This window comes from Arthrobacter sp. Y3223166 (genome assembly GCF_059090935.1).
Genome location: NZ_JBNHGE010000020.1, coordinates 1 through 55,315, shown reverse-complemented (window position 1 = coordinate 55,315; position 55,315 = coordinate 1). Strand labels below are relative to the sequence as shown.

The window sequence follows — 55,315 nt, the reverse complement described above, 5'->3', positions numbered from 1 at the left end:
GCCCCGCTTCTGCAAGGACGACGGCGGCGGCCGCCCACGCCCCGTAGCCCGCCGGCCGGCGCGCCTGCAGCAGCAGGAGCGGGACCAGCAGCAGCTCGACGGCCAGGCGCCCGGGCTGGGTTTGCGAATCGTAGGCCTGCCGAACCCGCTGGCCCACGAAGTGCCGGAAGGTGGGCGGCAGCCGCCGGACGTAGATGCCGTCGGCCCGGACCTGGCGTCCGCCCGCGGCCTGGACCGTGCGGATCAGTTCCAGGTTCTCGAACAACACGTCGCCGCGGTAGCCGCCGGTCCTCAGCAGCAGCGAGCGGCGGACGCCGAGCGTGCCCGGGTAGTCGGACGCGAACGCCCGGTTCAGCAGGGACCGCGCGGTGTCCCAGCGGGCATGCCACGGCAGCGGGTCGAAGTAGTTCTGCGGGCGCACCAGTTCGGCCTGCGCCAGCAATTCCGCGACGGCGGCAAGGCTCTCCGGGGTGTACCGCACGTCGTCGTCGGCAATGATGACCCGGTCATGCCGCGCCTGCCGCAATCCGGTGAGCACCCCCTGGACTTTCCCGTTGGGCGTGGCCGGTCCGTCCGGGCGGAGATGCTGCACCCGCCGCTGCCAGAGCCGGTGATGCCGTTCGAACACGGGATCGGCGGATCCGTCCACCACGGTGATGTCCACCCAGGCAGGCAGCGACATGAGGTACGCAGTCAGCTCGGCGTCACCAGCGCCGTCCTGCCATTTCAGCGGCAGGACATATTCGATGCTCACACCGATGCGCCGGCGGCGACCGGCGCCTCTTGGCCCGGATCGAGCGGCTGGCGCAGCGCCGACCTGCCGGCATTCCACGCGTCCAGCTGCCAACCGCCGGCGAGTCCGTCCAGATAGCAGGCGCTGCCGGCACCGAAGAAGACGTCCGCGGCGAGCGTGGGGTCCTCGGCGATCAGCCCGCCGGCGAGATCCCGTCCGGCGATCTGTTCATGTACTGCGTCCGCTTCAACATGCTCGTCGAAGTACTCGGCCACCTCGCCGTCGAAGCCCAGCCGGCGGAAGCCGCGGGCGTATTTTCCGTTCGGGATGGAGGAAGTCATTTCGTAGATGGCCAGATGCCCGCAGATGGCTCCGCGCAGCCTCCGCTGGAGCCCGAACATGGACATGGCGTTGACCGACGCCAGCGTGATGGCCGGAACCGAGTCCACATATGCGCCGAAGGTCGGATTAAGGCCCAGCCCCTGCATGGTGCGCGCGAACAGCTGCGAGTGCATCCGCCCGGGCTTTCCGCCGCCGTACTCGTCCGCCTGGATCTCCACCATCGCCGACTTCGCCCGCCCGTGCAGGCGCGGAATCGCCCAGGTATGCGGGTCGGCTTCTTTGAGCTGGTACACCGAGCGGAGCACCACAAATTCCTTCGCCTGCTCCAGCGTGGCCTCGCGCGCCATGAATCCGGAGACGCTCGGCCCGCCGTCGTCGGCTGCCATCTCGAACAGCCGGTCCGCCACGGCCTGCGCCGTCAGCCGCTCCGGCACCGCCACGGACACCGACTCCCGCAGCCTCGCTTCCAGGTCTTGCTCAATCTTCGCGCGGACCTGCAGCAGCGGCAGATTCCACTCCCACCGGTCGTTCACTCCGTCCAACCCGCCGTAGTGCAGTTCGTACAGGCAGAACAGTGCCAGCTGCAGATCGTCGTCGAACAGGATGTCCGCCGTTGCGGCCAATGCGTGCTCTGTTGCGTCCTGCACCTGCGGCAGGGCGTCCGGAACGTCGTTGCGCTGCAGCGCGGCCAGCAGTGTTTCACTGACAGGACCCCGGGGATGTGGAAGCTTCACGGCGTCTCCTTATGTAGCCCGCGCATGGCGTTATGTACCGCCCTCGGCGGCGATCTGTTGATCTCAAGTGCATCCCGGCGGCCGCGGGACGTCAAGGCCCCGCCCGGCCGCTGACCCGCAGCGCGCAGCAGGAACGTCCCCCGCCGCTTGGCTTCACTTCCCAGCGGTGGCAAGGTGGGAAGAGTCCGAACATCCCCGTAGGAAGGACGGAAGACATGCCCGAAATTGCCGGCAAAAAGGTCCTGGTAGCGGTGAGTAACCGCGGCGTCGAACAGGACGAACTGAAAATCCCGGTCGAAAAACTGCGCGCGGCCGGGGTCGACGTCACGATCGCGGCACCCGAAGCCGGCGACGTGGAAACCCTGGTCGGGGACTGGGACCGGGGCGAAAAAATCCCGGTGGACAAGTCTTTGCCGGATGTTTCCGACGGCGACTACGACCTGCTGGTCCTGCCCGGCGGGACCCTGAACGCGGACCAGTTGCGCCTGGACCCGGACGCCCAGGGCATCGTGCGGTCCTTCTCCGAATCCGGCCGGCCGATCGCCGCCATCTGCCACGGACCGTGGCTCCTGGTCGAAACCGGGCGCACCCGCGGCAAGACCCTCACCTCCTACGTCTCGCTCAAGGCGGACATCATGAATTCCGGCGGCCACTGGGACGACGAACCCGTGGTGATCGACCGCGAGCACGGCTGGACCCTGGTCACGTCCCGCAACCCGGGCGATCTGGACCAGTTCGTGGCCGCCGTCATGGACGTCCTGGCCGAAACCACTTGAGCCCGGACGTTACGCCCGTGCAGCCCCCTTCCGCGCCGCCCGTGCCGGCCCCGCAGAAGGGAACCGGCCCCATCGCAGACATGGATGCACGCCTGCCCTTGGCTTGGCCGGAGGTCACGCCGGCGCAGGGCAGCGTGGTGCTGCGCCAATTCCGCAGCGATGACGCCCATCTGGCGTTGGAGTTGGCCCGGGATCCGTACATCCCGCTAATCAGTTCCATCCCTTCGCCGTGCCGGGAGGACGACGCCGTGGAGTGGATCCTGCGCCAGAACGGCCGGTTCACCTCCGGCGCCGGGTACTCCTTCGCGGTGGCGGACGCGGAGTCGGATCGGGCGGTCGGCCAGATCGGACTGTGGCTGACCTACCTGCCGGAAGGCCGGTCCACCGCCGGCTACCTGATGGGCCCGGCACACCGGGGGCAGGGCCGGGCGGCGGATGCGCTCGCGGCGCTCGCGACCTTCGCCTGGACCATCCCGGAACTGCACCGGCTGGAGCTTTACATCGAGCCCTGGAACAACGCCTCGATCCGGACCGCCGAATCCGCGGGTTTCGGCCGCGAGGGCCTGCTGCGCAGCTACCAAACCATCGGCGGCGTGCGCCGGGACATGCTGCTCTATGCCGCCATCCGCCCGCAGGCCTAACCCATTCCCGTATATTCCGGGCAGCTATACCATGTTGCCGTGCCGACGCACCGGGTGCGTTATGCCAGGACCCGCACCTGCGAAAACTGAAGGGTATGACGGGCCGGCGGCGCTTGGCCGCCAGCCTGCCGGTTTCTGTCACAGGAGTGTGAGCCATGAGCGATTTGTTGAGGTGGCCGCCGTTCGAGCGCCGCTCGCCCTTCGAATTGGCGGAGCCGTTCCGCCGCTTCTTCGAAGGTGAACAGGAAAAATCCATGATCCGGGTGGAGGAGGAAATCAAAGACAACGTCCTGACCATCCGCGCCGAACTGCCAGGCATCGACCCGGAGAAGGACGCCGAGATCTCCGTCTCCGAGGGACAGTTGCATATCCACGCCGAGCGCCACGAGCGGAAGGAGCAGAAGGAGAAGGGCAGCTACCGCTCGGAGTTCCGCTACGGATCCTTCTCCCGCAGCGTGCCGCTGCCCCAGGGCGTCAAAGACGAGGACATCACCGCCACCTACCGGGACGGGGTGCTTGAAATCAAGGCCCCTGTTCCAAGGGTGGAGGCGGAAACGCCGCGACAGAAAATACAGGTCAGGCGCGGGTAGGGCGCCGGTTGCGTCAGCCGCCCGGCAACTACGTCAGCCGCCCCACAACTACGACGACGGTGCCCGCTAAGTCGGGCACCGTCGTCGTAGTTTCGAAAGAGGAGGAATCAGAGGTGGATCTTGACGTCCGCCTTCTCACGCAGGTCCGTGACCAGGGCCTGGGTGGCTTCGGTTTCCTTCTGCGCCTGGATCTGCTGCTCCAGGTTCGGCCGCATTTCCTTCATCGAGGGAACCTCGGCCTTCTGGCCGGTCTGTTCGCCCATCTGCTCCTGCTGCTTCTTGGCCTGCTCGTAGGCGGCCTTCAGCTCGTCCTCGGTGGGCTTGGCGTTGCCGGCCTCCTCGGCAATCAGCTTGTCCACCCGGACCTGGGTTTCCATCTCGGCATTGACCTCGTCCTCGGTCATGCCCTGTTCCTTGATGGCGGCCATGAGCTCGTCCACGGTCTTGAACTGGTTGGCCTTCGCCATCTCCTCCAGTGAGGCCTGCACGTCCTTGTCGGACGCCTTGATCCCGCGGTGGTCCGCTTCCTGGATCAGCAGCTGCGTGCCGACCATGGCCTCGGCCGTCTGCTTCTTCAGCGCGTCCTGGTCCAATTCCTGCCCCGTCATCTGGGACTGCATGGCCATCTGCTGGAACTGCCCTTCGTACGCGGCGGTGAACTTGTCCTTCGGGATCTCCGTCCCGTTGACCACGGCCACCACGTCCGGGATGCCTTCAAGATCCGGCTCCGGCAGCTGGGCCTGCCCTTCCGCACCCGCGCCGACTTCCGCGGAGGCCGCCGGGCTCGAACCGCTCTCCTCCGCCGGCGACCCGCCACAGGCGGTGAGGACGGCGATGGAGCCGGCAACGGCCAGGCTCATTAACCACTTCTTAGTCACTCTGTTCTCCCATCTCGGTGCATAAGTGAGCGACACTACTGGGCCAGCATGTGTGTTGCCGTGGCGAAAGCTGGGAGAAACCTAGGCAAAAGCGGAGGGAGGGCGACGGTGGCTGGCGGTAGGGCGCGCGTACGCTGTGTCCATGAAACGCTTCGAGCGATGGTTCCCCGCAGCGGCTTTGGCCGGGCTTGGCGTGGCTGCCCTGCTCTATAAGGGGCAGGACGGCGAATGGCTGCCCGCCATCATCTTCGCCACGCTGCTGCTGGCCGGCGCGTGGGCGGTCAGTCCCTTCTTCGGCAGCCGGCGGGCCGCCCCGTGGACCGCGTTGCGGGACCAAAGCGACGATCCTGGCCGGGTGGTCATCTTCTGGCGGCCCGGCTGCGTCTACTGCCTGCGGCTCAGGGCAACCCTGGGCCGCAACGGCCGGGCCGCCCACTGGGTGAACATCTGGCAGGACCCGGAAGGCGCGGCGTTCGTCCGGCAGCACAACGACGGAAACGAAACCGTTCCCACGGTGTTGCTGGGCGGAGAGGTCGTGACGAACCCGGAGCCCAACCTTGTCGGCCGGGCCTTGGCCGGCAGGTAAGCGCGGACTCTATCCCCGGTCCGAGCGGCTGAGTACCATGGTGCCTGCAGCCACACGCGCCGAGCGCGGCCGGGCATGTGTACCGCCGGCATTTGACGGACTGGGGCTGCCTGAAGTGCGCCGGCGTCCAGGCTGGTCTCGTTCCTGTTGGGGGCGGGAGCCGGGCCTTGGAGGGCACACTGTGACGGGGAAGCGCACCCAGGGGGAGGTGGCACCATGCGGGTTTCGAATGCCTCTGCCAGTCCCCTTGATGCGACGTTGGAGACCGCTGGGCGGATTGCTGACGCGCTGACGCACGAGAACCCGATAGCCGGGCGCCGGTCCGGCTGCCCGCATCCTGCCAACCCAGCCGTAGGCGCTTAGTCCGGGCACGGTTCCGGCACGCGCTGCGAAAGGACCGTCATGACCGCCCAACCTGTCCCGTCTCCCGCGCCCGGTCCGGCGCGGCCAGCCGCACGGATGAAGCCCGGACACTGGGTGCTGCTGATCCTCGGCGTGCTGCTGAGCGTCGCCGGGCTGGCCTTGACCATCAGCGCCGCCGTCATTCTGGGTGCCAACGCCGTGCAGAGCGACGGCCGCTACCTGACCGGGCCGACGGAGCAGTACCAGAGCACGGGGTATGCCCTGGTCGGCCCTTCCGTGGTCGTCGACCCCGGGGCAGCGGGGATGCCCAATATTCCGCCGGTCGGAGACCTGGCCAATTTTCAGGTGCGCGTCACCCCCGTGGTTCCGGACCAAGAGGTGTTCGTGGGCATCGCCGAGGCCTCCGACGCGGCGGCCTACCTGGAGGGCGTTTCCTACACCTCGCTGGGTGACGCCTCCCGGTCCGACGACGGAGACCGGCCGGGGCGCTCGTCGTGGCTCGATGACGACGACGAGGTGACCTCGGAAGGGGACCGCGTGCCGGCTCCGCCCGGGGAGCAGGACTTCTGGACGGAATCGACCTCCGGCAGCGGCCCGCAGCAAGTTGCCTGGGACCTGCAGCCCGGCCGGTGGTCGCTCGTCGTGATGAACGCGGACGCCTCCCGCCCGGTGTGGGTGGAGGTGCAGGCAGGGGCACGATCCGATGTGCTGGGACCGGCCGGGAACGGCCTGCTGATCGCCGGGCTGGTCTGCCTGGTCATCGGCATTCCCCTCCTGTTGCTCGGTTCCGCGGGCCTGGGCCGCGACATCGATCCGGATCGTTCCCGTCCGGGCCAGCGCCCGGACGGCATGGATCAGTACCGCCGCCCGGGCCAGGGCCCGGGAGCCGCGCCGGCCGCGAGCGCCGGGTGGGGAAGGTCGACGCAGACATACCCGGTGCTGGTGACCGGCTTCCTGGATGACCGGCTCTCGCGCTGGCTCTGGCTCGTCAAGTGGTTGTTGGCGATTCCGCATTACATCGTCCTGGCCGTGCTGTGGTTTGCCGTGCTGGTGGCCACGATCGCGGCCGGGATCGTGATCCTGTTCACCGGGCGTTATCCGAGGTCCTGGTTCTGGTTCAACGTCGGAGTGCTGCGCTGGTCCTGGCGTGTGGGTTTCTACGGGTACTCCGCGCTGGGCACGGACCGGTATCCGCCGTTCACCTTGGCCGCCGCGGACTACCCGGCCAACCTGGACGTGGCGTACCCGCAGCGCCTCTCGCACTGGCTCGTGCTGGTGAAATGGTGGCTGCTGGCCATCCCGCACCTGCTCATCGTCGGCATCTTCACCAGCGGCACCGGTGCCGCCTGGGACCGCGGTTGGGGCAGGGGCTGGGGCGAGGACGCCTATGCGTCCCCGGCAACGTGGGGTCCCTCGCTGCTGGGCTTGCTCGTGCTGATCACCGCGGTGATCCTGCTCTTCAGCGGCCGTTACCGGCAGGAGCTGTTCGCCCTGATCATCGGCATCAACCGCTGGGCCTACCGGGTGGCGGCCTACGTCTTGCTGATGCGCGACGAGTACCCGCCCTTCCGCCTGGACCAGGGGCCCGTCGACCCGTCTGCCACGGCCGCAGCGCAGGGGCCCGTCGATCCGTCGGCCCCGGCCGCAGCGCAAGGGCCCGTCTACCCGGGGACCGCACCTCAGGGGCCAGGGCCCGTCTACCCGGGGACCGCCCCTCAGGGGCCAGGGCCCGCCAACCCGCAGGCGCCGACAGCCCGGCCGCAAGAACCCGGGACACCCGGAACACCGCCCCCGGGCAACGGGGGACCGGAGCCGTGGACCCGCCCGCCAGGAACGACCTAAGCCAAGAGACTGCTCCTGGCAGCCTTCACCCGCGTTCCTTCTGGCCACGCAGCGGACCCAGCTAGGGTGTGTCTCCGCATTAGGCGAAGCCAGGTAAGGACGAGATTGCTCGCCGATGATTCCGGGCGGCGCCGCTCAGCCGTGTCGACCGTCGCACGCTCCGTCGGGCGCTCCCCGTAGAATCCGATCGGAGAGGGAGGGACAGTTGTGCTGGAACTGACGACGCCCGCATCGTCGATTCGGATCTGGCCGGACGACCGTCCAGCTGATCATCCTGCCGACCGCCAGGGAACTGTACTTCTCCTACCTGCACGAGCGGGCAGGCCTCTCCGGTCCGAAACCGCCGGTTCGCACGCATGACCCGCCGCACCAACGACGCGCTGACCCTGGCCGCCCCAAAAGCATGGGGAGTGTCAACCAGATCCAAATGGGCTCGCGCACTGCCGGTCATCGACGGTTGCGGCTTGGGGGTGCTCCGACGTGTTCAAGCCGCCACCACGGGTCACATAACAACTTGAGCAAACGCAGCGGATAACCCTGCAGGCCCCAAACCGGTACCCGCTAGTCTTCAGCTGAGACGTTCATTCCAGCAGGAGCGGGTGTATGGAGCGGGGGCGGTTTAAGCGGGGAGTCGGCGCGGTCATTGGGGTGACTGCCGCGGGCGCGGCGACGGGGCTTTGCTCCGCCGTTGCCGCAAACGATCGGGAAGCGCCCGCTTCCCCCTCCGAAGGCGTTATTTTCGGGCTTTGGAGCTTCCTCTACGACACGCAGGCTCCTCCCGCGCGGGTGATTCTGGCGGCCGCTGCCCTGGCGCTTCTGCTTGTGACCGGCATAGCGCTGCTCGAGCGGCTCGTGTCGACCAGATCGCGCCGCTCCATCGACCACCGGGCAACTCCCCTGGCTCCGAGGCTGGTGATGGCCGCAACCCGCGGTGTCTACGCAGGCCCAGTCACGGTGACCGTGTTGATTCCGGCCCACAATGAGGAGGCTTCCCTCCCCGAAACCATCGCTTCCCTGCTGGCCCAGTCGCACAAGCCGGAACGAGTCATCGTTGTCGCCGATAACTGCAACGACTCCACCGTCCGACTTGCCGCCGAAGCCGGGGTCGAAGTCTTCGAAACAGTGGACAACACGCAAAAGAAGGCCGGAGCGCTGAACCAGGCGCTCAATATGCTGCTGCCGGGACAAGGCGACAACGACGTCGTCATGGTGATGGACGCCGACACGAGACTCGATGACGGCTTTCTGGCGGCCGCGGTCCAACGCTTCACAGACGACCGCGCGCTGATGGCTGTAGGCGGGTTGTTTAACGGGGAGGAAGGGCACGGGCTGCTTGGCCAGTTCCAACGCAACGAGTACATCCGTTATGCCCGTGAGATGCGCCGCCGCCGCGGCCGGGTGTTCGTGCTCACCGGCACCGCCTCCCTCTTTCGTCCCGCTGCGCTGCGCGCGGCGGCACTGCAGCGCGGACGGTCGATTCCAGGGAAGCCAGGTGACGTCTATGACACGGCGTCACTGACGGAAGACAACGAACTAACCATCGCGCTGAAGTCTCTCGGCGCCCTAACGATCTCCCCGGCGCAGTGCACGGTCGTCACCGAACTGATGCCCACTTGGCGCACCTTGTGGGCGCAGCGCCTGCGCTGGCAGCGCGGTGCCCTGGAGAACATCGGCGCCTACGGCATTACCCCACAGACGCTTCGTTACTGGGCCCAGCAACTGGGCATCGGCTACGGCGTCATTGCCCTGGGCTCCTACCTGCTGCTCATCGCGCTGATGGTGCTCTCACTTGATGATTGGATCTTGTTCCCATTCTGGCTCGGGATGGGTGCCCTGTTCGCCGTGGAACGGACGGCCACGGTGTGGAAGGGCGGCTGGCGGGCACGCCTGCTAGCACTCACGCTGTTGCCCGAACTGTTCTTCGACATGTTTATAAACATCGTCTACGTCAAAGGAATCATCGACATATCCCTGGGCCGGAAGGCCACATGGAAGCACGTCACGCGCCGCGGCCCGGCAGCAGCAAGGGCGGCCCGGTCATGACCGGCGCCTACTTCATACTGCCCGCCGGAATCCTGCTTCCCGAACCGATCCTGCACTCCGAACTGTTTGCGGTCCTAGCGGCCTTCGTTGCCATAAACACCGTCATGTATGCCGCGCTGGCCGTGACCAAGATTCTACCCAAGGTCTACCCCGCCGACTGGATGCGCAGAACCAACCAGCGCTCCGAGACGCGCAGCATCCACCCTGACACGCGCCGGGGGCACGCTCGTTCCGGCGGACGCCGAGCTGACGGAATGGCTGTCCCTGCCCCGCCCGTCGTGGACATGCCACGCCGCGGAACCAGCTAGGGCAGAGGTGTCCGGGCCAGCGCTATCGCCAGGCCGTAAGCCGCCGCCATCACCATGAGCTCGGCGGCGGCCAGCCGGAGGAACGGCCGCAGCGGCGCGGGTCCGGCCGACAGCCCGGGATCCGCCATGGCCGGGAGGCCGACGGGAGCACGTTCCCGGGCAGCAAAGGCGCGCAGCGTCGTGCGGCGATGCAGCCAGCCGCACACAATCAACAGCGCGAACGCCGCCGCCTTGCCCAACACCAGGAACCCGTAGCCGGAGACCAACGCGGCCGGGGCCTGAACCTGGAGCACGGCATTGACCAGGCCGCTGGCAGCCACCGCCGTGGCGCAGGCCAGCGCCAGCGTGCTGTAGCGCCGCACGGTCCGCAGGAAATCGTTAGGTGCCCGCAGCGCCAGGTACGCCACGCCCGCCAACCCGCCCGCCCAGAGGCCAGCGGCGGATACATGAAGGCCCAGGCTGGCAACCGCCAGGAAGTGTTCGTCGTGGCTGGAGGCGTGGCCTGCCAGCGGCGGCATGGCGAGGGCTGCCACCAGAAGAATCAGGGCCAGTCCCTCGCCGGTCGCCGTGCGCGAGAACCGCGCGGTCGCCGCCGCCACGACCGTCAGTACCGCCTGGAAGAGCAGGACCCTGCCGGGCCTGACCTCCAAGACCACCCGCATCAGCTCCGCGGGGTCCAGTTGGGTGACGGACACGCCGAGCAGTTCGCTCCCGGTAAACCACAGGCGGACCACCACGGCCGGCACCGCGGTGGCTCCCAGCGCGGCCGCCACGACGGCCAGCCTTCGGCCGGCAGACGACAGTTCCTGGCTTCCCGCGGGGAGGGCAAGCAGCGCCACGCAGGCGAAGCCGATGGCCAGGACCATGCCGACGGTGGCCAGCAGCGTTGCCGCCGGAAGCCCCCAAGCGGTCGCTGCTCCCGCCGAGGGCAGACCCGGCAGGGGCGGCGCGACCGCGCCTCCCGCGGCAAGTCCCAGGACCATCAGGCCGGCCCCCAGCAGCAGGCAGCAGCCCGCAGCAGCCCACACCGGCAGCCGGCGCAGCGGCGGTTCCGGAGGCCCGGACGCCGGCTGCGTGCCCGGTTCCGCGTCGGGATGGGTCATTCGTGCAGGATAGGCCGCGCACCCCGCGGCGTCGAGAGTCTGCGGGCCGCCGGTCGCTGTCAACCGTTGTCGCCTCCACAGCTACGACGGCGGCCGCCCCACGCCCGCTGACGCGGCGGCCGCCGCCGGGTAGGCTGTCCAGCGATGAATACCAACGAGATACTGCTGCAGCGCAACGGCCGCCTGGGCCACATCGTCCTGAACCGCCCGAAGGCCATCAACGCCCTCAACGACTCCATGATCACGTCGATCACGGCGGCCCTCCGCGAGTGGGCCGAGGACGACGCCGTCGAGACCGTCTTGATTTCCGGCGCCGGGGAACGGGGACTGTGCGCCGGCGGCGACATCGTGGCCATCTACCGGCACATGAAGGACGGCGGCGACCAGCTCTTCTGGGAAGACGAGTACCGGATGAACTCGCTGATCTCCCGCTACCCGAAGCCGATCGTCGCGTTCATGGACGGCGTGGTGCTCGGCGGCGGCGTCGGAGTGTCGGCACACGCCTCCTACCGGGTGGTGACCGAGCGGACCAAGATCGGCATGCCGGAGACCCGGATCGGGTTCATTCCCGACGTCGGGGGCTGCTTCCTGTACTCGCGGGCACCGGGGGAGCTTGGCACCCACCTCGCGCTGACCGCGGGCACCGGGACCGGAGCCGATGCCATCGTGATGGGCCTGGCCGACTACTTCGTGGACAGCGCGGAGCTCCCGGCCCTGGCGGCCGCGCTCGCCGAAGCCCCGGCCATCGAAGCCATGGCGGCCTTTTCCCACACGGATGTCCCGGCGTCAAACCTGGACAAGGAACGCCACTGGATCGACGAGTGCTACGCCTACGACGACGCGGAGCAGATCCTCGCCGCCCTGCGGACCTCGCCGGTCCCGGCCGCGCGCGTCGCCGCCGAGGAGATCGCCCTGAAATCGCCCACGGCCGTGAAGCTCACGCTCGAGGCCCTCCGCCGGGCGGGCAGGATGGACACGTTGGAGGAGGTGCTCGACCAGGACTACCGCCTGGGCATCCGGCTGGTCGCCGCCCCGGACTTCGCCGAGGGCGTGCGCGCCCAGGTGATCGACAAGGACCGCAATCCGCGGTGGAACCCGGCTACGCTCGCGGAGGTGGACCGTGCCGCCGTCGAGTCCTACTTCGCGGACCTGGGCGAGGACGAACTGGGCCTGGCCGCATCCGTTGCGGCACAACCGGCCGCGGGCAGCTAAACGAACGGCGCGGGCCCCGGAAACCGGGAACCCGCGCCGTTCCTGCTGTTGCTACTTCTTGTCGTCTCCGGTCATCCGCTGGCTCAGGTACACCGGGATCATCGACACAATGATCAGCACGGCAGCGATCACGTTCACCACCGGCGCCTGGTTGGGCCGGGCCATGTTGTTGAAGATCCAGATGGGCAGGGTCTCGGTTCCGGGCGGGGCCGTGAAGGTGGTCACCACAATCTCGTCGAAGCTCAACGCGAAGGCCAGGAGGCCGCCGGCCACGAACGCCGAGCGGAAGCCCGGGAAGGTGACCTGGAAAAAGGTCTTGACCACGTTGGCGCCCATGTCCATGGCGGCCTCTTCCAGGCCCTTGTTCATCCGGCCGAGCCTGGCCTGCACATTATTGAACACCATCACGATGCAGAACGTCGCGTGGCCCACGATCACCGAGAACAGCCCGAGGCCGATGCCCAGCGGTTCCAGGACCGTCTTGAACGTGTTGTTCAGCGCCACACCGGTGACGATGCCCGGCAGTGCGATGGGCAGCACCACCAGCAGGTTGACCGTGTTCTTCCCGAAGAAGTCGTACCGGGAGAGCGCGAACGCGATCATGCTGCCCAGCAGCAGCGCAATCACGGTGGCTACCGTGGCCACGCGCAGCGAGGTCCAGAGCGCCTCCCGCACGCCCTCGTTGCGGAAGGCGGCTTCCCACCAGCGGGTGGTGAATTCGGTGATGGGAAACGCGCCGGAGGTGGTGGCGTTGAAGGAGTTGACGATCACCAGCAGCAGCGGCAGGTAGATGGCGGCCATCACCAGCCCGGCGAACAGGCGCAGGGTGATCTTGGCGGAGGAGGAAAGTCTCATCGGTGAAGTTCCTAAAGCTGCTTGAGGGCGCCGGACTTGCGGGCCAGGAAGAGGTACAGGACAACCACGACGATGGGCACGGTGCCGAACGCGGCGGCCAACGGCGGATTGAGGTTGATGTTGGAGGCGATCACCGTGCCGATCACCTGCGTTTTCCCGCCGACGAACTGCGCCGCGATGTAATCGCCCAGGCTCAGCGAGAAGGTGAAGATGGACCCGGCAATGAACGCCGGCTTTAACAGCGGGATGGCCACCGTGCGCACCGTGGACCAAGCCTTCGCGCCCAGGTCCGAGGAAGCGTCGAACAGGTTGTCCGGGATCTGGCGGAAGGCCGAGTACACCGGCACCGCCATGTACGGGAACCACAGGTAAGCCAGCGTGACCACCAGCGCCGCGGTGCCGTAGCCCGGCCCGGTCATGCCCAGCGGGGCCAGCAGCCAGTCCAGCGGGCCGCCGCTGGAGAACGTGATGCGCCAGGAGAACACCTTCACCAGGTAGCCGGCCCACAGCGGCAGCGTGATGCCGATGGCCAGCACCGCGCGCATCCGCGGCGAGGCGACCTTGGCCATGTACAGTCCCAGCGGCAGCGCCAACGCGGCGCACAGCACGGTCACGGCCAGCGCGATGCCGATGGTCCGCAGCGCGGTGAACTGATAGGCCGGCACTGTCAGGATCTCCACGAAGTTCTTTACGGTGAACGCGGGGATCACCTTGGAAGTGAAGGAGTCGGTGGTCCAGAAAGCGGTGATGAACAACAGGATCAGCGATCCGATGTACAGCACGCCCAGCCAGGCCAGCGGCAGGGTCAGGAGCGCGGTCAGCCGCAGTTTGGGCCGGGCGTAGAGCAGTCGGGAGATCCGGTCGCCCAGTCCGCTGCGCTCGCTGCCCGGCGCCGAGGCGCTGCGGGCTGCGGCCTCCCGTTCGATCGTTGGTGCTGCCATGGTGGTTTCGGCGGGCCTGCCCGCCGTTCCTCCTTCAGATGCGGTGCTGATCAGGATGCGTGTGCACGGCCGGCGGGGACACCGCCGTCGTGCTGGGGAATGCCTCCACAGCAGGGGCACGACGGCGGTGCTCACCGCGCGCCGCGCCCCTGCCATGGGGAGGGTGCTGAAGGGAGGGACTAGCCCTTGACCTCGGTCCAGGCCTTGGTCCACTCCTGGTAGTTGGTGCACGTGGCGTCGGTGCGGCCGTCAATGCACTGCTCCACCGGGGTGGTCCACATCCACACCTGCTTGTAGTACTCCTCGTCCGTGGCGTGGTAGGTGGCGCAGTGCTCCTCGTTCTCCTTGGAGCCTTCGCACGCCAGCGCGTTGGCCGGGGCCATGCCAAAGTTCTGGGCCATCTTGGCGTTCACCTCGGCGGAGGAGGCCCAGTCCATCCACTGGTAGGCGCAATTAGGGTTCTTGGACTGCGCGGAGAGCATCCACGTGTCGGACCAGCCGGTGGCGCCTTCCTTCGGCAGCACGGACTCAACCTTTCCGCCGTCGGCCTGGGCGATGTTCACGATGACCTGCCAGCCCGTGCCCAGGGACGCGGTCCCGGAGGAGATGGAGGAGACGGCCTTGAGCGCGTCGTTCCAGTACTCGCCGGCGATGCCGTTCTGGGTCTTGAGCAGTTCCACCGCTGCGGCCAGCTGCTCCTTATCCAGCGCGTAGGGGTTGGTGATCCCCAGCTCCGGCTGGGTGGCCATCAGGTAGAGGGCCGCGTCGGCGATGAAGATCGGCGAATCGTAGGCCATGATCTCGCCGGCGTACTCGCTGTTCGGGTCCCAGGTGGCTTCCCACGAGTCAGGGGCTTCGGGCACCGCCTCGGTGTTGTACATGAGGACGTTGGCGCCGCGGCCGATGGGAACGCCGTAGGTCTTGCCGTTGAGCGTGTCGTAGATCTGGCCCTTCAGGCCGTCCACGATGTGGCCGAAGTTCGGGATCAGGTCGGTGTTGATCGGGGCCACGTCGCCGCCGGCAATGAGGCGCAGCGAGGCATCGCCGGAGGCCGAGACCAGGTCGTACTCGCCGGTGCGCATCAGCTGGACCATCTCGTCGCTGGTGGCGCCGACCTTGCGGTTGACCTTGCACTGGGTCTCTTTTTCGAACTCGGTGACCCAGTCGGCGTCGGGGTTGGTGGAGCCGTCCTCGACGAAGCCGGCCCAGGCGATGATGTTGACTTCGCCCTCGGACTCGCCCACCGCGGTGGCGGCCGGGATGTCAGGGACCTGGATGCCGCCGCCGGCGGACGAGGCGGGAGCGGAGCCCCCGCAGCCGGCCAGGACCAGCGAAAGCGAGGCGAGTGCCGCCAGCGGCAGTGCCTTGGTGATCTTCATGGAGTACCTTTCCTTCAGGGTGCGTAGTGACGTAGTTGGTGCGGGACTAGACGGTGTAGTTGAAGCGGGAAGACCACTGCAGCCGGACCCGGTCGCCGCGCTGGGCGCCGGAGGCGCGGGCATCGTTCGGCTCCTGGACAATCAGGGTCTGCCCGACGGCGGTGCGTGCCACGAAGCGGGTGGCGGGACCGGTGTAGATGACCTCCTCGATCAGCGCTTCCACGGTGGAGAGGCCATCGGCTTCCACGGGCTCGTCGAGGCGGCGGATGTGGATGCGCTCCGGCCGGATGCTCAGCAGGGCGTCGGACCCGGTGAGCTGTTTGGCCAAGGCGCCCTCCACCAGGTTGGTGTTGCCGAGGAAGGAGGCGACGAACCGGCTGCCGGGGCGCTCGTACAGGTCCTCGGGCGTGCCCACCTGTTCCACCACGCCTTCGTTGAAGACGGCGACCCGGTCCGAGAGCGTGAGCGCTTCTTCCTGGTCGTGGGTCACGAAGACGAACGTGATGCCCACCTCGCGCTGGATTTGCTTCAGCTCCACCTGCATCTGTTCGCGCAGCTGCTTGTCCAGCGCGCCGAGGGGCTCGTCCAGCAGCAGCACCTGCGGGCGCAGGACCAGTGCCCGGGCCAGGGCAACACGCTGGCGCTGACCTCCGGAGAGCTGCGAGGGCAGCCGGTCGGCCACCCGGGGCAGGCGGATCATCTCCAGCGCCTCGGTCACCAGCCTGCGGCGCTCGCTCCGGGGCGTCTTGCGCAGCTTGAGCCCGTACTCCACGTTCTGTGCCACGCTCAGGTGCGGGAAGAGCGCGTAGTCCTGGAACACGGTGTTGACGTCGCGTTCGAACGGCGCCTTGCGGGTGACGTCGCGGCCGGCCAGGTCGATGCGGCCGGAGGTGGGGAGTTCGAAGCCAGCGATCATTCGCAGCACGGTGGTCTTCCCGGAGCCGGAGGGGCCCAGCAAGGAGAAGAACTCGCCCTGGCGGATGTCCAGGTCCAAACCTTTGACGGCGGTGAAGTCGCCGAAGGTCTTCGCGACCTGCTGCAGGGAGATGGCAGGCGTGGCGGAGGCCCCCGTGCTGTCCGGCGCGGTGGTTGCGGAGGTGGCTGTGGCTGGCACGGCTGGGTCCTTTCAAGAGGGCTGATGTGGCGTGGACTACATCGTCTTGCGTTAACATATGAAACCAGAGGTTAAATGTAAAGCGGGTCACATCGTGTAGATTTCTTGTTACGGCCCGTACCGGCCGAGGGCCCTCCGCCGCGTCCTGCCGTCCTGCGGGCGGTCCGTCTGGAAGGATCGACGCATGCCCAAGGAATCACCGCCACGCCAGCGCTTGCTCGCCGCGGTCTTCGCCCCGCTGGGCGAGGGCGGCAAGGCGCAGCGCGTGGAGGACCGGATCCTGGAAGGGATTGCCGCGGGTGTGCTGGCCGACGGCGACCGGCTGCCCAGCGAGGCCGAGCTGGCTTCCTCCATGGGCGTGGCTACGGTGACGGCCCGGGAAGCCTTGGTGGGCCTCCGGTCCCGCGGGCTGGTGGCCACCCGGCGGGGCCGCGACGGAGGCACCTTCGTCACCGTCCCCACCGGACGGCGTGCTGAACTGGTCCGCGAGCGCCTGGGCCGGATGAGCCGGGTGGAGCTGCGCGACCTGGCTATCCATTATCGTGCCATTGCGGCGACCGCCGCCGAACTGGCGGCGGATTTTGCCGATCCCGACGACGCCGAAATGCTGCGCCGGATCCTGCATGCTTCCCGTTCAACAGGCACCGGCGGGGCCGTCGTCGGCGATTTCCTGCTGGAGTTGGCAGCCTTGAGCCAGTCGGCGCGGCTGACGCGTGAATTCGTCCGGCTCTATAAGGACTTTGGTCCGTTGTTGTCGGTGCTGCACGAGGACGCAGAGTTCGACGCCACGATGGTGCAGATGTGCGATCGCATTGCCGATGCGGTTGCCGCAGCCGATGCCGCCACGGCGCGCGAAACTGTGACTGAGCAGATCCAGACGGGACTGGCGGCGCTCATCGATGAACACGCCCGGCTGACCGACCGGCCCGCCGGCCCGACCCCCGCTACCGCCCAAAGGAGGACGGGATGAACTCCATGGCCCAACCGGCATCGGCACGTGCGGCAGATCCGCTCGCCGAGGTCACCGGATTCTTCGAAGACATCCTGGCCGAAGTCAACGCGTGGGTGCCCGCCTTGGCCGGGTTGTTTGAGGATCCGGCCCGGCCGCCGGGCGGCAAGCAGGTGACCGCGACCATGCAGCCGCTGGTCGCTGAGCTGGTGGGGAGGGAGGAATGGCCCGTGGTCGGCGCCGGTTTTGTGGCCGCCGCCCACGCCGTGGCCGACGCTTCCTGGCACATGGCGTGGTGGCAGGGCGAAAGCATGGAGCGGCTGGTCTTGCCCGCCCTGGAATCGGCCTCCGACGCCTACACGCGGCGTGAGTGGTTCACCCGGCCGATGGAAACCGGCCTGCCGCATGTCACCGGACCCTACGTGGACTTCCTCTGCACCGACGAATACACCATGACCATGACGGTCCCGGTTGCAGCGGGGGAGCGACGCGTCGGCGTGGCGGGGGCCGACGTCTTTGTCGCATCGTTGGAACCGCTCCTGTTGCCGGCGCTGAAGAGTCTGCACCCGGCCGCGGGCCTGGTCAACCGCGCCGGCCGGGTGGTGGTTTCCGCCGACGCGCAGCTGGCCGCGGGGACGCTGCTGGCGCCGGGTGCCGTCCCGGCGACCGGTCCGGCGGCAGGGAGGATCGGCGATCCCGGAAGCCAAGCCGCTCCGGCCCGCCCCCGGACGGTGCCGCCCCGCGGCGACCGGTACAACGATGTGGAACTGGTTGTGCTGGACTGCGGGCGGCTGCCGCTGGCGGTTGTGTACCCGCAGGCCTAACGGCCAGACCGGCGGAGCACGTCGTGGCTTAAAGGCTGTCCCCTGGAAGCCGGGCCCGGATCGTGCCGGCCGCGATCAGGTGCCGGCGTCCCGCTGGCCCGGGGCGTTTGCCTCGTGGTTTCGGAGCCCGTGGGTGCGCCGGTCCTCTTTCATGGCGGCTTCGAACAGGTGCTTGCGGCCGCCGGCCAGCGTTTCACGTGCCTGCCGCTCCAGCTCCTTGAAGGGACCGTAGTAGATCTCGTCGTACTCGTCGATGATCTGGAACGTCCAATGCCCCTCGATGACGTTGCGGCCCACGATCTCCCGGTCGACGCGCTCGGCCAGTTGCCGGTGTCCGGCCTTGCGCAGCAGCTCCACCGCCTCGCCCAGCGCCAAGTCGGCCGTACCGGTGAGCCGGTGAAAGCCGTACAGCAGGCCGCGGGCGTGTTCCACCGCTTCCAGCGCCTCCGAAATCTTGCCCAGGGCCTCAAGGGTGGCGTCGTCGAGGCCCTCGGGGCGCCGGTACTTTTCGGCGGGCACGTCGTCAGGTCGCTTTGTCATGGTGCCTCTTTCCGGTTGTCGCGTCACCGGCAGCCCCGAGTCCGGCGGCCCCCAGCCCGGCAGCGTTGCGTCCGGCGGCCGAGTCCGCGGCGGTCGCCTCGCCCCCAGCCCCGAGCGCGGATGCCCGGCGGATGATGTTGCGGGCCATGGAGGGGAAGATCAGCCCGTGGAACGGGAGCACCAGCCACCAGTAGAGCTTGCCGGAGAGCCCGGTGGGGAAGTAGATGGCGCGCTGCCGGTAGACGCTGCCGTCGTCCGCGGGGACCACCGACAGTTCCAGCCAGGCCTGACCCGGCACCTTCATCTCGGCGTGCAGCCGCAGCAGCCGGCGCTCGGGCGCGTCCTCAATGGCCTCCACCCGCCACCAGTCAACGGCGTCGCCCACGCTGAGCCGGTCGGCATGCCGCCGGCCGCGGTTGAGTCCGGCGCCGCCCACCAGTTTGTCCAGCACGCCCCGGATGGCCCAGGCCGCGGGCCACGAGTACCAGCCGCTGTCCCCGCCGATCCCCTGGATCACCCGCCAGACGTCCTCGGCGGCGACGGCGGAGCCGCGTTCCCGCGCGTCCACGAAGACGGTGCGGCCCGCCCACTCAGGGTCGCTGGGCAGCGGGTCCGACGGCGGGCTGTTGGAGGCGTTGGTCCAGCTGGTTTCCACCTCGCCGCTGGCCATCTTCCCCAGCGCCAGCTGCACCGCGCGGCGGTACCCGGTCAGTCCGCCCTCGGGCGGCGGGATGTAGCGGTCGATGTCGTGTTCCGCGGAGACGGCGTCGTGCTGGAGGGACTGCACCAACGGCACGGCCATGGCGTGCGGGATCGGGGTCGTCAGCGCCACCCACCAGCCGGCCAGCGCGGGAGCCGGAATCGGCAGGGCATAAATCAGCCGCCGCGCCAGCCCGGCCTCGCGCGCGTACCCGTACATCAGTCCCGCGTAGGTGATCCGTTCCCGCGAGCCGATGTCGAAGGTGCGGTTCAGCCCGGCCGGCAGCTCCGGCGCCCGTTCCAGGTAGTGCAGCACATCGCTGATGGCTATCGGCTCCACGGTGCGCCGCACCCAGCTGGGCGCCGGCATGACCGGCAGGTTTTCGGCCAGATGCCGGATCATCTCGAAGGAGGCGGAACCGGAGCCGATCACAACGCCGGCCTGGAAGACCGCCGCCGGCACCTCGCCTTCCAGCAGCGTCCGGCCCACGGCAGCCCGCGAACGCATGTGGCGGGACAACTCGACGTTCTCCGGATGCAGCCCGCCCAGATAGACGATCCGTTGCGACCCGGCCGCGGCGGCAGCGGCCGCAACCGTGTGCGCTACCGCGAGTTCGCGCCCTTCATAGTCGTTCCCGGAGGCCATGGAGTGCACCAGGTAGAACACCGTCTGCACGCCGGCGCAGGCCAGCTTGGCGTCGTCGGCGTCGGCGAGGTCGCCGGCAACAACGTCCACGTCGTCGTGCCACGGAACGGCCGCGAGCTTGCCCGGTGAGCGGACCAGAACGCGCACGGCGTAGCCGCGGGCCAGCAGCCGCGGAACCAGCCGCCCGCCAATGTAGCCGGTGGCGCCGGTGACCAGCACCAGCTGCGGCGTCGGTTCCGGTGGAGTGGCCATGACGCCATGCTTCCACCCGCGCCGGGCCCTGTCACGGGGTCAAGGGCCCGGAAAGCGCCGGACGTCAGTCCCTGGAGCGCGGCTCTGCGCCGCTCAGCCCGCGCCGCAGCAGGTACGGCAGGATCCACAGCAGGAAGAACATTGCCACCAGCACGCCGCCGCCCACCGCCAGGGCAGGGACGTCGCCGGCGATCACGTCCACGATGAACGCCACACAACCGGTGGCCAGCAGCCCGATCCCCAGCACCGCGACCCTCACGATCCGGTGCCCGTGCGCCACGGTCGCGTCTTTGAGGTGCAGCCCGAACAGCTGGCGGTGGATCGCCACCGGCGTGAGGATCACGCCGGTCATGAGCGCCGCAAGCACCAGCAGCGCGATGTACAGGCTCACCTGGTACGGGGCCAGATCGCTGAAGCGGCTCTGGAACGGAAGCGTCATCAGGAACGCGGTGATGATCTGCGCGCCGGTCTGCATCACCCGCAGCTCCTGCAGCAGCTCGTTCCAATTCCGGTCCAGCTTCTCCTCGAAGGTCTCGGTCCGGCCCTTTGAATGTTCGTTAACGCGATCTTCCGTAGCCATAGGAAAAACTTAGCGTCTCCGGCCGCTCTCCACTCAACCGGGGGAAGTACGACGGCGGGGCGCATCCCGAGGGGAGAGACGCCGCCAAAAAAAATTTCCATGAAAGTGCATCCAAATACCCCGCCCGGACAGTAGTAGGGGTGTAAGCACCGATCAGCCCGGAGCACCCGGGCCGTTGAAGGAGAACAAAATGCGCAAGAGCATCGTTACGGTTTCAGCCCTGGGGCTTCTGGCACTCGGCGCGGCAAGTCCCGCCCAGGCGGCCGAACAGGAAGCCCAGCTCTCGGTCCTGCACGGCGTCCCCGATTTGACCGTGGACGTGTGGGTGAACGGCGAACGGACGCTGGATGACTTCGCTCCCGGCGACCTGGCCGGTCCGCTGGCACTGCCTGCGGGCGAGTACTCGCTGGCCATCACCGCCTCGGACGCCGAGAACGCCGACAGCCCCGCCATCGGCCCGGTGGATGTCCAACTGGAAGGCGGCGGCAACTACACCGCCGTGGCCAACCTGGACGCCGAGGGCAATCCAACCGCCAACCTGTTCACCAACGACGTCTCGGCCATTGAGGCCGGCAAGGGCAAGCTGACCGTGCGGCACACGGCCGCCGCCCCCGCCGTCGACGTGCTGGCCGGAGGATCCCCGGTGATCCAGGGCCTGTCCAACCCGGACGAGCAGACCCTCACCCTCGACCCGGGCACGATCTCCGCGGCGGTGGCCGCGGCGGGCACCACCGAACCGGTGATCGGCCCGGCCGACGTGCCGGTGGCGGAGGGCACCCACACGGTCGTCTACGCCTGGGGCAGCCTGAATGACGGCAACCTGGCTCTTGCGGTGCAGAACATCGAAGGACTGCATTCCGCGCCGGGCGCCGTGCCGGGCGGCATGTCGGGCGCGGCCGCAGAGGCCGGCCCGGACTACACCATCGCCGCGGTTGCCGGCGGAGCAGTGCTGCTGCTCCTCGGCACCGGCGCAGTCGCCCGTCGCAAGCAAGCGGTTCGCACCACCGACTAACTGCGACGGGTCCGAAAAGAAGCCGGCGGCGCCAGCCCGGGGCGCCGCCGGCTTCCATCGCTTTGGCGCCGGCAACCACCCCTCGAGGAAAGAATCATGACAACCGTACCGACGACGACGATGGGCACCCGCGCAGGGCTCCTGTGCTGCGGCGTCTTGATCGCCGCTACCGGCTGCGCCGGACCCATGCAGCCGGCCGCGGGCCGACAGCTGGTTCCGGCGGCCTCCCCGGCAGCTGTTGGAAACCCCGCAGGGCCGGGCGAAACCGCGGTCCCGGCGGTCGACAAGATCCCCGACCCTGCCGACATTCCGGTGCGGCTGGCCGCACCACTGACCGCCGCCAATCAGGAGACGCCGCCCACCCGGCTGGTCGTGGCCGGCACGTCAATCGATGTGAGCGTCGTCGACGTCGGCGTCACAACGGGTAACGCCATGGAGATCCCCGAGTCGGTGGAGCAGGCGGGTTGGTACCGCTACGGTGCCGCGCCGGGTGACCGGGCGGGGACCGCGGTGATAGCGGCCCACGTCGACACCTTGGCGGGCCTGGCTCCCTTCTCCGAACTGAGGCAGCTCGAACAGGGCACCCGCATCACGGTGGAACGGGCTGCCGCCGACCCCGTGACCTACCGCGTTACCGAGGTGGCGCTGATGGACAAGGACGATTTCGACGGAAACGGCATCTTCCGCCGCGATGGACAACCGCTGCTCAAGCTGGTCACCTGCGGTGGCCAATGGCTGGACGCGCGAGAGGATTACAGCCACAATGTGGTTGTCACGGCAGTTCCCGACTGACTTTTCCGGTCCCGCAACAACTGTTCGCGTGGCGTTTCCTCCGACCAACCGGAAGGACGCAGGCTTGGTACCTCATCCTTTCGAAGCGTGGGACTCGGACATCGACGCAGCCTTCGCGGCGGGTGAGGAGGCTGCCATCGCCGATGCCTACCGGCACCTGGCCCCGCTCGTCCACACGCTGGCCTCCAGGGCCCTGCAAGACAAGTCCGCGGCGGACGATATCACCCAGGAAGTATTCATCCGGGCGTGGCGATCGCGGGAAGGATTCGATCCGACGCTCGGCCGGTTGCCGGCCTGGATCGTGGGGATCACCCGCCGCGCCATCGCCGACGCGTATTCTTCCGCCGCCCGCGAGCAGCACAAACTGCGGGCCGTTTCGGCGGTCATGCCCGACCCCGAATTCGCCCGGGACTCCCAGTCACCGGAGGTCCTCGCAGACCGCCTGCTGCTGGACGATGAGCTGGAGCGGCTGGGTGAACCCAAGGGCTCCATCATGCGCCTGGCGTTCTACGAGGATCTGACCCACGAGCAGATTTCCCACCGGCTGGACCTTCCCGTTGGTACCGTCAAAAGCCATATTCATCGCAGTTTGCACCACCTGAGGAGCCGATTGGAGGTCGACCATGCAGCATCTTGAACCGGAACTGATCAGCCTGCTGGCGCTGGACGACGCCGTCGGCAACCAATCGGACAGGGACCATCTGCGCCGCTGCAGCCAGTGCGCGGAGGAGTACCACGCGCTGCGCCGGGCGGTGGAGGCGGTGAGGGCCAACCCCGAACCAACCCTCGAGCCGCCGGATCCAGCGGTCTGGGAAACCATTCACCGCGAACTCGCCCTTTCTCCCGAACTGGCCGCGGACCCATTGCAGGGTCGCACGGAAACAGCGCCGGCCGGGCGCAGGCCGTCCCGGACCGTCTCATCCCGGGGGGTATCTGCCAAGCCCAAGGCTTCCCGACGCCTCCCCGCCGGTCCTCCCCCCTCCCGGCGCCCGCCCTCCCGGCACCTGCCCGCCTGGCTGGCCGCGGCGGCCGCGGTGGCGATCGTCGCCGCCATCGGCATCTCCTGGGGCGTCACCCGCAACGCCGCCACGCTGGCGCAGGCGCAGTTGGAACCGCTGGAGCAATACGCGGCCACCGGAACGGCCCGGGTAGTGGAAGCCAACGGCACCAGGGAACTCGAGATCAGGCTGAGCGAGAACGAGGCGCAGGGATACCAGGAGGTGTGGTTGATAGCACCGGATTTGTCCGCCTTGGTCAGCCTCGGCGTGATGGACTCGGACACCGGCAGGTTCGCCATCCCGGACGGACTGGACCTGTCGCGGTTCCCCATCGTCGACGTTTCGGACGAACCGCTGGACGGAAACCCCGAGCACTCCAGCGTCAGCATCGTCCGCGGCACCCTCGACACCTAGCCGTCCCCCCGGTAACGACAGGAAGGTCCCGCAGCGCACCCGAACATCCGTCGACAGCCGGAGGAACCATGCAGCAGCAAACGGAGACGCGGACCGGGCGGGCCGTGCCGATCCTGGTGTTGGCCAGTTCCCTGGCGGCCATCGTTGCCGCCTTTTGGGGCAGCGGGGCGCTTATGGGAACGCCGATCCAGGAGGCGGCAGGGGGTTGGCTGAATGAGGACTCGACGCCGCTGGCCCCGGCCTCGGCCGCCTTCCGCATCTGGTCGCTCATTTACCTGGGCCTGCTGGCCTACGCGGTGTGGCAACTGTTGCCGGCCCAGCGGCAGTCGGAACGACACGCGGCCCTGCGTCCCTGGGCGGTGGCGGCCATGCTCCTGAACGCTGCCTGGATCTGGGTGGTGCAGGCCGGCCTGTTGGTGTTCAGCCTCACGGTGATCGTTGTCCTGCTGGCGGTGCTGGCGCGCATCCTCGTGCTGCTGGTCTGGTCGACGTCCGGCGCGTGGCTGGACACCCTGATCACCGACGGCACCTTCGGGCTGTATCTGGGCTGGGTCACCGTGGCCACGGTCGCCAACACCTCCGCCGTCCTCGCCGCGTCCGGGCTGGACGGCCTGGGGCTGCCGGTCACCTTGCTGTCCTCCATCGTGCTTGTCGTCGCGGCGGCGGTCGGCGTCGGAACCGCCCTGTACAGCCGCGGCCGGCTCGCGCCTGCGCTGGCCACCGCCTGGGGCCTGGCCTGGATTGCCGTCGGGCGCCTGGACGGCGGGCTGGTGGACGAAGGCACCGCGATTGCGGCCGGCATCTGCGCCGCGGTGGTGCTGCTCTCCGCCGTCATCATCCGGTTCATTGCCAGGGGAGCCCCGGGAGATTAGTAAGGGTGCTGAATTTCGCCCTTGGCTGACGGACGCGTCGCCGACGGGACGAAACCGCCGGCCATGGCTAGGTTGGGAATAGCAGCACGCCGACAAGCGGCAGCACCTACACAAGGAGGTTTCTCATGGCGGAAACGAACCGATCGAAGGCAAGCTACACCGTACCGGGGCTCGAACTTGAAGAGGGTGTCAAGGTCGCCGACCTCTTGCAGATGCGGCTTCACGCCCTCAACGACCTGCAGCTGACGCTCAAGCACGCACATTGGAACGTGGTGGGCCGCGACTTCATCGGCGTCCACGAAATGCTGGACCCGCAGATCGAAAAGGTCCGCGCGATGATCGACGAGACCGCCGAGCGCATCGCCACCTTGGGCGTCTCGCCGAACGGTTTGCCCGGCGCCCTGGTCAAGGAGCGCAGCTGGGACGACTACGACATCCACCGTGCCGGGACCGCCGAGCACCTGGCCGCCCTGGACGTCGTGTACAACGGCGTGATTTCCGACCACCGCGAGGCCATCGAAACCGTTGGCGAAATCGATCCGGTCACGGAGGACATGCTGATCGGCCAGACCGCCGAGCTGGAGCTCTTCCAGTGGTTCATGCGCGCACACCTGGAAAACAGTGCCGGTGAACTGGCGACCGAAGGCGCCAGGACCGAAAAGGGCGCGGCCAAGAAGACCAAGTAGGCCGGCGGCGCCCTCCGGCGCGCCTCGCCGCATCCAGGGCCCGGCGGCACCCCGCACAGGGGTGCCGCCGGGCCCCTTTGTGTCCTGCGTGCCGGGGGCCCCTTCGCGTCCCTGTGCCGCCGGGCCCCTCTACGTCCTGGTGCGCGGGGGAGCAGCACGGTCAGTACAGGAAGATCGGCAGCCAGTCGCGGTTGTGCGCGTGCACCAGCGCCAGGAACAGCACGAAGTCGAAGATCAGGTGCACGGATACCACGTAGGTGAACGACTTCGTCAGCTTGAACGTATAGCCCTGCAGCAGCGCGAACGGGAAGGTCAGCAGCGGCCCCCACGCCTGGTAACCGATTTCCCACAGGAAGGACGAGAACACGACGGCCTGCAGGAGGTTGGCCAGCCAGTCGGGAAAATGCCGGCGCAGCAGCGTGAAGGTGGTGCAGATGAAGAACAGTTCGTCCCAGATGCCGACGGCGTTCACGCCGAGAAAGAGCCGCCAGAAGATTGTGGGGTCGGAGGCATCCGGCCAATTTTGGTAAACGCCCGTGCTGACCAGGTACACCGGCAGGATGAAGTAGCCGAGCGCCACGACGCCGATGAGGTACAGCTTGGCGGACAACGGCCATTTGCGGCCCGTGTTCACCGGAAACCTGATGATCTTCTCCCGGTAGACAAACCTCGACACCAACCACGGCACCAGGACGGCCAACGCGAGGGCGCCGCCCATCAGGGCCATGTGCCCGAGGCTCAGGTCGGCGTTCAGCGGCACCAGGCTGATGATCAGCATCCCGGCCGCGATCAGCGCAAGATGCCGCACAAACTCCCGGTCAACCAACGCCGCCGTGGCCACGCTCAGCGCGAGCAGGCCGTAGCCGAGGGGCCCATTCTCGACGGCAAAAAGCAGCACGCCGGACGCCGAGAGGAGCAGCGCCGGCACCAGTTTCCAGCTCAGCGCGGTCCGGGGCGGCTCGGTCGAGATTGTTGTCACGCCACCAGCATCTCAGCACAGCCCCCGCCGCGGAAACCGTTGACGGTTTAGCGCCCGGCTGGTTCCACCGTCGCCCCGTGGCTAGTGGTGGCCGGCCTTGGTGGTGCCGAACATCAGCGTGCGGCGGGCGATGTCGTAGTACACGGTCTCCGCGGTGGAGAGGAGGTCCTGGAGGTTGTCGGCGTCGTCGGCGTCCAGCGTCAGCACCTCTTCCCACGCGCCCTGGTCCAGGACCAGTTGCAGGGTCCAGGTGCCGCGGGCCCCCGGCTCACCGGCTACCCAGGTGAACTGGTAGTGGCTGAGCTGGCGGACCTTGATGCTGTCGTCGGTGACCGGCTGTTGCGGTGTCGGTGTCATGGTTTGTTCCTTAGGGTGAGGAAGCCTGACCGGCCTCACGTGACGCCAGGGTCCGGACGATATACCCCAACGATGCTAAGTGTGCTTACTACGTTCCATGATGGGGCCGCCGCTGGCAAGCCTTTGCCGGATATCGGCGCGGGAGCCCGCCAAACCGGCCGACTAGTTGGGGATTTTGACCCCGCCAATTGCAGGCAATGGTCGCGCACCGGGCCCCGGTGACGCACACTATGGAACAACGAAGTGCAGAAGTGACGGGGGCAGCCTGCACGCTCCCAACCTTGGGGAGAAGGTCAGTCATGACTCTGAACGCCGAAAGCCGCGCGGCCGCCGAGGCAGCGTCGGATCCCTGTGGCTGGCGGCAAGTAGGCCCCCTCGTCGAAGCGGAGCTTCAGCGATTTACTGCAGGGAACCGCAGCCGGGCCGGCAAGCTCTCGCGTACTTTTCCCGTGCTGTGGGACCGGATTGAGGCTGCGCTGGGCGGCGGCAAGCGGCTGCGGCCCAGGATGGTGCAGCTCGCGTACAAGTCCTTCGGCGGCGAGGATCCGCGCCGCTGCGCCCGGCTAGGCGCGGCGTTCGAGCTGCTGCACACCGCGCTGGTGGTGCACGACGACGTCATCGACAGGGACTTCGTCCGCCGCGGCCTGCCAACCATCGGAGCCCGTTACCGGGACGACGCCAGGGGTCAGGGGCTGCCCGGGCCCGAGGCCGAGCACCTGGGCCACGCGGCGTCGATCATTGCCGGCGACCTCCTGCTGACCGGTGCCCTGCGGATGGCCGGCAGCTCCGGCGCCGGGCTGCCGTGCGCCGACGTCCTGATGGAAACGGTCCACGACGCCGTGTTCGCCTCGGCCGCGGGCGAACTGGATGATGTCCTGCTGTCGGCGGCGACGGAAAGCCCCGGCCTGGGCGACGTCCTCGGCATGGAACGTTTGAAGACGGCGGCCTACTCCTTTGAGGCGCCGCTGAAAGCCGGGGCGCTGTTGGCCGGCGCCGACCGACACCCGGCCGAGGCACTCGCCGCGGTCGGCCGCCGCATTGGGCTGGCCTACCAGATCGTGGACGACGTTCTCGGGACCTTCGGGGAGCCCGGCACCACCGGGAAGTCCGCCGAATCCGACCTGCGTGAAGGCAAACGCACCGTGCTGACCGCGTTTGCGGCGGAGGCGGAAGGGTTCGATGACCTGCTGGCCGCGTTTCGCCGCGGCGAGGCGGGGATCGGTGAGGTCCGCGCGGCGCTCACGGACTGCGGCGCCGACGCGCAGGCGATGCGGCTCGCCCGCATCCTGGTGGACGAAGCGCTCGAGGAGTCCCGACTCCTGTCCCTGGACGCCGGCGCGTGGAGCGAACTGGCGCGGGTCTGCAACCAGGTGCTGACGAGGGGGAACTAGGGCCATGGAACCGAACCCACTGCTCCGGTACACCGACGCCGCCGGCCGCAGCGCCGGCGTCGTGATTGCCCGCTATTCCACCTCCTTCGGCTTGGCGTGCCGGCTGCTCGGGCCGGAGGAACGCCGGCACATCGCCAACATCTATGCGCTGGTCCGGGTGGCCGACGAAGCGGTGGACGGTGCGGCTGCCGAGGCCGGGCTCGACGCCGTGGCCGTGCGCGACCAGCTGAACAGGCTGGAACACGAGACGGAGACCGCGCTGCTGACCGGTTACAGCACCAACATGGTGGTGCACGCGTTCGCCGGGACCGCCCGCGCGTGCGGCATCGGCGTCGACCTGACCCGGCCGTTTTTCGCCTCGATGCGCGCGGACATCACGGTGGCCGAACACACCGCAGATTCGTTGGCGGACTACATCTACGGCTCCGCCGAGGTGGTGGGCCTGATGTGCCTGCGGGTGTTCCAAACCATGCCCGGCGCGATGCCCGGCCGGGGCGACGAGCTCGCCGCCGCCGCCCGCCGGCTGGGCTCCGCCTTCCAAAAAGTCAACTTCCTGCGCGACCTCGCCGCCGACCGGGATCAGCTGGGCCGCAGCTACTTCCCGCAGACGGGCGCCGAGGCGTGGGACGAGCAACGGAAGCACGCGCTGGTGGCCGAGATCCGGGCGGACCTCGCTGCCGCCGGGCGGGGCATTGCGCTGCTCCCGCCCGGTGCCTGCACCGCCGTCGAACTGGCTCATGCCTTGTTCAGCGCGCTCGTCGACCGGCTGGAACGGATACCGGCGGAGGAGTTGCTTTCCCGTCGGGTGCGCGTCGGCACGCCGCAGAAGGCCGCGATCGCCCTGCGGATCCTGGCCCGCCAGCGGCTGCGCGGAAGGAGCGCCGCCTGATGGGCGCCGCCTCGTTCGCGTCCAGGCTGACCGCCCGTCGAAGGGCAGCGGGTGCGGCGTCGAAGGCCGGCGGCTCGGACCAACCGGTGGTGGTCATCGGCGGCGGGGTCTCGGGACTGGCAACAGCCGGGCTGCTGGCCCGGGCGGGTCACCGCGTCACCCTGCTAGAGCAGCGTTCCGTCCTCGGCGGCCGGGCGGGACGGCTCGAGCGCGACGGCTTCCGCTTCGACACCGGCCCGTCCTGGTACCTGATGCCGGAGGTGATCGACCACTGGTTCAAGCTGATGGGCACCAGCGCCGCGGAGCAGCTGGAGTTGGTGCGGCTGGACCCCGGTTACCGGATCTGGTTCGAGGGGTATCCGGCGGCCACGGAGGTCCGCTCCGGCCGCGAAAACGTGACCGAACTGTTCCGAGGCCTGCAACCGGGGTCCGGGCCGGCGCTGCACCACTACCTGGACGAGGCAGCGGAAACATACCGGCTGGCCAAGGAGCACTTCCTGTACGACGACTTCGCCAGCCTGCGCGGCCTGGCCCACCCGCAGGTGCTGCGCCGGGCACCCCGGCTGGCCAAGCTGCTGGGCTGGAGCCTGGACCGTTACGTCCGCGAACGGTTCACGGACCCGCGGCTGCATCAGCTGTTGGGGTACCCGGCGGTGTTCCTGGGCACCAGCCCGTACCGGGCGCCGGCGATGTACCACCTGATGAGCCACCTGGATCTCGACGACGGCGTGTACTACCCGCTGGGCGGGTTCGCCGCCCTGGTCGATGCGATGGAGCGGCTGGCGCGGGAGGCCGGCGTCCGGATCGAAACCCGCGCCACCGCCCGGCACATCGTCACCGGGCAGTCCGGCGCGAAGGCCCGCTGCGAGGCGGTGCTCTGGTCCGACGCCGCCGGCGAAGAACACCGGACGGCGGCGGCCGTGGTCGTCGCCGCGGCGGATCTGCACCATGTGGAGACCGCGCTGCTGCCGGCGCACCTGCGTAGCCACCCGGAACGGGTGTGGCGCCGCCGCGACCCCGGCCCCAGCGCCGTGCTGGTCTGCCTGGGCGTGCGCGGGGCGCTGCCGCAGCTAGCACACCACAACCTGCTCTTCACCCGGGACTGGAAGGAGAACTTCGGCCGCATCCGCTCCGGGCGGGCGTTGGCCCGAGAAACCTCCATGTACGTGTGCAAGCCCAGCGCCACCGACGCCGGGGCGGCGCCGGCCGGGGACGAGAACCTGTTCATCCTGGTTCCCGCACCGGCTGAGCCGGCCTGGGGGTCGGGCGGTGACGACGGGTCCGGGGCGGCCGCCGTGGAAGCGGTCGGGGACGCCGCCATCGACCAGCTGGCCGCCTGGGCGGGAGTGGCTGACCTGCGCGGCCGGATCGCCGTCCGACGCACCTACGGCCCGGCGGACTTCTCGGACGGCTTCAACGCGTGGCGCGGCAGCGCGCTGGGTCCGGCGCACACCCTGCGGCAGAGCGCCTTCCTGCGCCCGGGCAACCGGAGCCGCCGGGTCGACGGGTTGCACTACGCTGGCAGCTCGGTCCGGCCGGGCATTGGCGTGCCCATGTGCCTGATCAGCGCCGAACTGGTGCTCAAGGCCGTGCAGGGGATCGGGACGCCGGGCGCACTGCCGGAACCGGACCCGGCGGCGCCCGGCCCCGCGCCGTCGTCGGACAGTGCGGGGAGGAGTACATGATCTACCTGGCCGTGCTGGTGGCGCTGCTGGGCTGCATGGCCCTGCTGGACGCGCGCTACAGGCTGTTCTTCTTCGCCCGCCCGGTCGCGGCCGCCGTCACGATGGCCATCGGACTGGCGTACTTCCTAGCCTGGGACGTCTGGGCGATCGCGCTGGGAATCTTCGTGCACCGCGACTCGCCGCTGATGACCGGCCTGATGCTGGGCCCCGAGTTGCCGCTGGAGGAGGCGTTCTTCCTGGCCTTCCTCTGTTACCAAACCATGGTCCTGTTCACCGGGCTGCTGGCATGGGGCCGGCACCGGCGGGCGGCCCGCGCGGCCAGGCCGCAGCTGGTCAGCCGCGACGATGGCGCGCCGGCCGGGGGTGGTGCGGCGTGAGTTTCCTGGAGCTGAATGCGGTCTTCCTCGGCGTCGCGGTGGTGGCGGCAGCGGGCGCGGTCCTGGTCCGGCGGGTGCCCCGCGGGGCAGCCGCGGCGGCCGGCCTGTCCGTCGCGGCGCTTTGGGTGCTCACCGCCGTGTTCGACAACGTCATGATCGCCTCCGGGCTGTTCGACTACGGCGGACACGCCCTGGCCGGACTCCGGATCGGACTGGCGCCGGTCGAGGACTTTGCCTATCCGTTGGGTGCGGCGCTGCTGCTGCCCGCGGTGTGGCTGATGCTCACGGGCCCGCGCCGCCGTCGTGCCGATGAGAGGCCGGCCGAGCCGGCGGGGGAGGGGAACCGTCGTGATTCGTGAACTGGTCGTCACCTCCCGGCCGGTGTCCTGGGTCAACACCGCCTACCCCTTCGCCGCCGGGTACCTGCTGGCCTCCGGCGGCGTCGACTGGCTGCTGGTGGTGGGCACCATCTTCTTCCTGGTCCCGTACAACCTGGCGATGTACGGCATCAACGACGTCTTCGACTATGAATCGGACCTGCTCAACCCGCGCAAGGGCGGGGCCGAGGGAGCGGTGGTGGACAGGGCCCGACACCGCGCGATTTTGCAGGCCAGCGCCGTGGCCACGCTGCCGTTCATCGCGGTCCTGGCGGTAGCCGGCAGCGTGGCGTCCAACCTGGTGCTGCTGGTCTCGCTGGCCGCGGTCTACGCCTACAGCGCGCCGGGGCTGCGGTTCAAGGAAAGGCCGTTCCTGGATTCGCTGACCTCCAGCACGCACTTCGTCTCGCCCGCGGTCTACGGGCTGGTCCTGGCCGGCGCCGGCTTCACCCCGGGGTTGTGGGCGTTGCTGGCCGCGTACTTCCTGTGGGGCGTGGCCAGCCATGCCTTCGGCGCGGTCCAGGACGTGGTCCCGGACCGCGAGGCCGGGCTCGGGTCGATCGGCACCGTGCTGGGCGCCCGCCGCACCGTGCTGGTCTCCGCCGCCGCCTATGCCGCTGCCGGACTGCTGATGCTGGCCACCGATTGGCCGGGCCCGCTGGCCGGGCTCCTGGCCCTGCCCTACCTGGCCAACGTGCTGCGCTTCGCCCGGATCGACGACGCCGGCTCGGCCGCCGCGAACGCGGGGTGGAAACGGTTCCTGTGGCTGAACTATGCGGTCGGTTTCCTGGTCACCATGCTGCTGATCTGGTACGCGGGAGCCCGGTGAAACCGCGGGGCGACAACGGGTCCACGGAGGCCCGTCCGACGGAGGGCCGGCATCACACCATCATGACCGTGGTGATCCCGGTGCTCGACGACGCCGCGGCGCTCGCCGACTGCCTCGCGCTGTTGGGGCGGCAGACCCGTCCGCCCTACGAGGTCATCGTCGTGGACAACAACTGCACCGATTCCTCGGCCCACGTGGCACGGGCGGCCGGGGCGCGCGTCGTCGTCGAACGACGCCCCGGCATCCCGGCCGCATCGGCTGCCGGCTACGACGCCGCCGTCGCAGGCTTCGATACCGCCTGTGTAGGGCCCGATGACGCCACCGCGGCCGGCTTCGATGGCACCGCCGACGGTGTGATCGTCCGCTGCGACGCCGACACCCGTCCTCCCGCGGACTGGCTGGCAGGGATCGGTGCCGCCTTCGACGCCGATCCCGGCCTCGACGCGCTGACCGGTCCGGGCCGGTTCTATGACCTGCCGCGGCCGGTGGCCCGGCTGGCCAGCGCCGCCTACGGCTCCGGCTACCGGCTCGGCGCCGGCCTCGCGATGGCGGCCACCCCGGTGTGGGGATCGAACTTCGCCATGCGCCGGACTGCCTGGGAGCGGGCCAAGGCAGGCGTCCACCGCGACCGGCAGGACATCCACGACGACCTGGACCTGAGCTTCCAACTGGCTCCGTGGGCGCGGATCAGGTTCGACCGGCGGCTGCGCGTCGGCGCGGCCGGGCGGATCTTCGCCGGCCGAACCGCGTTTGCCCGGCGCTTCCGCTGGGCCCTCACCACGGTGGCGGTGAACTGGGTGGTCCAGCCACCCGGGCAGCGGTGGCTGCGGCGCTTCAACGTCAGGACGCCGGAGCGGAGGAGCCCAGCATCTCCAGGTAGTGCGGGTTCTGCATGATGCCGAGGACGTTGCCGAACGGATCCACCACCGAGGCCGTGACGAAACCGTGGCCGCGTTCCGTGACGGGCTCCAGCTCCTTCGCGCCTTTTTCCAGCAGGCGCTGCCGCACGGCCCGCACATCGTCCACATGCCAGTAGAGGATCGCGCCGCCGGGGTCGATAGCGTGTCCGGGCGGAGCGTGCATGGTGTCGATCAGCCCCAGCTCGTGCTCGTAGTCGCCGACCCGGAACTCCGCATAGCCCGGCTGCTCAAAGTAGGGCTTCTTCCCCAGCAGGTCGGAGTACCACTCGACCGCCGCCGGCAGGTCCGGGGTGTAATAGCTGACCGTACTCATTCCGCGCAGCATGGGTCCCTCCGAAGGATTGCCGAAGCCGCCCCGGCACTCGCCGGGCCGTGATGGTTGGACGCTACCGCACATGGACGTCCCTGTCTGCCCTACAGTTGCGGTAGCGCGGCCAGGAAGAGTACGACGTCGGGGCCGTGCCGGGATGGGAGCAGAAAGTGGACTGGGTTGACCTGTTGGTCGGTGTTGCCGGTGGCCTCGTCCTGGTCTATGCGGTGCTGCTGGCCTGCCTGTGGTGGTACGCGCGCCGGCATCCGGAGACGGTGGGAATGCGCGATGCCCTGCGCCTGCTGCCGGATCTGTTGCGGCTGCTGCGCCGGTTGACGGGGGACCGCGAGGTTCCGGCGCGGGTCCGGATTCTGCTCGTGCTGCTGCTGGCCTACCTGGCCAGCCCCATCGACTTGGTGCCGGATTTCCTACCGGTCATCGGGTATGCCGACGACGTCCTGGTCGTGGCCTGGGCCCTGCGGCTGCTGATCCGGTCCGCCGGCCCGGAGGCATTGCGCCGGCACTGGCCCGGTACCCCGGCGGGACTTCGCGTGATAGAACGCTTGGCCGGGCTGCCGGCGTCGGGCCCCGGACCGGCAGAGCGGCCGCGAAAGCCTTAGCGCGCGGCCGCTTTCAGACGGTGGGGTCCGTGGTTCGGCACGACGGGGATGTCCAGCCGGCGCCTGCCCCACAGCCTCCGCCTGCCCCGGAGCGAAAGCTCCATCTCCTCCAGCGCCAGCGCCACCTCCCGTCCGGTGGGGCGTTCCGCCGGGTCGGCAGCCGTCATGGCGCCCAGCAGCAACACCCAGTCGGGACCGAGGCTGGCCGGGATCTCCGGATCACGCAGCAGCCGGGCAACCGCTGCCTCCAGCGGCGGACCGGAAAAGGCGGGCTTGCCGGTCAAGCACTCCAACAGCACCAGGCCCAGGGAATAGATGTCGCTGGCCGGGCCCGCGGGCTCGCCCTTGGCCTGCTCGGGGCTCAGGTAGGCGGCGGTCCCATAGATGCCGTCCTCGCGGGCGTCTTCGGAGATCACGACGGCGATGCCGAAGTCGGTGAGTTTGGCCCGGAGCCGGGAGGCGTCGTCGTCGTAATTGAGAAGCATGATGTTGCCGGGCTTGATGTCCCGGTGGACCACCGAGTGGTTGTGGATGTAGGCGATTCCCTCGGCCAGCTCGTGGCCAATCTGGGCCACGTGGCGCGGCGGCAGCGGCCCCTCCGCCAGGCGCCTGCGCAGGTCCGCGCCTTCGATCAGCTCCATCACCAGGTAGATCTGCGGGTGCCCCGCTTCCATCCGGTCGATGCCCGCGTCCAGCAGGATCACCAGGTTGGGGTGGTTCAGCCGAGCCAGGAGCTTGATTTCCGCGTCATCGCGGTGGAACTCTGCCTCGTTCATTGAAGGCCGCTGGATGACCTTGACGGCGACCTCGCGCCCCAAGACGGCGTCCTCCGCCCGATACACCCGTGCGCTCGCTCCGGTCCCGATAAGTTCCTTGAGCCGGTACCGCCCGCCCAAGAGGGTGCCCGCCCGATCTAAATGAGGCGTACTGGTCAACGTCTCCTGCTTTCCGGCTGGCCTTTTGACAGCACACTTAGCATCGTACGGGGTCTAGTGCCAAGTAGTTGCCTGAAGCGATCGGTATTCCGAATCGTTATCGGCGAGGGAGGGGAGGCCGGAGGCCGGCGAAGCAGATTCCCCCCGACTGGCTCTAGCTGTGACCCGCGTCACGAGGTGTAGCGTGGACGTACGCCGGAGCATCAGTGGAGGGCATCATGGCACGCGAAATTTATGATGATTCCGAGACGACGGTCAAGGATTTTCTTCACGGACTGGCTGCCGACAGTGCGGACATTGAGGCGTTCCTCAACGCCGTGGCCCGTTTGGCCGTGCACAATCTGTCGCGGCCCGGCGAGGAACTCCTGGTCGGCATCACGCTGCTGCGCCATAAAAAGGCCGGCACGGTCGCGAGCAGTAGCGACCGTGCGCAGAAGATGGACGAGATTCAGTACGAATACGCAGACGGACCGTGCCTGCGCGCCGCTCGCGAACACACGGTGGTCCACATGGCAGACCTGCAGACAGAAACGACGTGGCCTGAATACACCCAGGACGTTCTGGCCGAAGGCATCCGGTCCATCCTGGCCGTGCCGATCCCGCTTGAGAGCGGGGACAGTGCGGGGCTGAACCTCTACTCCGATATGCCGAAAAGGTTTGATGCGGAAGCGCTCAAGGCCGCCGAACAATACGCGCACCAGGCCTCCCAGGCACTGTCCCTGGCGGTCCGGCTGGCCCGGCATCGGGAGACCGAAGCGGACTTAAAGGCGGCGCTGGAATCACGAACGACCATTGCCGTTGCCGTCGGGATCATCATGGGCCAAAGCCGGTGCAGCCAAGACGAAGCCTTCGCGATGCTCAAGTCAGCCTCCAACACCCGCAACATCAAGCTCCGCGAGCTGGCCTCCGACATCGTCGCCTCCACCGGAACTCCCTCGGCCGAAACCCATTTCGACAAATAACCGGCACGCATCGTCTCCAGCCCTTGAGCAAGGGGGGATGTCCTTGTAGCGTTGGGTCCGGTTAAGCAGTTGGCCATCGATCCACTCATATGGAGCGCCGATCATGGATCACAAACTGCGTGTACTTGTCAGGCTTGATATCGACCGCACCTCGGCGGTCATCGAGGTCAGCGGGTGCCTGACCGTCGACAGTTGCACAGCGCTTTTACCCCTGTTCCATCGTATGGAGCGCCTTGCCCACGGAATCGTCATTACGGTCGATCTGTCCGACGCGCAGCACATCGAACGCCGCGGCCTGGAGATGCTCGAACGGTTCGGCGCAGGAGAAGAAGTTGGCGCCGCGCAGGCGGGCCCCTTCACCGGCACTCTTGCGGTAGCCGTCCCCGCGGATCTGCCGCAGTGCCCGGCCGTCTCCATTGGCCGGGCACGTTTGCAGGGGGCGGCATGAACAGCATGATTCGGGCGTCCGGACGTTCGCCGTTTCCCGCCGATCTGTCGATCCTGCCGACGGACCAGCTATTGAATCTCAGCAACCGATGCTTCCGGGACCTGGATTGTGAGCACCCGGTCCGGGACGCGCTGTTCCAGTACTACGCGCTCGCCGCGGAGCTCGAAGTCCGGGAAGCCGCCACGAAGGACACCGGAAAGCAGGCGCCCTGGACGCCTAGTCCTCCAGCCACGCAGGTGTGAACAGCAGGTTCAACCCCTCGGAGACGGTGGGGTGTGTGATGATCGCGTCCCGCACCGCGGTGTAGTCCATTCCGCCGATCATCGCCATCTGCAGCACCGCGATCGCCTCGCTGGCCCCTGTTCCCAGCAGCGCGGCACCCAGGATCTTGCCGGTCTGCCGGTCCAGCACGGCCTTCCATTCGCCGTCCAGCTGACCGAGCGTCCGGGCGCGCGGAATCGCGCTCACCGGCATCCGGGCGATTTGCACCTCGTGGCCGGCCTCCCGGGCCTGCCCCTCCGTCATCCCCACCCTGGCGAGCTCCGGCGTCGTAAAGACGGTGTAGGGGATCAGCCGCCCCTGCGTGGACCGGGACTCGCCCTCGCCCCGCGCGGCGGCCAGGTTGGTTTTCAGGATCCGGTAGTCGTCGTAGGAGGCGTGGGTGAACTGCGGGGAGTCGGCCGCGTCGCCGGCGGCCCAGACGCCGTCGGCCGTGGTGCGCAGCTGGTCGTCCACCTGGACGAAGCCCTTGTCCGTCAGCTCCACCCCGGCCTTCTCCAGCCCCATCCCGTCCGTCATCGGCCGGCGTCCCAGCGCCACCAACACGTCGTCCGCGGTGACGGTCTCCCCGGTGGACAGCGTCACGGTGACGCTCCCGTCGGCGGCGCGCTCGATCTTCTCCGCGGACGCCTCGAGCTTCAGCGTGATCCCGGCGTCGGTGAAGTTCCGGGCGACCAGCCCGGCCACATCGGCATCCTCCCGCGGCAGCAACTGCCCGGCGCGCTGGATCACCGTGACCTCCACGCCGATGGTGTTCAGCAGGTCGGCGAACTCGCAGCCGATGTAGCCGCCGCCCAGGATAACCATGCTCCCCGGCAGCTGCTCCAGGTGCAGCAGGGTGTTGCTGGTCTGCACCCTGGATTCGGCCAGACCGTCGATGTTGGGCAGGGCGGGTTCGGTGCCCAGGTTGAGAACGACGTCGGTGCCGCGCAGGAGGCGGGTGCCGCCGTCGTTCAGCGCGACCTCCACGGTCTTCTCGCCGACGAACTTGGCCTCGCCGAGGATAAAGTCCATGCCCGACCCCGTGAACAGCTTCTGCTGCCCGGCGACCATGGTGTCCACCACGTCCTCCTTGCGGCGGCGCAGCAGGTCGAGGTCCATCCGCGGCTCCTCCGCGCCCGCCACGCCGAACTCGGCCGCCCGACGCACGGTGTCCAGCACCCGGCCGGACTGGATGAGGGTCTTGGTGGGAATGCACGCCACGTTGATGCAGGTGCCGCCGACCATCGACCGCTCCACCATCGCCACCTTCTGGCCGGACTTGGCCAGGTCCATCGCCAGCGACTTGCCGGCCTTCCCGCCGCCAACCACCAGCAGGTCGAAATCCTCGGGTTCCATGTCAATCCTTCCCTCGGTTTGCTGTTCGCGGCTGGTTTTCACGCTCGCCGCTTACCGTCACAGCGCATGCTCGGGAGCGCTTGCGCCTTCCCTTGCAGCCGCCTTGAAGCCACCGTACGCCTGATAGCGGCCCCCGTTCCAAAGCGACGGACGCTAAGGAATCTCCTCAGCGGCTGAATCCCTGCGAGGTTCCACGGCGGGCCGCAAGCCCTTGCGCCCGGCGCTTGTTTTGTCCCGGGTGGTGAAGAACACGCCGCACATCACCAGGGCGGCGCCGAGAATCTGCATGACGCTGATGCTCTCGTTCAGCAGCAGATACGCACCGAGCATGGTAAAGACCGGCACGAAGTTCAGGAACACGGACGTCTGTGACGCCCCGAGGACGGCAACGGCGCGGTTGTAGAGCATCAGGGCAATCACCGACGGAAAGACGCCGAGGTACACGAGGCCGGACCAGTGGCCTCCGCCGATCCGCGGGACTCCCACGACCAGCCACTCCGCCGCCATGACGGGCAGCAGGATCATGACCGACAGCCCGGTCATCACCAGGACCGCCCCGTAGGATGGGAACAGGTGCAGATACTTTTTCACAGCGATCGAATACACCGCCCAGGACACGGCGGCCGCCGCCATGATGGCATCGCCGATGTTCCAGGACAGGTCCGCGAGGCTCATGAGCTGTCCGTTGGTAACAACCCACAGCGCCCCGCATATGGAGAGCACGACGCCGAACCACTGGATCGCCCTGAGCCGCTCGCGCAACAGCCAGAAGCTGAGGGCCACCGTCGCCGCCGGCACCGAGGCTTCCAGCACCGAGGCGTTGGTGGCCGAGGTGAATTGGAGGGCGGTGTAGATCAGCGTATTGAAGAGGGCAACTCCCGTGAGCGTCATCAGCAGCAGCGGCTTGCGGTGCTGGAGGAACAGGCGACGGGACTCCCAGGCGCCGCGGTAGCCCAGCGGGAGCAACACCAGGAAGGCAATGAAGACCCGGAAGAACGCGATGGTCAAAGGCGGCAGGTCGCCGAGCGCCTTGCCGGTCAAGATGTTGCCGGCATAGAAGATGACCACCAGCAGCAGGAGGACGTAGGCGCGCATGCTCCTCCTCGGGTCGTCGTCCAGCGCTCGTCCCTCATACCCTACGTGCCCGGGGCAAGGCCTGACCGGAACTCGCCCGCCGACCCGGATGCGGCGCACCTGCGGGCGGCTACGATGGTGTCCTCAAGCGTGGCGGGCTCCAGAGCCGGCTCCGCTCGCCGGAGCGCGCATCCCAGAAGGTGCTTGGCGGAGTCCGCGGCCACGGCGAAGCCCTCGCGTCGAAATTGTGAGCAGTTTCGGCCTCACGGCGAGCGGATGCACACGTACACGCACAGCACGAACGGGCAGGAATAATGGCTGAAACCTATGTCAAGATCTGCGGACTGCGGACTCCAGAGGCGGTCGCGGCCGCCATCGACGCCGGCGCGGACGCGGTCGGCTTCGTCTTCGCCCCCGGTGGCCCGCGCACAGTCGGTGCCCAATTGGCACGCGCGCTCGGCGAAACCGTGCCGGCGGATGTCGAAACGGTCGGCGTGTTCCGCAACCAGCCCATCGGCGAGGTGCTCGAAACCGCCAGGGCCGCGGCGGTGACCACCGTCCAGCTGCACGGCGACGAGCCGCGCGGCGACATCCGCTTGCTCGAGGACGCGGGGTTCCGGACTCTGCGCGCCTTCTCCGCCGAGGGCTATGAAGCCCTCCCAGCGGACGAAAAGGCGGACTGGGTGGCAGGCCGCGTCCTGCTCGATGCAGTTGAGCCCGGCGCCGGAGTGACCTTCAACGCAAGCGCCATCCAGGCGCAACCGCCGCGGGGGTTCTGGCTGCTGGCCGGAGGGCTGACTCCCGCTAACGTCGGCGGGCTGATCGCCACGCTCCGGCCGATCGGCGTGGATGTCTCCAGTGGCGTTGAATCCAGCCGCGGCGTCAAGGACGTCGGGCTGATTCGCGATTTCGTGCAGGCCGCCAAAATGCAGTGATCCTGCCGTGCGTCGCCTTAGCGCGAGGCCGAGGTCCAACCCTGCTGGTGGAGCCTTTCGAAACCGTCCAGCAGCAGGTCCAGGGCAAACTCGAACTCGAACTGGTCGTCGCAGCCTCGGCCTACCACGGTCCCGTCGTCGTGCGCGCCAGCCATCGCAACCTCGGCGATATAGGGGTACCGCGCGGCCATCATCTGCAGCATCTCCGGCGGCACGTCCGCCGGCGCGCTCTGCGAGTCGTCGAACAGCTCCTGGGTGAAACCCCACATCCGGCTGCCCAGGGCGTGCATCACGTGGTGGGTGAGGTCGACCGAGAATCCACCGGCACGAAACATGCCGATCACCGAGTCCATGTAGTCAAGGACAACGGGCGTTTTGTTGGTGCGCGACTCGAGTACCTGGCAGGCCCATGGGTGGCGCAGCAGGACCTCCCGGGCCGACAACACCCGTTGACGGACGGCGTTCCGCCAGTCCGTCCCGCTGGGTCGCGTCTCGATCTCGCCGACGATGACGTCAACCATGCCGTCCAGAAGTTCTTCCTTGTTGGCGACGTGCTTGTAGAGGGCCATTGGCACCACGCCCAGTTCCTGGGCAAGCTTGCGCATGCTGAGCGCGTCGACGCCGGCTTCGTCGGCAAGTGCGACGGCGGCGCGCAACACCCGCTCCCTGTTCAGCGGGGTGCGGCGAGCCGACTCCACCTGCTGAGCCATCAGGACCACCCTTTCCGACGGCAGCTATCTCTTGACAAGTGTACAACGTACACCTACTTTTAGATCACAAGGTGTACGCCGTACACCCACGAACTTGGGGAACAAACAATGGCTGCAGAAACGATCGCCGTCACCAAGGCCTCCGGGCGCCGGCCGCGCGGCCGCTGGCTCATACCCGCCGGCTTGATCTTTGTCAGCCTCATCCCGGTCATCTTCGGGTCCATACGGGTGGCCGAGCTGACTGGGGGAGCGGCGGTCACGCCGGCCAACGAGCGGTTCTTCGACGCGCCGGTCCCGGTGCTGATCCACATCCCCGCCGCCATCGTCTACAGCCTGCTGGGGGCCTTCCAGTTTGTGCCCTCGCTGCGCCGCGGCAAGCGAGGCGGGCGCAGCTGGCACCGCATCGCCGGGGTTGTCCTCATCCCGGCCGGCCTGCTCGTTGCCCTTTCCGGCCTTTGGATGTCCGTCTTCTACGACCTCCCGCCCGACGACGGTGTCATCCTGCTCGTCCTTCGGCTGGTATTCGGCACGGCCATGACGGCGAGCATCGTCCTGGGCGTCCTCGCGATCCAGCGGCGCAACTTCGCCGCCCACGGTGCCTGGATGGCCCGCGGTTACGCCATCGGAATCGCGGCGGGCACACAGGCCTTGGTGACCATCCCTTGGATTATCCTGGTGGGCCCGACCAACGAACTGAGCCGTGCAGTGCTCATGGGGTCGGCCTGGCTGCTCAACCTTGCCGTCGCCGAGTACTTCATCCGCCGCCGCGCTCGAAGGTCCGCGCACCCGCGGCGCATGTCCGGCAGGGCCACGGCACTCCCATCGGGATCTGCGCGATAAGGGCCGCGGTCTACCGGAAGTTCGGCCCTCCGGACGTCGTCACCGTGGTAGAGGTTCCGGTGGCGCGGCGCTTGGCCACGGAGTCGGGTGATGCGTTCGCGCTTGATGTCGAGTTCCATTTGGGTCCGGTCGGCCATGACGGTGAAGACCACTCCATCCCCACCAACGGGAGTTTGGTTCCCTATGATGGACGCATGGCCGACTTCATGAGCCCCGAGCAGCGAAGCGCCCATATGTCGAAGATTCGATCCAAGAACACCAAGCCCGAAATCCTGCTCCGTAAGATGGTCCACCGCGAGGGCTTTCGGTACCGGCTCCACGATCCCAAGCTTCCAGGGAAGCCTGACCTCGTATTTGCCGGCAGGCGAAAGGTTATTTTCGTCCACGGCTGCTTCTGGCACGGGCACGAGTGTCCCGTGGGGGTGCGTTTGCCCAAATCAAACACGCCCTTCTGGACCGAGAAGAGGCTGCGCAACGGAGAACGCGATCTCCGGCAAACCACCGAACTTCGTGCTTTGGGGTGGGACACACTCGTTGTGTGGGAATGCGAAATCAAGAACGATCCCAACGTCCTAGATGCCGTTAAGAATTTCTTGAACGGCTGACTTCGCCCTTGATCAAGTCAGTCTCAAGGACGACCTTCGAATACAGGCCTGGCAGGCTCTCCGTGCGGGTCCAGCAAGACCCCGTGGCCGCCGGGGCCGCAAGAAAGGCCAGCTGCATACAAGGGACCGAGCAGGGCCATCAACAGCCGTCTGGAGCACTTACGCGGTGCTACCGGCGGCTTTCCGCAACCTCGCCGACTGCATGTCCAGCTCCTTGATGGAGGCCGGCAGATTCGGGCCTAGGCTGCACTCTCGTTTGTGGAGTGCCCTTAAGAAGTGCCCTTAAATCGTGAAGGCCCCCAGCCTGGGGGAAGCTGGGGGCCTTAGTCATCACTCGCACCTTGAGGTACTTGCAGGCTATAAAAACGGCCTGAAAACATCCTGCGTGCGGGGTGGGAACTGCCTCAGGTAAGGGCCCCTGACATGGGGGACGGAAGTGCTTGGCTTGAGGGCCATCGGTGGCTTCGAACTCATCCTCGGCAGCGCTTGAACTCAGTGCACCGGGCTCATCAACTGGTAGAAGGGTATGCCCTTGATGAAGTTTCCCGGATAGTTGAGCGAACAGTATAGGGCTTCGTGCACTTTTTGGTCCGGGATGTAGGAGGCTGCTCCTTGGGGTATTCCGTTGAGGCCAAGCTGTTCGAGCTCCCTTTGGCTCACACTGGGCACCTTGTGGATGAACCAAGTCAGGAGGGGTTCGCCGTAATTCGCTCCGCCGGTTCGGAAATGCGACAGATACTGGGATGCGAGGATCACTCCAAAGCCAAACTCTCGCCCTTGGAGCATAAGGTCCATCAACACGGGGAATTCGTACCTCATGATGTTGACCGCTTCATCCACGAGCAGGAAGGAGTTCAAGCGCCTTAACTGGGGCGACTGCCCGACATAGGGCCACTTTTCTGCCTTGAGCATGTAGTCGTAGTACATGTTCAGGAAAAGGACAACCAAGGCGTTCTTGGCATTTTGATCGGTGCCTAGGTCGCTTAGCGCCAGCACAAGCACCTTGTCGTAGATAAGATCTGCAAAGGGCACTAGGCCCTCCGGATCGTCGCTAAAGACCTCGCCCAGCACGAAAGTATTGAGGATGCCTGTAACCGCATCCGGCTTCCCTCCGGCGTCGCGGTATGCGTCTAGGACTTGTGAGAGCGTAGGAGGCTTTCCCTCTTGGTCCTTATAGAGCTGCGTGATGACCGTAACGAGACGGTCGCGCTGCACGGGACCTACACCGGCATAAATCTTGCTGATCACGTCGCAGAAGGCCTGGGCCCGTTGGAAGGCCGCCAGTGCCGTGTACTCGGCCGGCAGCGCGAAGATGTTGAGGGGAATGCGCTGCGGCCTTAGGACCTTGCCGCCTACCGCTTCCAAGAATTTTTCGTCTTGGAAGTCTCTTTTGTAGTCGAGGATAAGCAGCGACAGGGGATTTTCCTGCGTGCGCTCGGCAGAAGACCTCAGTTGGAAGATCAGGGACTTGAGCAACTGGGTCTTACCAGTTCCCAGATCCCCGACGACACCGATGTTCATCTGGTTGAGGGCTGTGTTGCTCGGCCAGTATTCGGCCTGCGCTTTTCCAAGCACATTCATTAGGTCGCCTACAGGGAAGCGGACTCCGTCACCAGCCATGCCATTTTCGTCGTGCGGCGCTACCCAGCCCGCGGTTTCCGTGTTTCCCTCCGCTGAATCCGGTACCCCGTCTTCTATCAGGCTGGTTTTGACGGGATCTTCCGGCTCGCCGTGATCGGAGGAAGCCGCGCCTTCCTGCACATCTTCACCCGGGGTTTCGGGGGCGGTGTCCTCGTCACCCTTGAAGGAATGGGAGTCGGATGGGAACCCAACCGGCTGCGGTGGTTGGTCGGAAGGTGACAAGGTGGGCTGTTGCTGGCCCGGGCTAAACGCACTCTCGGAGGGGATGTCCGGGGACACGTCGGCAGCCCAGGAGACCACCGTTTGCCAAGCCTCAATCATGTTTCCGGCAGCCTCTCCTACCTGCTCGAAGGCGGCGCCTACGTCGGCGACTAGCGCTCCGTACCGATCCGAGGTCTTCGAAGAGTCGATTGCCTCATCTATGTATGACGCGAAATCCTCGCCTTGGAGCGTTTGGGACTGGTACCGGAAGTAGCTGACGATGGGCCGGCCAACGCGTACGGGCATGTCCCCGTTGACGAGGCGTTGGAGCCGATCGGCCAACCGGTCCGGTGAGGTGGTCGTGGTAGGCCTAAGCCGGACGCCGGCTTCGACCAATGCCCCCAGCCCGTTGTGCCAAAGGGCACTGTCGGACGTGTTTCCCCCGGACTGTAGGTCGTCGCAACGCGCCTGCAGTTTGCGGAGCAGCGCGGTCGTCGATTCCAGTTGTTGGAGAGGCTCGCGGAAAGCGGAGTCTCCGGGGCTTGGAAGGTTGGGAGCGGATCCGTTGGATTCAAGGCCGTAGCACTTGATCTCCACGGGAATAAGCGTCACCGCTTGGTCATCTAGCCGAATAATCAGAAGGTCGGCCCTGCGCGTCCCGCCGCCGTGGTTCGAATTTCCTGCCAGGGCTCTGAGGAACGCATCGCAGGCGTCGATCGGAAGAATGAAGTATTCCGCGCCATCTGGCTCAAGGCAATCCATGAGTGAGAATGCCAGATAGAACCCCAAAGCGCCCGAGGCGTGGGTTCCGCCCATGGACAGGAGCGCGGACAGGCCGACCCCCCTTGCTCCCAGCTTGCCGAGGAGTTCGTTTACGTTGTCCTCGTCCACGGGCCTGCCGTAGGCCTTGCTCAGCATGTTCTTGATCTGCGTGCGGAAGCTGCCCGGGATACGGGCTACGGAGATGAAAGGGCGGCGTTCGAGCTGGGGGACGTCGTTGGAAGGCTCGAGGAACGGCGGACGCCACTCCCACAGCATCTGGTTACCGCCGCCGGTGTTCTTGACCAGTGAGGCCATGGCGCTGGGGTTGACCAAGGCTTCTCCGGAGACTGTCCAGTCCGCACGGTTGTCCACAAGCATCGCCTTGAACAGGCGTGACATGATGCGTGGCTGGATATTCGCGCCTTCCACTGCCCTGAGTGCGCGCGCAAAGGGGTCCCATCCCGAGCCCTGCCGGAGGGCCGGACGGGATTCCGATAGTGGTGACCCTTCGGCGGGTGGTTCGTGGGCTTCGAACCTCCGGAGCGGAATGGGCCCAATGAGGCCAAGGTTTCCCTTGCCCTCTGGACGCACCTCCAATTGCACGCCGGAGTCCTGCAGTAGACGTATGTTGCAGGTTTTGGAGCTAGCCGCGTCTGGTTCGTACCGGGACCAGATCAGTGGAATTCCGGCGGTGAGTCTCATCAGGCGGGTTGCGGCCTCGCGGGGGGACTCTCCGCGGCGATTAAGCGAGTCCCAGATGCGGGCACCGCCAACGAGCTGGGCTTCCTTGCCTTGAGTCCATTGTTCGACAGCTCCCAGGACGGCACTGTCGACTTCGGCCAACCGGGCCGTGGGAGAAATTGCTGCCAAGTCGATGGTCAGGGTAGACACGTGGGGGTTCATGTTGCGATAGCTGCGTAGTGCTGCTGCCGCAGCCGTCGCATTCAGCCCACTCGCAGAGCTTCCTGGGGCAGGCAGGTTGCCGATGCTTACCGGTGGCTGGAGAGCCCGCGGGCCGTCAATCGAGGCTTCGACAAGCATGGACCAGCCCAAGAAGATCTGGTCCTCGCCGCTGTCAATCGGCACTGCCACCATCCGGCCGTTGGATGTTTCCCTCGGTCCCATGAGGGGAAAATTCCATCCTTCCACCGTTCCGGCTAGGGACTTCGCATCAGCGGCGTTCCACAGGGTGTCTTCCACACCCGCGAGCCAAGCAAGCCGTAGGGGGTGCAGCGGGCTCAACAGGACCGCGGTGCACTTACCGGTGGAGGCGGTATCCCATACGCTTACGCTGAACGGGTAGGTGGCCCAGAAAGTCCCCGCAGGATCGCCAAGTTCTTTTGCCCTATCAATGAGCCGGGCATACGAGGCCAAATATTCTGTGAGTTTTGCTTTTCCGTCATTCCACAAATGCCGCCAGGACGTTCGGGAAGGCCATTCAGCGGGTTGTCCAGGGGCGGCTCCTGTATCTCGCAGCGCGCCATCGATTTCGAGGGCGACGAACGCTTGGCGGAATTCTTCCGCTTCCGTGGAGTCAATTAGGCCGGACGGGATTTCAAGGCCGCAAACGGCGGACCAGGGGGCATGCATGTCCGCGTTCATGAGCAGAGCCGGGCTTGCTCCCGTGCCCAAGTCAGCAATCCGGGTGTTGCGGTCGGCAGGCAGGGCGATGTGCCCGAGCGCCCGTTGCCACTCGGGCGTGACGATATTGCGCGCAAGGAGTCCTTCCAGGGCTCCCCGCACCGAGCCCTCGGTTTCCGGACCTGGCCGTTCGACGGATACATGCTGCTTGTCCAAGGCTGCGACGATCGGGGAATGGCAAGCCGCCTTGGGCTGCGGTGTCCGAAGCTCGAACACGGTGTTGTGCATGACGATTTGGTCGAACCCACTGGGAATCACCGTGGCCGAAGCCAGCCCTTCCCTGTCCTTGAAGGCATCGACCGGTCGTCCTTGGAGCCGAACCTCGCCGCTTCCAGTAGCGCCCCATATGAGCAGTTGGTATGACGCGTCGGGATTGCCAAACGTTCCCAGGAAGCGGGCTTCCTCGAGTGCCGGCTCGCGGTCGGGTTGGAAAGTGTCCGGGCCTACATACGTGGCGCGTCCCCGAGCGTCCTTTGTCTGGACCGGCATGAATAGCAGGCCGGGACCAGTTGGCGGGAGCAAGTAGAAAACGCACGACGCCGAGTTGTCCACCACTCCGGCCAGGGGATCGGACGCGCCTATGTCGATCCCGATCCGTATGGCAGCAATGGAGTTCTTGCAGGGAGGCTTACCCGCATCGCGGATGAATCGACCGACGGCCCACAACCCGCCATCGGGATCGAGCTCCACACCGCCGTCCCAGACCATGCTTCGTGCTGAGGCGGACAGGGAGAGCGAAGACGCTTCTGCATCGTGCTGGCGGGGGATTGCGACAGTGGGAATCCGCACACGCACCGGCTGGGAGCGCAGTGCCACCGGGGAAGCTGCAGGGTCCGCGACCTCGGAGAAGAGCACGAAGGGCCCTTGTTCTGAAGAGTCTGCTGCGGATAGATCCTCTCCGTCCGGGCCGTAGAGCACGAGCGAACCGGTCTGGCCCTCCAACCCCGGCGGATGGAAGAATTGGTCCTCCGTCAGCGAGGCGAATGCCTCCGTCGCGTCCACGGAGCGTGCGCCCTGGCGGAGCAGGGCCACAAGATGGTTGTCTTCCGCACCCAGGGTTTGATCAAATCCGTCCCAGTCCAATGTCGCCACGGGGTGGGGCGTTCCCTGGGTATCGGGGTGGTGGGCCAGCAACTGGGTCGTCGTGAGGATGGTCGTTGTATCCGTCCACCACGAATCCAGGGCTTCGGCGATTGTCCTGCCGATGTTCGGGGCTCCCTTTTTCAGCAGCAGCCCGTTCTTAGGTGCAGGGAGGGCGAAGGACGCGAAGGTGTACCGTGCAAGCGCGTTATCGAGGGACAGTGACGGCTCTGCCTTTGACTTTACGGACAAGAGTTCCGCCAGATTCTCCAGCCCGTCGGAGACATGCTCAAACCAATAGGCGTTCCACCCCTTAGCCCCCTGTTCTAAGGCTTCGTGGGCAGCCTGAAGTTGCTTGAAACAGCCAGCCATACGTTCAACCGCTTCATCCCGCTGCCAGATGCCGTCCGCCTGTATGCCGGCAGCCGCGAGAACCTCGTCCAGCGCCGCCTCGGCGACGTTGTGGAGGGAAACGTCGCCGCTGGCACCGCTGGGGTAAGACGTGCCCAAGACTTCTCGGAAAGCCTCGAAGGAAGCGAGGTCTGGGCGGCGTCCTGTCACGACGGCTAGCCGGTCGTCTTGGCGGTACTGGATGGCGCTTTGAGGCGTGAGCCGGAGGCAGGCATCGTCCGAGAGGTCCTCGCGACCCCTTGTCACGAGGATCGCGAAGGGCGGTCGGTTGCCTGTTTTCTGGGCATTGGCCCGCCGCACGATTGCCTCGGCCGTCGATTCACCTATGGCATCCGGAAGGTATGCCGCTCTTAGATTGCCCAGTCGAGCCAAGCATCGCCCCAGAGCGTTTCCCAGTAGTTCCTTGCCCATATCTTCTCCTAGAAAGCGCTCTGCACGAGGACGCCTTGGTCAGCGTCGGCGCTGCCCCTGGCAAGACCTGCACGTTCGAGCAAAGTGATCAGGTCGCCGAGCTCCGGACGCAGCCCCAGCATGTCCAAGGATCCGAGGACAGCCCCCACATTCGTCGTTGCGCCCGGGCGGCCGCATGCCAAGCTCGCCACGACAGCCATCCATTCGGTTCCCGGTTCCACCCTCAGGCTTCGTCCATTTGAACCGTATGACTTCAGCAGCCCATAGTAGTCGGCGAAAGGCCCGCTTACCTCCCTGGTTTGGAGGGCGTACCTGACCGCCTCCCACAGGTTCTTTCCCGACGAAGTTTTCCTTCGGGCGCTCCGTACTTCCGTGAGTTCGCCACAGAGAACGGCATCGTCGTGCATCTGCCTCAGGATGTCTTCGAAGGTTTCGTCATCGACGTCCTTGCCCTTCATCCATTCGGACAGGAGGTTCCGGATCTGGTCACCTCGGCGCAGCCGCCAGGTCAGCTGGGACGATACGTCCCGGAGTCCGAGGCCCGCTCGTGCCGATTTCCATGGGATGACGGGGCCGATGCCCTCCCGCACGCTCTCCCACGTGGGAGGCTGTCCCCGAAGCACCTCGCGGGCCAGCGCGTCATACCAAGCGGATTCCCAAAGGAATCCGAAGCCCACGGCCAGCCGGAGGATAGTGGATGCCCAATCCACCCAGACACGTGCGGGCAGCGCATCCACCCAGCTTTCGTCCGTTATCTGATTCCACGCAGTGGCGAACCACTCAAACGGGGTAGCGGCGAAAAGTCCCTGCCAGGCGTCGGCCTTAACAGGGCGGGAGCTCGTACGTAGTTTCCGCGGGCTGTCCAATACTGACGTGTCCACGGCACGGTCTAGTGCTTGGACCAGCGGGTCCACGGACATGCGCCGCTCGGCCGCACCGAGCCACATCTGTGCCGGCCCCGCGGTATGGACCTTGGAAGGCAGGCCCAGCCGGTATAGGGATTCAAGGATTTCGGCCAGCGGAGGCGGATTGGGGCCGCCGAGGAGTCCGCGTACATTCTGGAGGAGGGCAAGTGCCGGGGTCATGGGACTGGCCGGTTGGCCGCCGCTGTTCTCTATGCGGACACCTAGGACACTATTGGAGACCGCTTGAGCCAGGTTCTCGGGATCGCCCGTGGTGCGTAGTCCTTCTGCGCGCAGGGCGTCACTAAAATGGCCGAGCCGTTCGCCGCTGGGTTCGCTGGCGCGGTAGGCCAGGGTGTCGGTCTGCCGCGGAGCGATCCGGAAAAGGAGACCTGTCTTCTTGCCGGAGGTCTCTGGCTCCATCTCCACGTCAAAGAGGCGCCAGGCGAGGGACGTGATCAGGGCTTCCGGGGCCGCCACGTATTGTGGCCGCGGCAGGGGCAGGATCATTTTCTGGGCATCCGGGCTCATGAACGGACTCCAACAACCAGCGGCTGGTCCTCTTTGGCGACGACTACGCAATACTGCGCATCCTTGAGCTGACCAGGGATTAGACGCGCAGCCCTGTACCGTTCCAGCCGGGGCGATGTCGCGTCCGACAGCTCCGTCACTCCGGAATGTCCAGAGGCACAAGCCATGGCCTCCCTGATCAACGGGAAATCAAGCCCAATTTGGGCCACTTCTCGGCTGTTCTCCAGCAGCCGCAGGAAGAGGGACTCCGAGTCTGTACGCGTTCGCAACTCAACTTCCCCCGTGCGCAGCGCCAATTTTGGAACGGTGGGAGTTCCCACGATTGGGTCGGTGCGGCTGTCAAACAGCGGGATGAGTGAGGGCGAGTGTCCTTGCTCCGGGTTCCTCTTCGGCCTGAGGAGGGTCCGTAACTGGGATTCCAATTCAGGAGTAAGCCGGGGAGCAAGGAACCAGGCGCGCGTCCAGGCAGCGACCTCGCTGCGGAATGCGGGAATCCCGTTGGCCGTGGCGTAAAGGCGCATCAAATATCCCCCGTACCAGGCGATGATCCTGTACCGATGCTTGTCCTTCAGCGACGGGCTGTTCGTTGCCCTGACGAATGCTTTGTCCACCTCTCGGTCGAACGCGGTTACCGCGGCGTGGAACGGGTCATCCGCTGAAAGATTGGCTTCTAGGCTGTCGAGGGGAGATCCGGAAGTCACCGGGCCGGTGAAGGCATCCGCCAGGGGCGTTGCCCACCCTGAATTCCACGTGCCGTCAAAGTTGCCCGGAATCGAGTCCCGTACCGGATCCACCATGGATGTCAGGCGGGTCACGGGATTACGTAGCGGATCGGATTCCTTCCCCGCGGCATACTCGCCGTCACCGTACAAGGCCTGTGCATAGCGCAGGGACGCTAGTTTCTGCATCTCACGGAAACGCTTGACCGGGTCATCGGATCTTGGTTGCAGGCCTGCTATGTAGTCTTGTAGTTCGTCGGCTGTGACCGCGTCAGGGGCGTTCCCGACCAGGCAGCGGGTGATGGTTCCCCAAATTTCGCGGTAAGTCATTCGCTGGGAAGCAACAATTTCGGCAGCGCGAATCACTGAAAGCAGTCCTGCTTGCACTCGTGGGGTGGCCAGCGACTGCTGGTTGGCCAGTAGGGGATCGAACCAGTCCGGGCTAGCGTCACGACCACCGGCAGATTCAATGACTTCCAGCACGTTGCTCAGGAGGGATCCTGCAGACGTGTGCGTGGGGCCCCACCCGGCCCGTTCGGAGAATTCGGCAACACCATAATCCTCCGCTTCGATGCCAAACCCGTCCGAGGCACCCTGGCTAATACTGACCTTTGGCCGATGTTCCAGCAGCGAGCAAACGTCTACGAAGACCACAAGCACGTGGGCGATCGCTTGGCCGAAGGAAAGGAGCCGCCCAGCCTGAAGATATGAAGTTCGGGTTTCTGTGCTGATGGACCATTCGCTGGCTCCGTCCGGGTCTCCTGTGTCCGCTTGTATCCAGTCGACAATGGCTTCACCCGGTCCTGCTGTACCTTGTGCGTGGCTTATTGCGCGGGTTGATTCCTCCACCAGAATGCCGCGGTTCACACATGCCAGCAGGTGGGAGCGAGCCGTGCAGGCGTCCTCGATATCCCCGATAAGCGCCGCATGTTCTTCTTTTTCGCTACCGATCGTTGCGTCATTGATCAACAGCAACTCCCGATCTGCGGCGGCATATCGGTAGGTTCGGTGCGCCAGCCCGTCCTGTTTGGGATCCACTTCCTCCAGACCGGAGGCGATGCTCGCCGCGGTATGGGATTTGCCCGCGCCGGGGCCACCGACGAGGAACAGCATTCGCGGCAATGCGGTACCCCGCAGTCCTTCTAGGAGCCATTCGGCTGCCTCTTCGACTCCTGCAGGCCTGGGAGCCGTGGGCCAGAGGGCTTCGCTGCCCACTGAAGGGCGGGCAGCAACGTCGCTGCCACCGGTGGCACGGTCCCAAAGGCGTCCCAGCACGTGCCAGTAGCCGTAATCGGCTTCATTCCTGACCGCAGAGCTTTCCTGCATGAACAATCGATCCTCCGAAAAGTTTGCTTGCGTTGCGTTGGCAAGCCAGAGCCGTTCCTCAAGCCAAAAACTCACGAGCAGGTCCCCGGGATTGCAATGCCTGTGGAGGCCCGAAAACCAGATTCTAGGATCCCCACGCTTGTTGAGGGGCCTATATAGGGTTGCCCTTGACTCGATGGTCTCTCCCGAGGGGGAAACGATCATTGCCGAAATAGTCTTCTTATTGGCCGGCCCTTGTTGCTGGGTGTCGTAGTCATGGATTTTTTGGCGGAGTAAGTAGCTCCTATACGTTGCCGTAGCGTCCATGATTGATTTGGCCAGCCCTGTTTTGCTGGGTTCCAGCAGGCCATAATCGAGTTCCCGCCGGGTTAGGTACCGGAGATTCCCGATTTCAAATTCAGTCAGTGTCCGCACTTGCTTCATTGCCCCCCAACCATTTCGGCGATTCGTTTCCCCACCGCCAACGATAGCCACGGCGACACTGCATTTCCTACTTGCGAGTACTGGGGTACCTCCAAGCGGCGTCGGTGGGCGCCCGTCGTTTCGTTGCCCAAAAATTCGAACCTGTCCGGGAATCCCTGGAATCTTGCCAGTTCGCGAACGGTGAAGATCCTGGGTTCTGCCGGATGAACATAGTCATCCGGCAGTGTCACGACGGTGCGGGCAGGCTGATCCCAACCAAGTACCTTTTGCGAATGCTTCTTCGTGCCAAGCAACAGGACGAGATCAGTAAGTTCGTCCAGGGTCGTCGCCAAGGCTGTGCCATCCGGCGCAACAGCGGGGAGTGCGCACTCATTTAGCTGCATCTTGACGAATAGACGCGCGTCCGATTCCGGCATGGTGGCGGCCTGGCGGATAATTCGCTGGTCGTGGCCGCCCTCGGCCAAATACTGGTACAGGCGGAAACGGTCGGTGGTTTTGCCCTTGTGGTTTCGGCGTATGTGGTTCAAAGGAAGGCGGGCCGAATCGTGACGCGTACTCCACTCCTCGGGGCGAAGCTCGCGAACGTACTGGGCGTTGCCGCCGCCGGTTTCTTTCGTGTGAAGAGCGAGATCCGCAATCGCATCAGCGACTGACCGAGCCTCTCGCGCGGCTATCGTCGGAACTGGAGCCAGATCAGGTACCGAGGCCGGCAGCGCGTCTACGAATTCGGAACGCCACAGGCCGCCAGTGGACTTGAGATTCCGTGACGCTGCGATGTCGGACCTGACAGCGATGATCATCAGGCGCGGACGGTGCTGCGGGGCACCGTAGTGCATGGCGTTGGCATGCACCGCCTGAACAACGTATCCGGGTTCTACCTCTGCCAGTGCCTGCTGGAGCTGGAAGAATGACGACTCTTCTTGGCTGCTGAATTTCCGGTTCATGCCCACGACATTTTCGATGACGACGGCCTTCGGCGCCGTGCGGGAGACGAACTCCAGATACTCCCAGGGCAGTTTGTTGCGCACGTCGTCGGGATTCCGACGCCCGGCAAGCGAAAAACCCTGGCATGGCGGACCGCCGACAACCAGGTCGATCTCTAGTGCCGCCAGTTCACGGACCGCTTCATCCTCTCCAAGCAGGACGCTTAGTTCGCGCACAAGCATGCCTCGCTGCACCTGTTCCGCGACGGGCGATGCCACATAGCGGGTCCAGGCCAGTGGATCGGAGGCATCGTCGATTAAGTTGTGAAAGAAGGTCCGTGCTGCCATGTCGGATTTCTCGACCGCGAGCACCAGTTCACCGCCAGCGCGCTCGATGCCCAGGGACAATCCGCCACAGCCTGCAAAAAGATCTACGTACTTCATCACCTAGTCATTCTGCCGTACCGGAGTGCTTGCGGATGTCGTTGTGAATCTGCGGCGTCGGGCCGGGTGCTCACGCCGGGATCCTAAATTTGTCTGCTGCGTTCCGCCGCCCGCAGCGGTGATCCTTCGGGAAGGCCGGGGCGCCAGCCTTGGGCTCCAGCCGCGTTTGGTGTCGAGGCGGGCGATGCGGTGGTAGAGGGTGGCGCGGGACATGCCGAGGTCGCGGGTGACGTGGGTGGCGGGTTGGACGGCGTCGATGAGGCGGCCAGTGTCTACTCCCGGCCTTTGCGACTGCCGACCATATGCGCTGCGTCGCCGCCGTCGGGAGAGGCACACCAGGAGGAACTGGCGGCACGCGACCGGCTCTCAAGCGGGAATGACTACGGCCGAGTACGCGAATGTGTAGCTAAAATAGCGGATATGATGTCCGGTCGCGCCACCCGAGACTGACCACCCGCGGTCCACTGCGGCGTCTCGTTGCCTTTATTCCTGACGACGCGCGCACAAGGGAGGAACGGTGGCCATCACCGCCAATGCCGGGGCGAAGTACTCATGCGCTTCCGGCGCTACGACGTCCTAAACTGACTGATCCAGGGGCTCGCTCACGAGCATGACCACGATGATCAGCGGTGCGGCGAGGGCGTAAGAGCCTGACGGTGAAGACCCGCATCTGAACTTCGGGGACCACATTCTGATGCCAGTAGTACTACGCGGGCACGCCATCACGGGAGCGACTGGCATGACCTACAAGCTCACTGGCTCCGGCACTGACAATGCCGCCGAGGTCAAGGTCGGCTCCAGAACCGCTTGCACCACATTGCTAGGACCTCAAAGTGCCGACGCGGAGATCCACCAACGTCCGCGGATCAAGAACTGAGCCTCGATGCACCGAAATAACCAACGGAGAATCGACAACCAAGTTCCCCTTTCCGAGGTTATGCGGTATGAGGTCGTGGAATACTCGAGGGCGTTATTACTACAGATATAATTGACAAGTTGCGGACGGCCGATCAGCGCCCTCCCTAGCCATTGATATGTTGGGGGCGTCAAATCGTGGTGAGTTCAGCGAGCAGTTGGAAACGTGTTGTTGCCGCGTTTTTGACCCTAATTTTTGCCGCGGTTTCACTCGGCGTTGGCGCCGCGGCAGCTTGGGCAGGCGTTTCTTCGGTGACGGGTGTTCTGGTGGATTCCGCTGGCGTTCCGCTGGAAGGGGCAGCGGCATACGCAGCCAATGGAATCTCCAACCCGGCGCATGTGACGGGCAGCGGGGGCAGGTTCAGCATTCCCGCAGGTGAGGCTTCGGCCCAGCTGGTTTTTCAGTACGCGCGCAATGGCG

53 protein-coding genes are annotated in these 55,315 nt (G+C 66.7%); 31 read left to right on the top strand and 22 right to left on the bottom strand.

From position 1 onward, the window contains the following. Nucleotides 1–754 (bottom strand): glycosyltransferase family 2 protein (locus AC5RUH_RS10645; RefSeq protein WP_494128554.1); only part of this gene is annotated, 754 nt, incomplete at its 3' end. After that, nucleotides 751–1,809, bottom strand: a complete 1,059-nt coding sequence (locus AC5RUH_RS10640) for an iron-containing redox enzyme family protein (protein WP_494128553.1) — start codon at nucleotides 1,807–1,809, stop codon at nucleotides 751–753. The genes AC5RUH_RS10640 and AC5RUH_RS10645, both read right to left, overlap by 4 nt. Nucleotides 1,810–2,024: 215 nt before the next feature. On the opposite strand from AC5RUH_RS10640, the gene AC5RUH_RS10635 reads away from it, so the two are divergent. The 3 genes from AC5RUH_RS10635 (at nucleotide 2,025) to AC5RUH_RS10625 (ending at nucleotide 3,816) form a co-directional block, all read left to right on the top strand. Next, nucleotides 2,025–2,585 carry a type 1 glutamine amidotransferase domain-containing protein gene (locus tag AC5RUH_RS10635; protein ID WP_494128552.1) on the top strand — a complete coding sequence of 187 codons (561 nt, stop codon included), beginning with the start codon at nucleotides 2,025–2,027 and terminating at the stop codon, nucleotides 2,583–2,585. Nucleotides 2,586–2,602: 17 nt separating this feature from the next. Continuing rightward, complete coding sequence (locus AC5RUH_RS10630; protein WP_494128551.1) at nucleotides 2,603–3,226, top strand: GNAT family N-acetyltransferase; 624 nt, start codon at nucleotides 2,603–2,605, stop codon at nucleotides 3,224–3,226. Between the two features lie 155 nt (nucleotides 3,227–3,381). Further along, nucleotides 3,382–3,816 carry an Hsp20/alpha crystallin family protein gene (locus AC5RUH_RS10625; RefSeq protein WP_494073436.1) on the top strand — a complete coding sequence of 145 codons (435 nt, stop codon included), beginning with the start codon at nucleotides 3,382–3,384 and terminating at the stop codon, nucleotides 3,814–3,816. Nucleotides 3,817–3,923: 107 nt separating this feature from the next. Here the strand turns inward: AC5RUH_RS10625 and AC5RUH_RS10620 are convergent, their stop codons facing one another. Beyond that, entirely contained in the window at nucleotides 3,924–4,676 is a 753-nt protein-coding gene (locus AC5RUH_RS10620) for a SurA N-terminal domain-containing protein (protein ID WP_494073437.1), read from the bottom strand. 160 nt (nucleotides 4,677–4,836) lie between these two features. On the opposite strand from AC5RUH_RS10620, the gene AC5RUH_RS10615 reads away from it, so the two are divergent. The 4 genes from AC5RUH_RS10615 (at nucleotide 4,837) to AC5RUH_RS10600 (ending at nucleotide 9,836) form a co-directional block, all read left to right on the top strand. Then, complete coding sequence (locus AC5RUH_RS10615; RefSeq protein ID WP_494023471.1) at nucleotides 4,837–5,280, top strand: glutaredoxin family protein; 444 nt, start codon at nucleotides 4,837–4,839, stop codon at nucleotides 5,278–5,280. 402 nt (nucleotides 5,281–5,682) lie between these two features. After that, nucleotides 5,683–7,485 carry a DUF4389 domain-containing protein gene (locus AC5RUH_RS10610; protein ID WP_494073438.1) on the top strand — a complete coding sequence of 601 codons (1,803 nt, stop codon included), beginning with the start codon at nucleotides 5,683–5,685 and terminating at the stop codon, nucleotides 7,483–7,485. Nucleotides 7,486–8,337: 852 nt separating this feature from the next. Next, the gene (locus AC5RUH_RS10605) at nucleotides 8,338–9,528 is read left to right on the top strand and encodes a glycosyltransferase family 2 protein (RefSeq protein WP_494128550.1); all 1,191 of its coding nucleotides are present in this window, start codon (nucleotides 8,338–8,340) and stop codon (nucleotides 9,526–9,528) included. Then, entirely contained in the window at nucleotides 9,474–9,836 is a 363-nt protein-coding gene (locus AC5RUH_RS10600) for a hypothetical protein (protein ID WP_494001668.1), read from the top strand. The genes AC5RUH_RS10605 and AC5RUH_RS10600 overlap by 55 nt, the downstream gene beginning before the upstream one ends. Here AC5RUH_RS10600 and AC5RUH_RS10595 read toward each other — a convergent pair. Then, nucleotides 9,833–10,939, bottom strand: coding sequence for a copper resistance D family protein (locus tag AC5RUH_RS10595; protein ID WP_494073440.1), 1,107 nt, complete (start codon nucleotides 10,937–10,939; stop codon nucleotides 9,833–9,835). The two genes, AC5RUH_RS10600 and AC5RUH_RS10595, sit on opposite strands and share 4 nt — an antisense overlap. 144 nt (nucleotides 10,940–11,083) lie before the next feature. Between AC5RUH_RS10595 and AC5RUH_RS10590 the strand changes: the two genes are divergently transcribed. Next, nucleotides 11,084–12,151: an enoyl-CoA hydratase/isomerase family protein gene (locus AC5RUH_RS10590; RefSeq protein WP_494073441.1), complete on the top strand. Its 1,068-nt coding sequence runs from the start codon at nucleotides 11,084–11,086 to the stop codon at nucleotides 12,149–12,151. A 51-nt stretch (nucleotides 12,152–12,202) separates the two neighbouring features. On the opposite strand, the gene AC5RUH_RS10585 is transcribed toward AC5RUH_RS10590, so the two are convergent. The 4 genes from AC5RUH_RS10585 to AC5RUH_RS10570 form a co-directional block, all read right to left on the bottom strand. After that, nucleotides 12,203–13,006, bottom strand: coding sequence for an ABC transporter permease (locus AC5RUH_RS10585; RefSeq protein WP_494023477.1), 804 nt, complete (start codon nucleotides 13,004–13,006; stop codon nucleotides 12,203–12,205). Between the two features lie 11 nt (nucleotides 13,007–13,017). Next, nucleotides 13,018–13,947: an ABC transporter permease gene (locus AC5RUH_RS10580; protein WP_494128549.1), complete on the bottom strand. Its 930-nt coding sequence runs from the start codon at nucleotides 13,945–13,947 to the stop codon at nucleotides 13,018–13,020. 179 nt (nucleotides 13,948–14,126) lie between these two features. Further along, nucleotides 14,127–15,326, bottom strand: a complete 1,200-nt coding sequence (locus tag AC5RUH_RS10575) for an ABC transporter substrate-binding protein (protein WP_494023479.1) — start codon at nucleotides 15,324–15,326, stop codon at nucleotides 14,127–14,129. A gap of 46 nt (nucleotides 15,327–15,372) precedes the next feature. Further along, nucleotides 15,373–16,440, bottom strand: a complete 1,068-nt coding sequence (locus tag AC5RUH_RS10570; RefSeq protein WP_494073444.1) for an ABC transporter ATP-binding protein — start codon at nucleotides 16,438–16,440, stop codon at nucleotides 15,373–15,375. 184 nt (nucleotides 16,441–16,624) lie between these two features. Here AC5RUH_RS10570 and AC5RUH_RS10565 point away from each other — a divergent pair, with 184 nt between their 5' ends. After that, complete coding sequence (locus tag AC5RUH_RS10565) at nucleotides 16,625–17,410, top strand: winged helix-turn-helix domain-containing protein (RefSeq protein WP_494128548.1); 786 nt, start codon at nucleotides 16,625–16,627, stop codon at nucleotides 17,408–17,410. Continuing rightward, on the top strand, nucleotides 17,407–18,213 hold the full coding sequence (locus AC5RUH_RS10560) for a cache domain-containing protein (RefSeq protein WP_494128547.1): 807 nt from the start codon (nucleotides 17,407–17,409) through the stop codon (nucleotides 18,211–18,213). Before AC5RUH_RS10565 ends, AC5RUH_RS10560 begins: the two co-directional genes overlap by 4 nt. Nucleotides 18,214–18,288: 75 nt before the next feature. On the opposite strand, the gene AC5RUH_RS10555 is transcribed toward AC5RUH_RS10560, so the two are convergent. The 3 genes from AC5RUH_RS10555 to AC5RUH_RS10545 all read right to left on the bottom strand — a co-directional run bounded on the left by AC5RUH_RS10555 (nucleotide 18,289) and on the right by AC5RUH_RS10545 (nucleotide 20,930). Further along, nucleotides 18,289–18,753: a hypothetical protein gene (locus tag AC5RUH_RS10555; RefSeq protein ID WP_494014589.1), complete on the bottom strand. Its 465-nt coding sequence runs from the start codon at nucleotides 18,751–18,753 to the stop codon at nucleotides 18,289–18,291. Continuing rightward, nucleotides 18,737–20,350 carry an SDR family oxidoreductase gene (locus AC5RUH_RS10550; RefSeq protein ID WP_494128546.1) on the bottom strand — a complete coding sequence of 538 codons (1,614 nt, stop codon included), beginning with the start codon at nucleotides 20,348–20,350 and terminating at the stop codon, nucleotides 18,737–18,739. The genes AC5RUH_RS10555 and AC5RUH_RS10550 overlap by 17 nt, the downstream gene beginning before the upstream one ends. Before the next feature lie 64 nt (nucleotides 20,351–20,414). Beyond that, nucleotides 20,415–20,930, bottom strand: a complete 516-nt coding sequence (locus AC5RUH_RS10545) for a DUF6328 family protein (protein ID WP_494014587.1) — start codon at nucleotides 20,928–20,930, stop codon at nucleotides 20,415–20,417. Between the two features lie 190 nt (nucleotides 20,931–21,120). On the opposite strand from AC5RUH_RS10545, the gene AC5RUH_RS10540 reads away from it, so the two are divergent. The 6 genes from AC5RUH_RS10540 to AC5RUH_RS10515 all read left to right on the top strand — a co-directional run bounded on the left by AC5RUH_RS10540 (nucleotide 21,121) and on the right by AC5RUH_RS10515 (nucleotide 25,704). Further along, nucleotides 21,121–21,942 carry a DUF4397 domain-containing protein gene (locus AC5RUH_RS10540; RefSeq protein ID WP_494026214.1) on the top strand — a complete coding sequence of 274 codons (822 nt, stop codon included), beginning with the start codon at nucleotides 21,121–21,123 and terminating at the stop codon, nucleotides 21,940–21,942. 96 nt (nucleotides 21,943–22,038) lie between these two features. After that, a complete protein-coding gene (locus tag AC5RUH_RS10535; protein ID WP_494128545.1) occupies nucleotides 22,039–22,734 on the top strand; it encodes a class F sortase in 696 nt (231 codons plus the stop codon). Between the two features lie 64 nt (nucleotides 22,735–22,798). Beyond that, nucleotides 22,799–23,371, top strand: a complete 573-nt coding sequence (locus tag AC5RUH_RS10530; RefSeq protein WP_494128544.1) for an RNA polymerase sigma factor — start codon at nucleotides 22,799–22,801, stop codon at nucleotides 23,369–23,371. Continuing rightward, nucleotides 23,358–24,146 carry an anti-sigma factor gene (locus tag AC5RUH_RS10525; RefSeq protein WP_494128543.1) on the top strand — a complete coding sequence of 263 codons (789 nt, stop codon included), beginning with the start codon at nucleotides 23,358–23,360 and terminating at the stop codon, nucleotides 24,144–24,146. Before AC5RUH_RS10530 ends, AC5RUH_RS10525 begins: the two co-directional genes overlap by 14 nt. A gap of 68 nt (nucleotides 24,147–24,214) precedes the next feature. After that, a complete protein-coding gene (locus AC5RUH_RS10520; RefSeq protein WP_494128542.1) occupies nucleotides 24,215–25,018 on the top strand; it encodes a TspO-related membrane protein in 804 nt (267 codons plus the stop codon). A gap of 125 nt (nucleotides 25,019–25,143) precedes the next feature. After that, nucleotides 25,144–25,704, top strand: a complete 561-nt coding sequence (locus AC5RUH_RS10515) for a Dps family protein (RefSeq protein ID WP_494001651.1) — start codon at nucleotides 25,144–25,146, stop codon at nucleotides 25,702–25,704. Between the two features lie 160 nt (nucleotides 25,705–25,864). On the opposite strand, the gene AC5RUH_RS10510 is transcribed toward AC5RUH_RS10515, so the two are convergent. Both AC5RUH_RS10510 and AC5RUH_RS10505 read right to left on the bottom strand, forming a co-directional pair. Continuing rightward, nucleotides 25,865–26,683, bottom strand: coding sequence for a CPBP family intramembrane glutamic endopeptidase (locus AC5RUH_RS10510; RefSeq protein ID WP_494128541.1), 819 nt, complete (start codon nucleotides 26,681–26,683; stop codon nucleotides 25,865–25,867). A gap of 81 nt (nucleotides 26,684–26,764) precedes the next feature. Continuing rightward, on the bottom strand, nucleotides 26,765–27,040 hold the full coding sequence (locus AC5RUH_RS10505) for a hypothetical protein (RefSeq protein ID WP_494001649.1): 276 nt from the start codon (nucleotides 27,038–27,040) through the stop codon (nucleotides 26,765–26,767). Between the two features lie 299 nt (nucleotides 27,041–27,339). Between AC5RUH_RS10505 and AC5RUH_RS10500 the strand changes: the two genes are divergently transcribed. The 7 genes from AC5RUH_RS10500 to AC5RUH_RS10470 are packed head-to-tail and all read left to right on the top strand — an operon-like array spanning nucleotide 27,340 to nucleotide 33,484. Then, nucleotides 27,340–28,431 carry a polyprenyl synthetase family protein gene (locus AC5RUH_RS10500; RefSeq protein ID WP_494128540.1) on the top strand — a complete coding sequence of 364 codons (1,092 nt, stop codon included), beginning with the start codon at nucleotides 27,340–27,342 and terminating at the stop codon, nucleotides 28,429–28,431. 4 nt (nucleotides 28,432–28,435) lie between these two features. Continuing rightward, the gene (locus AC5RUH_RS10495; RefSeq protein ID WP_494109762.1) at nucleotides 28,436–29,320 is read left to right on the top strand and encodes a phytoene/squalene synthase family protein; all 885 of its coding nucleotides are present in this window, start codon (nucleotides 28,436–28,438) and stop codon (nucleotides 29,318–29,320) included. Continuing rightward, nucleotides 29,320–31,005, top strand: a complete 1,686-nt coding sequence (gene crtI, locus AC5RUH_RS10490; protein ID WP_494128539.1) for a phytoene desaturase family protein — start codon at nucleotides 29,320–29,322, stop codon at nucleotides 31,003–31,005. Before AC5RUH_RS10495 ends, crtI begins: the two co-directional genes overlap by 1 nt. Then, nucleotides 31,002–31,382 (top strand): lycopene cyclase domain-containing protein, encoded by a 381-nt coding sequence (locus tag AC5RUH_RS10485; protein ID WP_494128538.1) that lies wholly within the window; start codon nucleotides 31,002–31,004, stop codon nucleotides 31,380–31,382. Before crtI ends, AC5RUH_RS10485 begins: the two co-directional genes overlap by 4 nt. Then, nucleotides 31,379–31,741 (top strand): lycopene cyclase domain-containing protein, encoded by a 363-nt coding sequence (locus tag AC5RUH_RS10480; RefSeq protein WP_494128537.1) that lies wholly within the window; start codon nucleotides 31,379–31,381, stop codon nucleotides 31,739–31,741. Before AC5RUH_RS10485 ends, AC5RUH_RS10480 begins: the two co-directional genes overlap by 4 nt. Continuing rightward, nucleotides 31,692–32,588, top strand: a complete 897-nt coding sequence (locus AC5RUH_RS10475; RefSeq protein ID WP_494128556.1) for a prenyltransferase — start codon at nucleotides 31,692–31,694, stop codon at nucleotides 32,586–32,588. The genes AC5RUH_RS10480 and AC5RUH_RS10475 overlap by 50 nt, the downstream gene beginning before the upstream one ends. Beyond that, nucleotides 32,585–33,484, top strand: a complete 900-nt coding sequence (locus AC5RUH_RS10470) for a glycosyltransferase family 2 protein (RefSeq protein ID WP_494128536.1) — start codon at nucleotides 32,585–32,587, stop codon at nucleotides 33,482–33,484. Before AC5RUH_RS10475 ends, AC5RUH_RS10470 begins: the two co-directional genes overlap by 4 nt. On the opposite strand, the gene AC5RUH_RS10465 is transcribed toward AC5RUH_RS10470, so the two are convergent. After that, nucleotides 33,429–33,821 (bottom strand): VOC family protein, encoded by a 393-nt coding sequence (locus tag AC5RUH_RS10465; RefSeq protein ID WP_494109766.1) that lies wholly within the window; start codon nucleotides 33,819–33,821, stop codon nucleotides 33,429–33,431. The two genes, AC5RUH_RS10470 and AC5RUH_RS10465, sit on opposite strands and share 56 nt — an antisense overlap. A 167-nt stretch (nucleotides 33,822–33,988) precedes the next feature. Between AC5RUH_RS10465 and AC5RUH_RS10460 the strand changes: the two genes are divergently transcribed. Then, the gene (locus AC5RUH_RS10460) at nucleotides 33,989–34,438 is read left to right on the top strand and encodes a YkvA family protein (RefSeq protein WP_494128535.1); all 450 of its coding nucleotides are present in this window, start codon (nucleotides 33,989–33,991) and stop codon (nucleotides 34,436–34,438) included. Here the strand turns inward: AC5RUH_RS10460 and AC5RUH_RS10455 are convergent. Continuing rightward, nucleotides 34,435–35,373: a serine/threonine-protein kinase gene (locus AC5RUH_RS10455; protein ID WP_494128534.1), complete on the bottom strand. Its 939-nt coding sequence runs from the start codon at nucleotides 35,371–35,373 to the stop codon at nucleotides 34,435–34,437. The two genes, AC5RUH_RS10460 and AC5RUH_RS10455, sit on opposite strands and share 4 nt — an antisense overlap. A gap of 218 nt (nucleotides 35,374–35,591) precedes the next feature. On the opposite strand from AC5RUH_RS10455, the gene AC5RUH_RS10450 reads away from it, so the two are divergent. The 3 genes from AC5RUH_RS10450 (at nucleotide 35,592) to AC5RUH_RS10440 (ending at nucleotide 37,025) form a co-directional block, all read left to right on the top strand. Then, nucleotides 35,592–36,335, top strand: a complete 744-nt coding sequence (locus AC5RUH_RS10450; RefSeq protein ID WP_494026200.1) for an ANTAR domain-containing protein — start codon at nucleotides 35,592–35,594, stop codon at nucleotides 36,333–36,335. A 103-nt stretch (nucleotides 36,336–36,438) separates the two neighbouring features. After that, nucleotides 36,439–36,783: a hypothetical protein gene (locus AC5RUH_RS10445; RefSeq protein WP_494128533.1), complete on the top strand. Its 345-nt coding sequence runs from the start codon at nucleotides 36,439–36,441 to the stop codon at nucleotides 36,781–36,783. Continuing rightward, the gene (locus AC5RUH_RS10440; protein ID WP_494128532.1) at nucleotides 36,780–37,025 is read left to right on the top strand and encodes a hypothetical protein; all 246 of its coding nucleotides are present in this window, start codon (nucleotides 36,780–36,782) and stop codon (nucleotides 37,023–37,025) included. The genes AC5RUH_RS10445 and AC5RUH_RS10440 overlap by 4 nt, the downstream gene beginning before the upstream one ends. Here the strand turns inward: AC5RUH_RS10440 and AC5RUH_RS10435 are convergent. Together AC5RUH_RS10435 and AC5RUH_RS10430 are read right to left on the bottom strand one after the other, a co-directional pair. After that, on the bottom strand, nucleotides 37,000–38,400 hold the full coding sequence (locus tag AC5RUH_RS10435) for a dihydrolipoyl dehydrogenase family protein (protein WP_494128531.1): 1,401 nt from the start codon (nucleotides 38,398–38,400) through the stop codon (nucleotides 37,000–37,002). The two genes, AC5RUH_RS10440 and AC5RUH_RS10435, sit on opposite strands and share 26 nt — an antisense overlap. A 153-nt stretch (nucleotides 38,401–38,553) precedes the next feature. Beyond that, nucleotides 38,554–39,495, bottom strand: a complete 942-nt coding sequence (locus AC5RUH_RS10430; RefSeq protein WP_494128530.1) for a DMT family transporter — start codon at nucleotides 39,493–39,495, stop codon at nucleotides 38,554–38,556. Between the two features lie 293 nt (nucleotides 39,496–39,788). Here AC5RUH_RS10430 and AC5RUH_RS10425 point away from each other — a divergent pair, with 293 nt between their 5' ends. Further along, nucleotides 39,789–40,409 carry a phosphoribosylanthranilate isomerase gene (locus AC5RUH_RS10425; RefSeq protein ID WP_494128529.1) on the top strand — a complete coding sequence of 207 codons (621 nt, stop codon included), beginning with the start codon at nucleotides 39,789–39,791 and terminating at the stop codon, nucleotides 40,407–40,409. A gap of 17 nt (nucleotides 40,410–40,426) precedes the next feature. Here AC5RUH_RS10425 and AC5RUH_RS10420 read toward each other — a convergent pair whose 3' ends face one another. Next, entirely contained in the window at nucleotides 40,427–41,119 is a 693-nt protein-coding gene (locus tag AC5RUH_RS10420; RefSeq protein ID WP_494128528.1) for a TetR/AcrR family transcriptional regulator, read from the bottom strand. A gap of 108 nt (nucleotides 41,120–41,227) precedes the next feature. On the opposite strand from AC5RUH_RS10420, the gene AC5RUH_RS10415 reads away from it, so the two are divergent. Together AC5RUH_RS10415 and AC5RUH_RS10410 are read left to right on the top strand one after the other, a co-directional pair. Beyond that, nucleotides 41,228–41,959 carry a DUF2306 domain-containing protein gene (locus AC5RUH_RS10415; RefSeq protein ID WP_494128527.1) on the top strand — a complete coding sequence of 244 codons (732 nt, stop codon included), beginning with the start codon at nucleotides 41,228–41,230 and terminating at the stop codon, nucleotides 41,957–41,959. 71 nt (nucleotides 41,960–42,030) lie between these two features. After that, the gene (locus AC5RUH_RS10410; RefSeq protein ID WP_494128526.1) at nucleotides 42,031–42,564 is read left to right on the top strand and encodes a very short patch repair endonuclease; all 534 of its coding nucleotides are present in this window, start codon (nucleotides 42,031–42,033) and stop codon (nucleotides 42,562–42,564) included. Between the two features lie 492 nt (nucleotides 42,565–43,056). On the opposite strand, the gene AC5RUH_RS10405 is transcribed toward AC5RUH_RS10410, so the two are convergent. From AC5RUH_RS10405 to AC5RUH_RS10390, 4 genes are all read right to left on the bottom strand, one after another. Further along, nucleotides 43,057–48,711: an ATP-binding protein gene (locus AC5RUH_RS10405; RefSeq protein WP_494128525.1), complete on the bottom strand. Its 5,655-nt coding sequence runs from the start codon at nucleotides 48,709–48,711 to the stop codon at nucleotides 43,057–43,059. 8 nt (nucleotides 48,712–48,719) lie between these two features. Then, on the bottom strand, nucleotides 48,720–50,144 hold the full coding sequence (locus AC5RUH_RS10400) for a hypothetical protein (protein WP_494128524.1): 1,425 nt from the start codon (nucleotides 50,142–50,144) through the stop codon (nucleotides 48,720–48,722). After that, entirely contained in the window at nucleotides 50,141–52,264 is a 2,124-nt protein-coding gene (locus AC5RUH_RS10395) for a hypothetical protein (protein ID WP_494128523.1), read from the bottom strand. Before AC5RUH_RS10395 ends, AC5RUH_RS10400 begins: the two co-directional genes overlap by 4 nt. A 344-nt stretch (nucleotides 52,265–52,608) precedes the next feature. Further along, complete coding sequence (locus tag AC5RUH_RS10390; RefSeq protein ID WP_494128555.1) at nucleotides 52,609–53,979, bottom strand: DNA cytosine methyltransferase; 1,371 nt, start codon at nucleotides 53,977–53,979, stop codon at nucleotides 52,609–52,611. 1,056 nt (nucleotides 53,980–55,035) lie between these two features. Between AC5RUH_RS10390 and AC5RUH_RS10385 the strand changes: the two genes are divergently transcribed. Continuing rightward, nucleotides 55,036–55,315: hypothetical protein (locus tag AC5RUH_RS10385; protein WP_494128522.1), on the top strand; the 280-nt coding region annotated here is incomplete at its 3' end.

Excerpts from the sequence above, each read along its gene's own strand:
- AC5RUH_RS10635 (WP_494128552.1), top strand. The coding sequence starts at position 2,025 with ATGCCCGAAATTGCCGGCAAAAAGGTCCTGGTAGCGGTGAGTAACCGC.
- AC5RUH_RS10625 (WP_494073436.1), top strand. The coding sequence starts at position 3,382 with ATGAGCGATTTGTTGAGGTGGCCGCCGTTCGAGCGCCGCTCGCCCTTC.
- AC5RUH_RS10620 (WP_494073437.1), bottom strand. The coding sequence starts at position 4,676 with ATGAGCCTGGCCGTTGCCGGCTCCATCGCCGTCCTCACCGCCTGTGGC.
- AC5RUH_RS10615 (WP_494023471.1), top strand. The coding sequence starts at position 4,837 with ATGAAACGCTTCGAGCGATGGTTCCCCGCAGCGGCTTTGGCCGGGCTT.
- AC5RUH_RS10610 (WP_494073438.1), top strand. The coding sequence starts at position 5,683 with ATGACCGCCCAACCTGTCCCGTCTCCCGCGCCCGGTCCGGCGCGGCCA.
- AC5RUH_RS10600 (WP_494001668.1), top strand. The coding sequence starts at position 9,474 with ATGGAAGCACGTCACGCGCCGCGGCCCGGCAGCAGCAAGGGCGGCCCG.
- AC5RUH_RS10595 (WP_494073440.1), bottom strand. The coding sequence starts at position 10,939 with ATGACCCATCCCGACGCGGAACCGGGCACGCAGCCGGCGTCCGGGCCT.
- AC5RUH_RS10590 (WP_494073441.1), top strand. The coding sequence starts at position 11,084 with ATGAATACCAACGAGATACTGCTGCAGCGCAACGGCCGCCTGGGCCAC.
- AC5RUH_RS10585 (WP_494023477.1), bottom strand. The coding sequence starts at position 13,006 with ATGAGACTTTCCTCCTCCGCCAAGATCACCCTGCGCCTGTTCGCCGGG.
- AC5RUH_RS10580 (WP_494128549.1), bottom strand. The coding sequence starts at position 13,947 with ATGGCAGCACCAACGATCGAACGGGAGGCCGCAGCCCGCAGCGCCTCG.
- AC5RUH_RS10575 (WP_494023479.1), bottom strand. The coding sequence starts at position 15,326 with ATGAAGATCACCAAGGCACTGCCGCTGGCGGCACTCGCCTCGCTTTCG.
- AC5RUH_RS10565 (WP_494128548.1), top strand. The coding sequence starts at position 16,625 with ATGCCCAAGGAATCACCGCCACGCCAGCGCTTGCTCGCCGCGGTCTTC.
- AC5RUH_RS10560 (WP_494128547.1), top strand. The coding sequence starts at position 17,407 with ATGAACTCCATGGCCCAACCGGCATCGGCACGTGCGGCAGATCCGCTC.
- AC5RUH_RS10555 (WP_494014589.1), bottom strand. The coding sequence starts at position 18,753 with ATGACAAAGCGACCTGACGACGTGCCCGCCGAAAAGTACCGGCGCCCC.
- AC5RUH_RS10550 (WP_494128546.1), bottom strand. The coding sequence starts at position 20,350 with ATGGCCACTCCACCGGAACCGACGCCGCAGCTGGTGCTGGTCACCGGC.
- AC5RUH_RS10545 (WP_494014587.1), bottom strand. The coding sequence starts at position 20,930 with ATGGCTACGGAAGATCGCGTTAACGAACATTCAAAGGGCCGGACCGAG.
- AC5RUH_RS10540 (WP_494026214.1), top strand. The coding sequence starts at position 21,121 with ATGCGCAAGAGCATCGTTACGGTTTCAGCCCTGGGGCTTCTGGCACTC.
- AC5RUH_RS10535 (WP_494128545.1), top strand. The coding sequence starts at position 22,039 with ATGACAACCGTACCGACGACGACGATGGGCACCCGCGCAGGGCTCCTG.
- AC5RUH_RS10525 (WP_494128543.1), top strand. The coding sequence starts at position 23,358 with ATGCAGCATCTTGAACCGGAACTGATCAGCCTGCTGGCGCTGGACGAC.
- AC5RUH_RS10520 (WP_494128542.1), top strand. The coding sequence starts at position 24,215 with ATGCAGCAGCAAACGGAGACGCGGACCGGGCGGGCCGTGCCGATCCTG.
- AC5RUH_RS10515 (WP_494001651.1), top strand. The coding sequence starts at position 25,144 with ATGGCGGAAACGAACCGATCGAAGGCAAGCTACACCGTACCGGGGCTC.
- AC5RUH_RS10505 (WP_494001649.1), bottom strand. The coding sequence starts at position 27,040 with ATGACACCGACACCGCAACAGCCGGTCACCGACGACAGCATCAAGGTC.
- AC5RUH_RS10500 (WP_494128540.1), top strand. The coding sequence starts at position 27,340 with ATGACTCTGAACGCCGAAAGCCGCGCGGCCGCCGAGGCAGCGTCGGAT.
- AC5RUH_RS10495 (WP_494109762.1), top strand. The coding sequence starts at position 28,436 with ATGGAACCGAACCCACTGCTCCGGTACACCGACGCCGCCGGCCGCAGC.
- crtI (WP_494128539.1), top strand. The coding sequence starts at position 29,320 with ATGGGCGCCGCCTCGTTCGCGTCCAGGCTGACCGCCCGTCGAAGGGCA.
- AC5RUH_RS10485 (WP_494128538.1), top strand. The coding sequence starts at position 31,002 with ATGATCTACCTGGCCGTGCTGGTGGCGCTGCTGGGCTGCATGGCCCTG.
- AC5RUH_RS10475 (WP_494128556.1), top strand. The coding sequence starts at position 31,692 with ATGAGAGGCCGGCCGAGCCGGCGGGGGAGGGGAACCGTCGTGATTCGT.
- AC5RUH_RS10465 (WP_494109766.1), bottom strand. The coding sequence starts at position 33,821 with ATGAGTACGGTCAGCTATTACACCCCGGACCTGCCGGCGGCGGTCGAG.
- AC5RUH_RS10450 (WP_494026200.1), top strand. The coding sequence starts at position 35,592 with ATGGCACGCGAAATTTATGATGATTCCGAGACGACGGTCAAGGATTTT.
- AC5RUH_RS10445 (WP_494128533.1), top strand. The coding sequence starts at position 36,439 with ATGGATCACAAACTGCGTGTACTTGTCAGGCTTGATATCGACCGCACC.
- AC5RUH_RS10440 (WP_494128532.1), top strand. The coding sequence starts at position 36,780 with ATGAACAGCATGATTCGGGCGTCCGGACGTTCGCCGTTTCCCGCCGAT.
- AC5RUH_RS10435 (WP_494128531.1), bottom strand. The coding sequence starts at position 38,400 with ATGGAACCCGAGGATTTCGACCTGCTGGTGGTTGGCGGCGGGAAGGCC.
- AC5RUH_RS10430 (WP_494128530.1), bottom strand. The coding sequence starts at position 39,495 with ATGCGCGCCTACGTCCTCCTGCTGCTGGTGGTCATCTTCTATGCCGGC.
- AC5RUH_RS10425 (WP_494128529.1), top strand. The coding sequence starts at position 39,789 with ATGGCTGAAACCTATGTCAAGATCTGCGGACTGCGGACTCCAGAGGCG.
- AC5RUH_RS10420 (WP_494128528.1), bottom strand. The coding sequence starts at position 41,119 with ATGGCTCAGCAGGTGGAGTCGGCTCGCCGCACCCCGCTGAACAGGGAG.
- AC5RUH_RS10415 (WP_494128527.1), top strand. The coding sequence starts at position 41,228 with ATGGCTGCAGAAACGATCGCCGTCACCAAGGCCTCCGGGCGCCGGCCG.
- AC5RUH_RS10405 (WP_494128525.1), bottom strand. The coding sequence starts at position 48,711 with ATGGGCAAGGAACTACTGGGAAACGCTCTGGGGCGATGCTTGGCTCGA.
- AC5RUH_RS10400 (WP_494128524.1), bottom strand. The coding sequence starts at position 50,144 with ATGAGCCCGGATGCCCAGAAAATGATCCTGCCCCTGCCGCGGCCACAA.
- AC5RUH_RS10390 (WP_494128555.1), bottom strand. The coding sequence starts at position 53,979 with ATGAAGTACGTAGATCTTTTTGCAGGCTGTGGCGGATTGTCCCTGGGC.